At 71.1% G+C, this 56,271-nt stretch carries 53 protein-coding genes (2 of these 53 running past the window's edge); 32 read left to right on the forward strand and 21 right to left on the reverse strand.

The window, feature by feature from the left end; all coding sequences use genetic code 11:
- On the forward strand, positions 1-991 hold the 3' portion of the coding sequence (locus ABXJ52_RS20365; RefSeq protein ID WP_367044035.1) for a hypothetical protein. It extends 8 nt beyond the left edge of the window; only the last 991 of its 999 coding nucleotides appear in the window; its start codon lies off the left edge, out of view; the stop codon is at positions 989-991.
- Positions 992-1,076: 85 nt separating this feature from the next.
- On the opposite strand, the gene ABXJ52_RS20370 is transcribed toward ABXJ52_RS20365, so the two are convergent.
- Positions 1,077-2,420: a PH domain-containing protein gene (locus ABXJ52_RS20370; protein ID WP_367044036.1), complete on the reverse strand. Its 1,344-nt coding sequence runs from the start codon at positions 2,418-2,420 to the stop codon at positions 1,077-1,079.
- Complete coding sequence (locus ABXJ52_RS20375) at positions 2,417-2,935, reverse strand: PH domain-containing protein (RefSeq protein ID WP_367044037.1); 519 nt, start codon at positions 2,933-2,935, stop codon at positions 2,417-2,419. The genes ABXJ52_RS20370 and ABXJ52_RS20375 overlap by 4 nt, the downstream gene beginning before the upstream one ends.
- A 63-nt stretch (positions 2,936-2,998) precedes the next feature.
- On the opposite strand from ABXJ52_RS20375, the gene ABXJ52_RS20380 reads away from it, so the two are divergent.
- A complete protein-coding gene (locus ABXJ52_RS20380) occupies positions 2,999-4,150 on the forward strand; it encodes an NADH-quinone oxidoreductase subunit D (RefSeq protein ID WP_367044038.1) in 1,152 nt (383 codons plus the stop codon).
- Between the two features lie 27 nt (positions 4,151-4,177).
- Here the strand turns inward: ABXJ52_RS20380 and ABXJ52_RS20385 are convergent, their stop codons facing one another.
- Positions 4,178-5,125: an SAM-dependent methyltransferase gene (locus ABXJ52_RS20385; protein ID WP_367049144.1), complete on the reverse strand. Its 948-nt coding sequence runs from the start codon at positions 5,123-5,125 to the stop codon at positions 4,178-4,180.
- A gap of 162 nt (positions 5,126-5,287) precedes the next feature.
- Between ABXJ52_RS20385 and ABXJ52_RS20390 the strand changes: the two genes are divergently transcribed.
- Both ABXJ52_RS20390 and ABXJ52_RS20395 read left to right on the forward strand, forming a co-directional pair.
- Positions 5,288-6,487 carry a sensor histidine kinase gene (locus ABXJ52_RS20390; protein WP_367044039.1) on the forward strand — a complete coding sequence of 400 codons (1,200 nt, stop codon included), beginning with the start codon at positions 5,288-5,290 and terminating at the stop codon, positions 6,485-6,487.
- 29 nt (positions 6,488-6,516) lie between these two features.
- A complete protein-coding gene (locus tag ABXJ52_RS20395) occupies positions 6,517-7,191 on the forward strand; it encodes a response regulator transcription factor (protein WP_367044040.1) in 675 nt (224 codons plus the stop codon).
- Positions 7,192-7,234: 43 nt separating this feature from the next.
- Here ABXJ52_RS20395 and ABXJ52_RS20400 read toward each other — a convergent pair whose 3' ends face one another.
- Positions 7,235-8,347 carry a DUF5937 family protein gene (locus ABXJ52_RS20400; RefSeq protein WP_367049145.1) on the reverse strand — a complete coding sequence of 371 codons (1,113 nt, stop codon included), beginning with the start codon at positions 8,345-8,347 and terminating at the stop codon, positions 7,235-7,237.
- A gap of 221 nt (positions 8,348-8,568) precedes the next feature.
- Here ABXJ52_RS20400 and ABXJ52_RS20405 point away from each other — a divergent pair, with 221 nt between their 5' ends.
- Positions 8,569-8,796: a hypothetical protein gene (locus ABXJ52_RS20405; protein ID WP_367044041.1), complete on the forward strand. Its 228-nt coding sequence runs from the start codon at positions 8,569-8,571 to the stop codon at positions 8,794-8,796.
- On the opposite strand, the gene ABXJ52_RS20410 is transcribed toward ABXJ52_RS20405, so the two are convergent.
- Positions 8,753-9,916, reverse strand: a complete 1,164-nt coding sequence (locus ABXJ52_RS20410; protein WP_367044042.1) for a beta-eliminating lyase-related protein — start codon at positions 9,914-9,916, stop codon at positions 8,753-8,755. The genes ABXJ52_RS20405 and ABXJ52_RS20410 overlap by 44 nt on opposite strands.
- 183 nt (positions 9,917-10,099) lie before the next feature.
- Between ABXJ52_RS20410 and ABXJ52_RS20415 the strand changes: the two genes are divergently transcribed.
- From ABXJ52_RS20415 to ABXJ52_RS20465, 11 genes are all read left to right on the forward strand, one after another.
- The gene (locus tag ABXJ52_RS20415) at positions 10,100-11,038 is read left to right on the forward strand and encodes a DUF2520 domain-containing protein (protein ID WP_367044043.1); all 939 of its coding nucleotides are present in this window, start codon (positions 10,100-10,102) and stop codon (positions 11,036-11,038) included.
- A complete protein-coding gene (panC, locus tag ABXJ52_RS20420) occupies positions 11,035-12,036 on the forward strand; it encodes a pantoate--beta-alanine ligase (protein WP_367044044.1) in 1,002 nt (333 codons plus the stop codon). The genes ABXJ52_RS20415 and panC overlap by 4 nt, the downstream gene beginning before the upstream one ends.
- A complete protein-coding gene (locus ABXJ52_RS20425; RefSeq protein WP_367044046.1) occupies positions 12,033-13,772 on the forward strand; it encodes an L-aspartate oxidase in 1,740 nt (579 codons plus the stop codon). The genes panC and ABXJ52_RS20425 overlap by 4 nt, the downstream gene beginning before the upstream one ends.
- Positions 13,773-13,774: 2 nt before the next feature.
- Entirely contained in the window at positions 13,775-14,758 is a 984-nt protein-coding gene (nadC, locus tag ABXJ52_RS20430) for a carboxylating nicotinate-nucleotide diphosphorylase (protein WP_367044047.1), read from the forward strand.
- Between the two features lie 7 nt (positions 14,759-14,765).
- The gene (locus ABXJ52_RS20435; RefSeq protein WP_367044048.1) at positions 14,766-15,572 is read left to right on the forward strand and encodes a type III pantothenate kinase; all 807 of its coding nucleotides are present in this window, start codon (positions 14,766-14,768) and stop codon (positions 15,570-15,572) included.
- A gap of 148 nt (positions 15,573-15,720) precedes the next feature.
- Entirely contained in the window at positions 15,721-16,101 is a 381-nt protein-coding gene (locus ABXJ52_RS20440) for a hypothetical protein (RefSeq protein WP_367044049.1), read from the forward strand.
- Positions 16,102-16,170: 69 nt separating this feature from the next.
- Positions 16,171-16,815 carry a hypothetical protein gene (locus tag ABXJ52_RS20445; RefSeq protein ID WP_367044050.1) on the forward strand — a complete coding sequence of 215 codons (645 nt, stop codon included), beginning with the start codon at positions 16,171-16,173 and terminating at the stop codon, positions 16,813-16,815.
- A gap of 14 nt (positions 16,816-16,829) precedes the next feature.
- Positions 16,830-17,000, forward strand: a complete 171-nt coding sequence (locus tag ABXJ52_RS20450) for a hypothetical protein (protein ID WP_367044051.1) — start codon at positions 16,830-16,832, stop codon at positions 16,998-17,000.
- A 177-nt stretch (positions 17,001-17,177) separates the two neighbouring features.
- Complete coding sequence (locus tag ABXJ52_RS20455; protein WP_367044052.1) at positions 17,178-17,624, forward strand: BlaI/MecI/CopY family transcriptional regulator; 447 nt, start codon at positions 17,178-17,180, stop codon at positions 17,622-17,624.
- Positions 17,625-17,633: 9 nt separating this feature from the next.
- A complete protein-coding gene (locus ABXJ52_RS20460; protein WP_367044053.1) occupies positions 17,634-18,167 on the forward strand; it encodes an amino-acid N-acetyltransferase in 534 nt (177 codons plus the stop codon).
- Positions 18,168-18,390: 223 nt separating this feature from the next.
- Positions 18,391-18,729, forward strand: a complete 339-nt coding sequence (locus tag ABXJ52_RS20465) for an Lsr2 family protein (RefSeq protein WP_367044054.1) — start codon at positions 18,391-18,393, stop codon at positions 18,727-18,729.
- On the opposite strand, the gene ABXJ52_RS20470 is transcribed toward ABXJ52_RS20465, so the two are convergent.
- The gene (locus ABXJ52_RS20470; protein WP_367044055.1) at positions 18,708-19,301 is read right to left on the reverse strand and encodes an SCO3374 family protein; all 594 of its coding nucleotides are present in this window, start codon (positions 19,299-19,301) and stop codon (positions 18,708-18,710) included. The two genes, ABXJ52_RS20465 and ABXJ52_RS20470, sit on opposite strands and share 22 nt — an antisense overlap.
- Positions 19,302-19,742: 441 nt before the next feature.
- Between ABXJ52_RS20470 and ABXJ52_RS20475 the strand changes: the two genes are divergently transcribed.
- Complete coding sequence (locus ABXJ52_RS20475; protein ID WP_367044056.1) at positions 19,743-22,271, forward strand: ATP-dependent Clp protease ATP-binding subunit; 2,529 nt, start codon at positions 19,743-19,745, stop codon at positions 22,269-22,271.
- A gap of 154 nt (positions 22,272-22,425) precedes the next feature.
- On the opposite strand, the gene ABXJ52_RS20480 is transcribed toward ABXJ52_RS20475, so the two are convergent.
- Together ABXJ52_RS20480 and ABXJ52_RS20485 are read right to left on the reverse strand one after the other, a co-directional pair.
- Positions 22,426-24,990 (reverse strand): NACHT domain-containing protein, encoded by a 2,565-nt coding sequence (locus tag ABXJ52_RS20480; protein ID WP_367044057.1) that lies wholly within the window; start codon positions 24,988-24,990, stop codon positions 22,426-22,428.
- Positions 24,991-25,130: 140 nt separating this feature from the next.
- Positions 25,131-25,565, reverse strand: a complete 435-nt coding sequence (locus tag ABXJ52_RS20485; protein WP_367044058.1) for a PPOX class F420-dependent oxidoreductase — start codon at positions 25,563-25,565, stop codon at positions 25,131-25,133.
- Positions 25,566-25,840: 275 nt separating this feature from the next.
- Here ABXJ52_RS20485 and ABXJ52_RS20490 point away from each other — a divergent pair, with 275 nt between their 5' ends.
- Positions 25,841-26,389 carry a DUF1062 domain-containing protein gene (locus tag ABXJ52_RS20490; protein WP_367044059.1) on the forward strand — a complete coding sequence of 183 codons (549 nt, stop codon included), beginning with the start codon at positions 25,841-25,843 and terminating at the stop codon, positions 26,387-26,389.
- A gap of 190 nt (positions 26,390-26,579) precedes the next feature.
- Positions 26,580-27,317 carry a DUF4232 domain-containing protein gene (locus tag ABXJ52_RS20495; RefSeq protein WP_367044060.1) on the forward strand — a complete coding sequence of 246 codons (738 nt, stop codon included), beginning with the start codon at positions 26,580-26,582 and terminating at the stop codon, positions 27,315-27,317.
- A gap of 23 nt (positions 27,318-27,340) precedes the next feature.
- Here ABXJ52_RS20495 and ABXJ52_RS20500 read toward each other — a convergent pair whose 3' ends face one another.
- Positions 27,341-28,411, reverse strand: coding sequence for a hypothetical protein (locus tag ABXJ52_RS20500; protein ID WP_367044062.1), 1,071 nt, complete (start codon positions 28,409-28,411; stop codon positions 27,341-27,343).
- Positions 28,372-29,556: an NACHT domain-containing protein gene (locus tag ABXJ52_RS20505; RefSeq protein WP_367044063.1), complete on the reverse strand. Its 1,185-nt coding sequence runs from the start codon at positions 29,554-29,556 to the stop codon at positions 28,372-28,374. The genes ABXJ52_RS20500 and ABXJ52_RS20505 overlap by 40 nt, the downstream gene beginning before the upstream one ends.
- A 489-nt stretch (positions 29,557-30,045) precedes the next feature.
- Between ABXJ52_RS20505 and ABXJ52_RS20510 the strand changes: the two genes are divergently transcribed.
- Entirely contained in the window at positions 30,046-30,738 is a 693-nt protein-coding gene (locus ABXJ52_RS20510; RefSeq protein WP_367044064.1) for a M23 family metallopeptidase, read from the forward strand.
- A gap of 11 nt (positions 30,739-30,749) precedes the next feature.
- On the opposite strand, the gene ABXJ52_RS20515 is transcribed toward ABXJ52_RS20510, so the two are convergent.
- A complete protein-coding gene (locus ABXJ52_RS20515) occupies positions 30,750-31,325 on the reverse strand; it encodes a helix-turn-helix domain-containing protein (protein ID WP_367044065.1) in 576 nt (191 codons plus the stop codon).
- A gap of 159 nt (positions 31,326-31,484) precedes the next feature.
- Between ABXJ52_RS20515 and ABXJ52_RS20520 the strand changes: the two genes are divergently transcribed.
- Positions 31,485-33,134, forward strand: coding sequence for an MDR family MFS transporter (locus tag ABXJ52_RS20520; RefSeq protein ID WP_367044066.1), 1,650 nt, complete (start codon positions 31,485-31,487; stop codon positions 33,132-33,134).
- A gap of 155 nt (positions 33,135-33,289) precedes the next feature.
- Here ABXJ52_RS20520 and cseC read toward each other — a convergent pair whose 3' ends face one another.
- The 5 genes from cseC to ABXJ52_RS20545 form a co-directional block, all read right to left on the reverse strand.
- Positions 33,290-34,648, reverse strand: a complete 1,359-nt coding sequence (cseC, locus tag ABXJ52_RS20525) for a two-component system sensor histidine kinase CseC (RefSeq protein ID WP_367044067.1) — start codon at positions 34,646-34,648, stop codon at positions 33,290-33,292.
- Positions 34,649-34,713: 65 nt separating this feature from the next.
- Positions 34,714-35,427 carry a two-component system response regulator CseB gene (gene cseB / locus ABXJ52_RS20530; protein ID WP_367044068.1) on the reverse strand — a complete coding sequence of 238 codons (714 nt, stop codon included), beginning with the start codon at positions 35,425-35,427 and terminating at the stop codon, positions 34,714-34,716.
- A gap of 9 nt (positions 35,428-35,436) precedes the next feature.
- Complete coding sequence (locus ABXJ52_RS20535) at positions 35,437-36,099, reverse strand: hypothetical protein (protein WP_367044069.1); 663 nt, start codon at positions 36,097-36,099, stop codon at positions 35,437-35,439.
- Positions 36,087-36,665, reverse strand: coding sequence for a SigE family RNA polymerase sigma factor (locus ABXJ52_RS20540; protein WP_367044070.1), 579 nt, complete (start codon positions 36,663-36,665; stop codon positions 36,087-36,089). Before ABXJ52_RS20540 ends, ABXJ52_RS20535 begins: the two co-directional genes overlap by 13 nt.
- A 235-nt stretch (positions 36,666-36,900) precedes the next feature.
- A complete protein-coding gene (locus ABXJ52_RS20545; RefSeq protein WP_367044071.1) occupies positions 36,901-37,824 on the reverse strand; it encodes an A/G-specific adenine glycosylase in 924 nt (307 codons plus the stop codon).
- Between the two features lie 275 nt (positions 37,825-38,099).
- Between ABXJ52_RS20545 and ABXJ52_RS20550 the strand changes: the two genes are divergently transcribed.
- Both ABXJ52_RS20550 and ABXJ52_RS20555 read left to right on the forward strand, forming a co-directional pair.
- Positions 38,100-39,713, forward strand: a complete 1,614-nt coding sequence (locus ABXJ52_RS20550) for a histidine kinase (protein ID WP_367044072.1) — start codon at positions 38,100-38,102, stop codon at positions 39,711-39,713.
- Positions 39,710-40,363 (forward strand): response regulator transcription factor, encoded by a 654-nt coding sequence (locus ABXJ52_RS20555; protein ID WP_367044073.1) that lies wholly within the window; start codon positions 39,710-39,712, stop codon positions 40,361-40,363. The genes ABXJ52_RS20550 and ABXJ52_RS20555 overlap by 4 nt, the downstream gene beginning before the upstream one ends.
- 3 nt (positions 40,364-40,366) lie before the next feature.
- Here the strand turns inward: ABXJ52_RS20555 and ABXJ52_RS20560 are convergent, their stop codons facing one another.
- The gene (locus tag ABXJ52_RS20560; protein ID WP_367044074.1) at positions 40,367-41,023 is read right to left on the reverse strand and encodes a phosphatase PAP2 family protein; all 657 of its coding nucleotides are present in this window, start codon (positions 41,021-41,023) and stop codon (positions 40,367-40,369) included.
- Positions 41,024-41,208: 185 nt separating this feature from the next.
- On the opposite strand from ABXJ52_RS20560, the gene ABXJ52_RS20565 reads away from it, so the two are divergent.
- On the forward strand, positions 41,209-42,027 hold the full coding sequence (locus tag ABXJ52_RS20565) for a hypothetical protein (RefSeq protein ID WP_367044075.1): 819 nt from the start codon (positions 41,209-41,211) through the stop codon (positions 42,025-42,027).
- A 57-nt stretch (positions 42,028-42,084) separates the two neighbouring features.
- Here ABXJ52_RS20565 and disA read toward each other — a convergent pair whose 3' ends face one another.
- The gene (gene disA / locus ABXJ52_RS20570) at positions 42,085-43,209 is read right to left on the reverse strand and encodes a DNA integrity scanning diadenylate cyclase DisA (RefSeq protein ID WP_249588570.1); all 1,125 of its coding nucleotides are present in this window, start codon (positions 43,207-43,209) and stop codon (positions 42,085-42,087) included.
- 80 nt (positions 43,210-43,289) lie between these two features.
- Complete coding sequence (radA, locus tag ABXJ52_RS20575; RefSeq protein ID WP_367044076.1) at positions 43,290-44,699, reverse strand: DNA repair protein RadA; 1,410 nt, start codon at positions 44,697-44,699, stop codon at positions 43,290-43,292.
- Positions 44,700-44,876: 177 nt separating this feature from the next.
- Between radA and ABXJ52_RS20580 the strand changes: the two genes are divergently transcribed.
- Positions 44,877-46,586, forward strand: coding sequence for a hypothetical protein (locus ABXJ52_RS20580; protein WP_367044077.1), 1,710 nt, complete (start codon positions 44,877-44,879; stop codon positions 46,584-46,586).
- Positions 46,587-46,666: 80 nt separating this feature from the next.
- Here ABXJ52_RS20580 and ABXJ52_RS20585 read toward each other — a convergent pair whose 3' ends face one another.
- A complete protein-coding gene (locus tag ABXJ52_RS20585; protein WP_367044078.1) occupies positions 46,667-47,500 on the reverse strand; it encodes a hypothetical protein in 834 nt (277 codons plus the stop codon).
- Positions 47,501-47,571: 71 nt separating this feature from the next.
- Here ABXJ52_RS20585 and ABXJ52_RS20590 point away from each other — a divergent pair, with 71 nt between their 5' ends.
- From ABXJ52_RS20590 to ABXJ52_RS20610, 5 genes are all read left to right on the forward strand, one after another.
- The gene (locus tag ABXJ52_RS20590) at positions 47,572-48,510 is read left to right on the forward strand and encodes a Ppx/GppA phosphatase family protein (protein ID WP_367044080.1); all 939 of its coding nucleotides are present in this window, start codon (positions 47,572-47,574) and stop codon (positions 48,508-48,510) included.
- A 97-nt stretch (positions 48,511-48,607) separates the two neighbouring features.
- A complete protein-coding gene (locus ABXJ52_RS20595) occupies positions 48,608-49,432 on the forward strand; it encodes a sugar phosphate isomerase/epimerase (protein WP_367044081.1) in 825 nt (274 codons plus the stop codon).
- Positions 49,429-50,061 (forward strand): TetR family transcriptional regulator, encoded by a 633-nt coding sequence (locus ABXJ52_RS20600; RefSeq protein WP_367044082.1) that lies wholly within the window; start codon positions 49,429-49,431, stop codon positions 50,059-50,061. The genes ABXJ52_RS20595 and ABXJ52_RS20600 overlap by 4 nt, the downstream gene beginning before the upstream one ends.
- A 138-nt stretch (positions 50,062-50,199) precedes the next feature.
- Positions 50,200-52,053, forward strand: coding sequence for a dihydroxy-acid dehydratase (gene ilvD / locus ABXJ52_RS20605; protein ID WP_367044083.1), 1,854 nt, complete (start codon positions 50,200-50,202; stop codon positions 52,051-52,053).
- Positions 52,054-52,362: 309 nt separating this feature from the next.
- Entirely contained in the window at positions 52,363-52,674 is a 312-nt protein-coding gene (locus ABXJ52_RS20610; protein WP_367044085.1) for an SH3 domain-containing protein, read from the forward strand.
- Positions 52,675-52,709: 35 nt separating this feature from the next.
- Here ABXJ52_RS20610 and ABXJ52_RS20615 read toward each other — a convergent pair whose 3' ends face one another.
- A complete protein-coding gene (locus ABXJ52_RS20615) occupies positions 52,710-54,914 on the reverse strand; it encodes a PQQ-binding-like beta-propeller repeat protein (protein WP_367044086.1) in 2,205 nt (734 codons plus the stop codon).
- A gap of 167 nt (positions 54,915-55,081) precedes the next feature.
- Between ABXJ52_RS20615 and ABXJ52_RS20620 the strand changes: the two genes are divergently transcribed.
- Together ABXJ52_RS20620 and ABXJ52_RS20625 are read left to right on the forward strand one after the other, a co-directional pair.
- Entirely contained in the window at positions 55,082-55,603 is a 522-nt protein-coding gene (locus tag ABXJ52_RS20620) for an EamA/RhaT family transporter (RefSeq protein WP_367044087.1), read from the forward strand.
- A gap of 206 nt (positions 55,604-55,809) precedes the next feature.
- Positions 55,810-56,271, forward strand: the 5' portion of a protein-coding gene (locus tag ABXJ52_RS20625) for an ABC transporter ATP-binding protein (RefSeq protein WP_367044089.1). 375 nt of this gene lie beyond the right edge of the window; only the first 462 of its 837 coding nucleotides appear in the window; it begins with the start codon at positions 55,810-55,812; its stop codon lies off the right edge, out of view.

A 56,271-nucleotide genomic window follows, 5' to 3' on the forward strand; every position in this document is an offset into this window, starting at 1 on the left:
TGGACGTCACCGCCATTCCCCACCCCTGCACAGGCTGCTGCCTCCCTCGACGGTCGCAGGTCTCTCCCTTGTCTGCGCCGGCGGCGCCTGGCTGTTCGCGGAACCCGTCGTGCTCCGCGGTCTGGCCGCGGCCGCGGCTGCCGCCGCCGTCGTGGGCTCGGTCGTCATGCGCCGCTGGGACCTGGCGGCCGGCCGACAGGTCGCCGAGCTGGGCCGCGGCCGCAAGAGCGACGAGTGGCGCTACGAGGAACGCATAGCCGAGTGCGAGTCCGACCTGGACGAGTCCCGGGAGATCCGGGGCCGTCTGGAGACGAAGCTGCGGTCCAAGCGGGCCGAGCTCGCCGCCCTGCGCAACGAACACGCGGCGCTCCTGCGGCGGTACGCGACGGCGGAGACCGAGCGGGCGAGCGCGCTCGAGGGCCGGCGGCTGCTCGCCATCGAGGCGTCGGCCCCGGCCCGCGCCCTGCCGCCCGCCCCCGTGCGCGAGCAGGCCCCGGCCCGTACGGAGGCGCCGGCTCCCGTCGTGCGTCCGGGGTCGATCGCGCCCCCGTCGCTGTACGACCGGGCGAACATGGCGCTCGACCGGCTGACTCCGAAGCCTTCCCCCGAGGACGGGGCTTCCCGGCAGCGCGCGGACGGAGACGAAGCGCGGGGGAAGTCCGGGGCGGCCGAGGGGTACGGCGGGCATGAGCGCGCGGTCGCCGTCGCGCCGCCCGCGCAGAGGCGACGCCAGGGCGCCCAGGGAGGCTTCGACTTCTTCGGCACGAAGAGCGAGGCGAGTGCCGGGGCGCTGGAGTCCGTACAGAACGTGGACCTCGCGGACGTGGTGGGCGAGGAGGCACTCGCCGTGCACAAGGCGGAGTCCGAGGCGGAGTTCAAGGCTCCCGCCGAGGGCGCGGACCGTGCCGTGGGTCAGGTCATCGACCTGACGGAGCATGACGAGACCGAGCAGATCGACGTGGCGGAGCTGCGGACGGCGCTGCGGGCGTAGGCGGGCCCCTGGGCCTTGTGCGCCGTCATCACCGGCTCCGCCGGGTTCGTCCTCGAACACCGCACGGGCTGGGTTCGCGACCCCGTCACGCCATCCACCGGTCGGGTCGCGCGGTCCTGCGCCCGGTACGTGAACGGTCGGCCTGCGACTGAAGCAGAGCAGCCGCCTCCCCGGCGGGACGCAAGCGAGCCGTCACCGTCTTGTTCGCCCCGGTGTCGACCTGGACGTCCGCCACCCCCTTGAAGCGCTCCCAGGGCCCCTGCGTGAGCCGCACGCTCTGCACCTTCGCGTGCGGGACCAGCGACAGGCGGCGGCGCAGCAGGCCGTGCCGCGCCGCGAACACCGTGTCCGTCACCGTCAGGCCGTACCCCTTCCACCACACCGGAAGGCACCACGCGGCCCGCGCGGGAGGGCGCACCAGTTCGGCCGCGGCCGGTACCCGCACACCCGGCAGGACCCGCGCGATCACGTCCTCCGCGACCTCCCGCGGCGCTACGGGGAGCAGGACGCCGTTCGACGAGCCCGCGACGTCCAGTTCCACCCGCACCCAGCCGCGCCGCCGCCACAGCCACGGCTCGACGACGCGCACGGTCTGCACCCGGCCAGGAGGCACCGTCTCGTGCGCCTTGTCGAGCAGCCCGTGGTCGATGCGCAGGCCGTCGGGGGACTCGCCCACCTTCCAGTCGTACTCCGCGATGAAGCGCCCCACGCTGCTGGCGAACGCGCCGCCCAGCATGGGCAGTCCGGTCGCGAGCACCGTCCACAGGTTGTGGGTGGCGAACCACAGGAAGGGCGGCACGATGAGCGTGGCGACGAGCATGCCCCACGTCGTGCCCGTCAGGAGCAGGGAGATCGCGAGCATGCGCGGCTGTACGTGCACCAGGTTGTTGACCGGCGCCTCACCGACCTCGCCGGCCGCCTCGGGGGCGAAACCGGCCGCACGCGCGAGGAGTTCGGCCCGCAGGACGGATGCCTCCTCCTGGCCCAGGTAGGCCAGTTCGTCCTTCTTCTCCGTCCCGACGACGTCCAGTTTGAGCTTGGCGACGCCCACGATGCGGGCCGCGAGCGGCTGCGTCACGTCCACCGCCTGGAGGCGGTCGAGCCGGATGTGGGCGGTGCGCCGGAAGATCAGTCCTGTGCGGATGCGCAGTTCGGTGTCGGTGACGGAGAAGTGCGTGAACCACCAGCTCATGAAGCCGTACAGGGCGCCGCCCACGAGGACGACGGCGATCCCGGCGAGCAGGTGGGTCACGGCCAGCTCGGAGAGTCGCCGCTGCGTGCCGTTCGGGTCGTGCACCGCGAAGCCCACGAGGACCGCGACCGGCGCCCAGGCCCGGCGCAGGGGCGTGACGGGGTGCAGACGCCGCTCTCGCGCGGTCTCGGTGCCGGGGGCGTGTTCTTCCCCCGCCACCTCCCGTACGCCGCTCACAGCCCCGCCGAGCGGGCCTCGCCCAGCTCGGTCAGCCGGTCGCGCAACCGCTCGGCCTCCTCGGGGATGAGGCCGGGAATTCGGGCGTCCGTGGCGGCCGCCGCCGTGTGCAGCTGCACGCTCGCCAGGCCGAAGTGCCGCTCCACGGGCCCCGATGTCACCTCGACCAGCTGCATCCGGCCGTACGGGACGACGGTTTCCTCGCGCCAGAGCACGCCCCGGCTGATCAGCAGGTCGTCCACCCGCTCCGCGTACCGCCAGGAGCGCCAGTTGCGCCCCAGCATCGGCCAGCCCCACGCCACGAAGGCCAGCGGGACGGCCGCGAAAGGGGACCACGCGGGCCCGGCGAAGAGCCACAGGAGCACGCCGACCGCCGCCGCGAGCGGCACGAGCCACACCACGAGCAGCAGCCGCCGCATCCGCAGCAGCCCCCGCGGCAGCCCGGTCCACACCGGCTCCGCGTCCGGTTCTCCTGGCTGCGCGGGCCGCGCCGGTCCCGCCGTCCCCGTTTCCATGCCTCAAGCGTACGTAGCCGATGTGACAGTCGCGTAGGAGCGCGCGTACGAGAGAATGCGCGCATGAGCCCCACGACGGAGACCACCCTCGGCATCGGCGGCGCCGCGGAGAGCACCGACATGGTGCTCAACATCGGCCCGCAGCACCCCTCCACGCACGGTGTGCTGCGGCTGCGCCTCGTCCTCGACGGCGAGCGGATCGAGCAGGCGGAGCCGGTGATCGGCTATATGCACCGCGGCGCGGAGAAGCTCTTCGAGGCGCGCGACTACCGGCAGATCGTGGTGCTCGCCAACCGGCACGACTGGCTGTCCGCGTTCTCGAACGAACTCGGGGTGGTCCTGGCCGTGGAGCGGATGCTCGGCATGGAGGTGCCCGAGCGCGCCGTCTGGATGCGCACGCTCCTCGCCGAGCTGAACCGCGTGCTCAACCACCTGATGTTCCTCGGCTCGTATCCGCTCGAACTGGGCGGAATCACCCCGGTGTTCCACGCTTTCCGGGAGCGCGAGGAGCTCCAGAACGTGATGGAGGAGATCTCCGGCGGCCGTATGCACTACATGTTCAACCGCGTGGGCGGCCTCAAGGAAGACCTCCCCGCGGGCTGGTCCACGCGCGCGCGTGCGGCCGTCGCCTCGGTCCGCTCCCGCATGGACGTGTACGACAAGCTGGTGCTCGGCAACGAGATCTTCCGGGGCCGTACGCGCGGCGTCGGCGTGCTGTCCCCTCAGGCGGTGCACGCCTACGGAGTGAGCGGCCCCATCGCCCGCGCCTCCGGAGTCGACTTCGACCTGCGCCGCGACGAGCCGTACCTCGCGTACGGCCAGCTGCAGGACACCCTGAAGGTCGTCACGCGTCAGGAGGGCGACTGCCTGGCCCGCTTCGAGTGCCTCCTGGAGCAGACCCACAACGCGCTCGACCTCGCCGACGCCTGCCTGGAGCGGCTCGCCGAGCTGCCGCAGGGGCCGGTCAACCAGCGCCTCCCGAAGGTGCTCAAGGCCCCCGAGGGCCACACGTACGCGTGGACCGAGAACCCCCTGGGCATCAACGGCTACTACCTGGTCTCCAAGGGCGAGAAGACCCCGTACCGCCTGAAGCTCCGCTCGGCGTCGTACAACAACATCCAGGCCCTCGCCGAACTGCTTCCGGGGCAGCTGGTCGCCGACATGGTGGCGATCCTGGGGTCGCTGTTCTTCGTGGTCGGCGACATCGACAAGTAGTCGGCGGCACCGACAGGCAGGGCCCGTTCAAGCCTCCAGCGGGTCCGCGATTCCCACCGGCTGGACCAGCCACCCGAAGTCGCCGAGCCCGCCGTCGGCAGTCAGTTCGGCCGCCTCTCCCGCGCGCGTGAGGGCGTGTACGTACGCCTTCGGATCGCTGGAGGCCAGGGAGAGCGGCGGGCGGCCACCGCTGACGCCCAGGGCGTGCAGGGCCGCGCGCTGGGTGAGCAGCCGGGCTCCGGGCAGCGCGCACGCGTCGAGTGCCACATGGGCCGTGATGTCGCACGTGCCGTCGGGCACCGGTGCTGTCTCGCGGCCCGCGCGGAAGCCGGCCAGCGTGCCGAAGGGCGGCCGTCCGGCGCGGTCGTGCGCGTAGTCCACCGCGACCGCGAGGCCGCGCGTGAGCGTCGCCGCGGCCCTCGCCCACGCCTCGTCCCTGGGGCGCCCGGTCTCCGCGCGCAGGCCGGGCTCCGGAGCCAGCGGCCACCAGCGCGCCAGCCAGGAGGCGTCGTCGCCCTCCACCGGGCCGCCGAGGGACTCGCCGCCGTCGTCGCCGACGAGCACATGCCGGGCCACGCCTTCGGAGTCCACCTCGACGACGTCCAGGGGGACGTTGTCGAGCCATTCGTTGGCGAAGAGCAGGCCGGTGACGCCGGTGGGCGGCAGGTCGCGCCACTCGATGCGCCGGTCGAGTCCCTCCGGGCGCCCGGCCCGCTCGACCGCGCAGGCACGCACGCGTGCCGCCACGTCGGCGGGCAGCGCGGTGAGGACGGCTGCGGTCAACTCGCCACGGCCCGCCCCAAGATCGACGAAGGCCAACTCGTCCGGGTGGTCGAGCGCCTCGTCCACGCGGCACAGCAGCCGGGCCACGGCGCCCGCGAAGAGCGGCGATGCGTGCACCGACGTCCGGAAGTGTCCCGCGGGTCCTTCGGGGCGCAGATAGAAGCCGTCAGGCCCGTAGAGAGCGGCCTCCATGGCCTCCCGCCAGCCACGCCGCGCGTCATTCCGCTCACCTGGGACCTCGTTCGTCACGCGAGAAGGCTAAGCGGGCCTCCACCTTGGGGAGTACACGCGAGCGATACGGATCGGACCTCCGGTTGACCCCGGAGGGCCGTCCCGCTGCCTACGCTGGGTTACGTGCAGCGCGTCTATGACTTCCTCCGCAGACACCCGACCGGGGTCGATGGCTTCTGGGCCCTCGTCCTGTTCGGGATCTCCGGCATCGGTCTCGTCTCCATGGCCGCGGCGGAAGGCCGGGAGCCCGTCTCGTCCGTCGTCGTCATCCTCGGCATGTCCGTCGTGGTGGCGCTGCGCCGCAAGTACGTCGAGAAGATGCTGGTCCTCGCCGCCGTGCTCGGCTTGGCCCAGCTGATCTTCGACATCCAGACGATGCCGGCCGACTTCGCGATGCTGGTGATCATCTACACGGCCTCGGCCGAGGGCACGAAGTGGGCCTCGCGGTTCGCCCTCATAGGCGGCCTGTGCGCGGCACCGCTGTCGTCGCTGCGCTGGCCGGAGGAGAGCATAGGAACCTTCAGCAGCATCCTCTTCACGGTCTTCCAGATGGTGCCCTTCGCCCTCGCCTGGGTGCTCGGCGACTCCATCCGCACCCGCCGCGCCTACTTCGCGCAGTTGGAGGAGCGCGCCGACCGCCTGGAGAAGGAGCGGGCCGCGCAGTCCAAGGTCGCGGTGGCGGCCGAGCGGGCCCGGATCGCGCGCGAGCTGCACGACGTCGTCGCGCACAACGTCTCGGTGATGGTCGTCCAGGCCGACGGCGCCGCGTACGTACTCGACGCGGCCCCCGAGCAGGCCAAGCAGGCCCTGGAGACCATCTCGAACACCGGGCGGCAGGCGCTCGCCGAGATGCGCAGGCTGCTCGGCGTGCTGCGCACCGGCGAACACCAGGAGAGCGGTGAGTACGTCCCGCAGCCCGACGTCGAGCAGCTCGACGAGCTCATCGAGCAGGTGCGCACGGCCGGCCTCCCGGTCGACTTCAAGGTCGAGGGGACCCCGCGTCCGCTGCCCAGCGGCGTCGAGCTCACGGCGTACCGCATCGTGCAGGAGGCGCTCACCAACACCCGCAAGCACGGCGGCGAGAACACCGGCGCGAGCGTGCGCCTCGTCTACTTCGACGACGGCCTGGGGCTGCTCGTCGAGGACGACGGCAAGGGCGCGCCCCACGAGCTGTACGAGGACGGCGGCGCCGACGGCAGCGGGCACGGTCTGATCGGCATGCGGGAGCGCGTCGGCATGGTCGGCGGCACGCTGGACGCGGGACCGCGGCCCGGCGGCGGCTTCCGCATCAGTGCGCTCCTGCCGCTCAAGCCCGCAAACTGACACCTGTCACCGAAACGAAAGGGCCTTTGATGTCGATCCGCGTCATGCTCGTCGACGACCAGGCGCTGCTGCGCACGGGGTTCCGGATGGTGCTCGCCGCACAGCCGGACATGGAGGTCGTCGCCGAGGCGGGCGACGGAGTCGAGGCCCTCCAGGCGCTGCGCACGACCGAGGTCGACGTCGTGCTCATGGACGTACGCATGCCGAAACTGGACGGCGTGGAGACGACCCGGCGCATCTGCCAGGACGAGAACCCTCCGAAGGTGCTGATCCTCACGACCTTCGACCTCGACGAGTACGCCTTCTCGGGGCTGAAGGCGGGCGCGTCCGGTTTCATGCTGAAGGACGTGCCTCCGGGCGAGCTGCTCGCCGCGATCCGCTCCGTGCACAGCGGTGACGCGGTGGTCGCGCCGTCCACGACGCGGCGCCTTCTCGACCGCTTCGCGCCGATGCTGCCGAACGCGGGCGGGCAGCCGCAGCACAAGGAGCTGGAGCGGCTCACCGACCGCGAGCGCGAGGTCATGATCCTGGTCGCCCAGGGACTTTCGAACGGGGAGATCGCGGCACGGCTCGTCCTCTCCGAGGCCACGGTCAAGACCCATGTGGGCCGCATCCTGACCAAGCTCGGCCTGCGGGACCGGGTGCAGGTCGTGGTCCTCGCGTACGAGACGGGCCTGGTGCGGGCGGGCGGCGGGGCGGCCTGACGCGGCTCTGCGCGGTTCTACGCGGCTCTACAGGGAGGGCGGGTCAGCGCAGGATGCCCTCCAGGAAGTCGCTGCCCAGGCGGGCCACCACGGTGACGTCCAGCTGGTGCAGCACATACCTTCCGCGCCGGGTCGTGGTGATCAGTCCCGCCTTCTTCAGGAGCGCGAGGTGCCGGGAGACCTCCGGTGACGTCAGTCCCGTCGCGTGGGCCAGCTCGCCGGTGCTGTAGGGCGCGCGGGCCAGGTTGCGGCACAGCCGCAGGCGCACGGGGTGCGCGAGGGCCGTGAGCCGCCGCTCCAGCGTCTCCACCGAGGTGGGCTCGGCCAGGTCCGGGGTGGACACGGGGTAGTGGATCACCGGGCGCCAGCCCGGGGCGTGCAGGACCATCAGGTGCGGCCACGCGAAGTGCGAGGGCACGAACGTGAGCCCCGCGCCCAGGGTGTGGTCCAGGGCCGTCGTGTCGCCCGGCACCAGCTTGTCCGCGGTGATGCGGCGGCCGTCGGCGTCCACCGAGAGGGCCGCCGACACCGAGGTCAGCACCTCGGCGAGGCCCTTGTGCCGCAGTATCTCCGTCTTGTGCCGCGCGTCGGCGGCCAGTTGGACCCGCACCCGCTGCCAGGTGTCGGCGAAGAACGCCTCGTCGCAGTCCTCCAGGAGGCGGCGCAGCCAGGCCCGGACGGTGTGCGGGTCGGACAGCAGGCGCTCGGCGAAGTCCAGCTGCCTCGTGCCGCGGGTAGCGGCCAGCTCCAGGGACCTGGCGCGCCGGACGGGGTCGCTGAGCGGCGATGGACCGCCCACGTTGTAGGTCGTGCCGCAGGTGAACTCCATGGCCGCCATGACGAAGCGGTCGTCGTCCAGGCGGTCGAGGAGGTCCAGCTCCTCGGTGAGAGTGGCGCCCGGTCTGCCGTCGCCGCCGACGAGCCCGGCGAACGGCATGAAGACGTCCGAGAACGTGTTCCGCCACAGGAAGTCGGCCTCGCACAGCCGGTCGGCGAGGTCCGGTTTGAGGCAGGCGCTGGTCGCCGTCGCCCAGCCGTGCAGCCCCGGGTGGTGGCCCGGTTCGGACAGCGCGTGCAGGGCAACGCCCAGCTCCGCGAGGGGCGATGGGTCGAAGAAGATGCGCTCCTGCGGCAGGCCCGCGATGTCGATGTGCACGCTCATGGACCCATCGTGCACCGTGCCACCGACAACCAGGCGGCCGATTGACGCCCGGCGTCAATCGACGCGACGGCGCCGTGACGGCGGGAGCAGTCTGTGGTGACAGGGCCGGACGACGACACCACCGGACCCGGTCTCCACCTCCTTGCGCCGACTCTGCTTCCCGTCGACCCAAGGGCGCCCGATAAGTAACAATTGTCCTGAGAGGCGAACCCGTCATGAGCATCACGCAGCAGTACCTGCTCGACAGCTACCGCGCCGCCCAGCACGACGAACGCACCCCGCCCGCCCCCGGCTGGCAGGACTGGCAGGTCGTCCGAGAGGTGCGGGACTACGGCCGCTTCCGCGCCGTCGTCGACGAACGCCCCGCCCACGGAAGGTTCCGCGCCGCCGTGGCCCGGCTCATCCGGGGATCCGGCGTACGAACTCCGCGACCGCATCATTGACGTCGTCGGACGTCCACTCCAGGCCCGCCTCGGTCACGGTGACCTCCGTGACCGAGAGGCCGGGCGGCCCGTCCGGGAACCAGCGCCCGAACAGCTGGGTTCTGGTCTCCTCGGCCTGCACCAGGGCCGCCTCGGTCAGCGCTTCGGCGTCGTACGGCAGCCAGACCTGGAACTGGTGGGTGTGCGGCCGCTCCGGGTGTACGCGTGACCAGGGCACACCGGCATCGCTGAAGCCTTCGCGCAGGGCGTCGGCGACCACGCGCGCGTGGGCGACGTAGTCCGGCAGCCGCGGGAGCGTGGTCTTCAGGCCGAGCAGAGCGGCTGCGGCGGCCGGGAACTGCTGGAAGACCTGGCCGCCGTAGCGGTGGCGCCAGCTCCGCGCCTCGTCCACGAGGGTGTGCGGGCCCGCGAGCGCCGCGCCGCTCAGGCCGTCGAGGGACTTGTAGAACGACACGTACACGGTGTCCGCGAGTCCGGCGATCTCCGCGAGGGAGCGGTCGAAGTGCGGTGTGCACTCCCACAGGCGCGCACCGTCGAAGTGCACGACCGCGTCACGGTCCCTGGCCGCCTCCACGACCTCTTCGAGCTCCTCCCAGGACGGCAGCACGAAACCGGCGTCCCGGAGCGGCAGTTCGAGCATCAGCGTCCCGAAGGGTTCCCCGAAGTCCCGCACCTCGTCGGCCGTGGGCAGCCGCGGCTCCCGCGTCGGATGTACGGTGCGCAGTCCGCTCACCGCGGTCAGCGCGCCCCCTTCGTGTACCTCGGGGTGGGCCTTCGGATGCAGGGCGACGGTCGCGTTGCCGGTGCGGCCCGCCCAGCAGCGCAGGGCGACCTGCTGGGCCATCGTTCCGGTCGGGAAGAAGGCCGCCGCTTCCTTGCCGAGCAGCCGCGCGACCTCGTCCTCCAGGCGGGCGACGAGCCCGTTGCCGTAGATGTCGGCGGGCTCGTCCGGGCCCACGACCTCCGAGGCCGCGTCCGCGAGTGCCGAGAGCCGTGCGGCGAGCGGGAGGTGCCCCGACCAGCGGTGCAGGATGCGGGTGGCGCCGAGTGCGGCCGCCCGGCGGCGGGCGGCGAACAGGTCCTGCTCGCTCACCTCGGTTTCTCCGTCGTGTGAAGTCATCCCAGAAGTCATTGCAGAACTCGACCCAGAAGTCATCCCCCGAGCATGGCCTGCCGTCGGCCGCCGGTCATACCAATACCCACAGCCTGTGGACAGCCGAGGACGCGGCGCGGACCAATCGCGTTAGCATGACGAGAAATCGTCCGGTACCCCGAGCGGACTGGAACGGGAAGGCGTCATCGCGTGAACGCACCTCATCAGCCAGACCCGCGGGACCGCCCCGCGAGGCTCACGGTGGGTGTCGTGGGAGCGGGCCGTGTCGGCCCCGCGCTCGCCGCGGCACTCCAGCTCGCCGGGCACCGCCCGGTCGCCGCGTCCGGGGTCTCCGACGCGTCCGTCCGGCGCGCGGCGGCCTTGCTGCCCGACGTCCCCCTCGTCCCCCCGGCCCAGGTCCTCGAGCGCTCCGACCTGGTCCTCCTGACCGTTCCGGACGACGCCCTGCCGGGCCTGGTCGAGGGCCTCGTCGAGACCGATGCGATCCGCCCCGGGCAGCTCCTGGTGCACACGTCCGGGCGGTACGGCACGAAGGTGCTCGAACCCGCCCTGCGTGCCGGAGCCCTGCCGCTGGCCCTGCACCCCGCGATGACGTTCACCGGGACCCCCGTCGACGTGCAGCGCCTCGCGGGTTGCTCCTTCGGCGTGACGGCTCCCGAGGAGCTGCGCCTCGCCGCCGAGGCCCTGGTCATCGAGATGGGCGGCGAGCCCGAGTGGATCGCCGAGGAGGCCAGGCCGCTGTACCACGCGGCACTCGCGCTCGGCGCGAACCACCTGGTCACGCTGGTCGCCGAGTCCATGGACCTGCTCCGGGACGCGGGCGTGACAGCCCCCGACCGGATGCTGGGCCCGCTGCTCGGCGCCGCCCTGGACAACGCCCTGCGCTCCGGCGACGCGGCCCTCACCGGCCCCGTCGCGCGCGGGGACGCGGGCACCGTCGCCGCGCACGTCGCCGAGCTGCGCAAGCACGCCCCGCAGACCGTCGCCGGCTATCTGGCCATGGCCCGCGCGACCGCCGACCGCGCGCTCGCCCACGGACTGCTCAAGCCCGAGCTCGCCGAGGACCTCCTGGGAGTCCTGGCCAACGGCGGGAGCGGGTCCGGCGACGCGGAGGGAGGAGCCCGATGACCCGTCTGGTGCACTCCGCCGAACCGCTGCGCACGCGCACGCGTGCCGGACGCCGGGTCGTCGTCATGACCATGGGCGCCCTGCACGAGGGCCACGCCACCCTCATCCGCACCGCACGCGACATGGCGGGCGCCGACGGCGAAGTCGTGGTCACGGTCTTCGTGAACCCCCTCCAGTTCGGCGCGGGCGAGGACCTCGACCGCTACCCGCGCACGCTGGACGCCGACGTCAAGATCGCCGAACAGGAAGGTGCGGACCTCGTGTTCGCCCCCTCCGTGGACGAGGTCTATCCAGGCGGCGAACCGCAGGTCCGGATCAGCGCGGGACCCATGGGCACCCTCCTCGAAGGTGCCACCCGCCCCGGCCACTTCGACGGCATGCTCACGGTCGTCGCCAAGCTCCTGCACCTCACCCGCCCCGACGTCGCGCTGTACGGCCAGAAGGACGCCCAGCAGCTCGCCCTCATCCGCCGCATGGTGCGGGACCTGAACTTCGGCGTCGACATAGTCGGCGTACCCACCGTGCGCGAGGAGGACGGCCTGGCCCTCTCCAGCCGCAACCGCTACCTCTCCGCGGCCGAGCGGCGCACCGCACTCGCGCTCTCCCAGGCCCTCTTCGCGGGCCGCGACCGGCACGCCGCGCAGGAGGCACTCCACGCGCGGGCGGCGCTCGCCCCCGTCACGCACGCGCGCGCCGACGCCCTGAACGCACTGGGGGAGTCCCGCGCCGCCGCCGACACCCACGCCCTCGCCCAGTCCGTCACGCCCGCCGTGCCCGGCGGCCCGGCGGCCGTCCGCGCCGCCGCCCGCCAGGTCCTCGACCAGGCGGCCCGCAGCAGGCCCCCGCTCGAACTCGACTACCTGGCGCTGGTCGACCCGGCCGACTTCACGGACGTACAGCCGGGCCACACCGGTGAGGCGATCCTCGCCGTCGCGGCCAAGGTCGGCGCGACCCGGCTGATCGACAACATCCCGCTCACGTTCGGAGCCACCCCATGAGTGCCACCGGAATACGGCTGCACGCCCCCGCGCCCGGCTGGTCCCTGGAAGCCGACATCGTCGTCGTCGGCTCCGGAGTGGCCGGACTGACCACGGCGCTGCGCTGCTCGGCCGCGGGCCTGAGGACCGTCGTGGTCACCAAGGCCCGCCTGGACGACGGCTCCACGCGCTGGGCCCAGGGCGGCATCGCCGCGGCGCTCGGCGATGGCGACACCCCCGAGCAGCATCTGGACGACACCCTCGTGGCGGGCGCGGGCCTGTGCGACGAGGAGGCCGTGCGCACCCTGGTCACCGAGGGCCCCGACGCCGTACGCCGCCTCATCGAGACCGGCGCCCACTTCGACACCGGCCCCGAGGGCGCCATCGAGCTGACCCGCGAGGGCGGCCACCACCGCCGCCGCATCGCGCACGCGGGCGGCGACGCGACCGGCCTGGAAATCTCCCGCGCCCTGGTCGAAGCGGTCCGCGCGCGGTCCATACCGACCGTGGAGAACGCCCTCGTACTGGACCTCCTCACGGATGCCGAAGGCCGCACCGCCGGTGTCTCCCTGCACGTCATGGGCGAGGGGCAGCACGACGGCGTGGGAGCGGTGCACGCCCCCGCGGTCGTCCTCGCCACCGGCGGCATGGGCCAGGTCTTCTCGGCGACCACGAACCCGTCCGTGTCGACGGGCGACGGCGTCGCGCTGGCCCTGCGCGCGGGCGCCGAGGTGAGCGACCTGGAGTTCGTGCAGTTCCACCCCACCGTGCTCTTCCTGGGCGCCGACGCGGAGGGCCAGCAGCCGCTGGTCTCCGAGGCGGTGCGCGGCGAGGGGGCCCACCTCGTGGACGCGCACGGCGTGCGTTTCATGGTCGGCCAGCACGAACTCGCGGAGCTCGCCCCCCGGGACATCGTCGCCAAGGGCATCACGCGGCGCATGCAGGAACAGGGCGCCGAGCACATGTACTTGGACGGCCGGCACTTCGGCGCCGACATGTGGGAGAACCGCTTCCCGACGATCCTCGCCGCCTGCCGCGCCCACGGCATCGACCCCGTGACCGAGCCCGTCCCCGTCGCCCCGGCCGCGCACTACGCCTCCGGCGGCGTCCGCACCGACGCGCACGGCCGCACCACGGTCCCCGGTCTGTACGCGTGCGGCGAGGTCGCCTGCACCGGAGTGCACGGAGCGAATCGCCTCGCCTCCAACTCCCTCCTGGAAGGCCTGGTCTACGCCGAGCGCATCGCCGCGGACATCGCGGCACAGCACGCGGAGAAGGCCCTCCCCGCCCTCTACGCCGCGGTGCCCGTCCCGGTGCCCGCACCCGCCCCGGTCGACCACTCCGACACCCCCGCGCACCCCCTGCTGCCCCCCGAGGCCCGCTTCGCCATCCAGCGCGTGATGACCGAAGGCGCCGGAGTGCTCAGGTCCGCCGACTCCCTCTCCGAGGCCGCGGCCAGGCTCGCCCGCATCCACGCCGAGGCCGCGGGCGCGCTCGCCGAGGACGGCAAGACCGCCGAGCCCGGCGTCGACACGTGGGAGACCACCAACCTCCTGTGCGTCGCCCGCGTTCTGGTGGCGGCGGCCCAGCGCCGCGAGGAGACCCGCGGCTGCCACTGGCGCGAGGACCGCCCCGACCGCGACGACGCGTCCTGGCGCCGCCACATCGTCGTACGCCTCAACGCGGACCGGACCCTGGCCGTGCAGACCACCGAGACCGCAGACTTCCCTCCGACGACCAGCCTTCAGGAGAAGTGACCGTGAGCACCCCCGACGACCTCCCTCTCGCCCCCACGGGCGGCGGCTGCGGCGACGCCTGCGGCTGCGGCACAGACGACGCGTACGACCCCCTGGAGTGCGGTCTCGACCCCGCTCTCGCGCAGCTCCTGACCGAGGCGGGGCTCGACCCCGTGCAGGTCGAGGACATCGCGCACATGGCGATCGAGGAGGACCTGGCGGGCGGCGTGGACGTCACCTCGGTCGCCACGATCCCCGAAGAGGCCGTCGCCACCGGCGACTTCACCGCGCGCGAGGCCGGCACCGTCGCGGGCCTGCGCATCGCCGAAGCCGTCATCTCCCTTGTCTGCACGGACACCTTCGAGGTCGAGCGGCACGTCGAGGACGGGGAACAGGTGGAGGCGGGCGCCAAGCTGCTCAGCGTCACCACCCGCACCCGCGACCTGCTCACCGCCGAGCGCAGCGCGCTGAACCTCCTGTGCCGCCTCTCCGGCGTGGCGACGGCCACGCGCGCGTGGGCCGACGCACTGGACGGCACCCAGGCCAAGGTCCGTGACACCCGCAAGACGACGGCCGGGCTCCGTGCCCTGGAGAAGTACGCGGTGCGCATGGGCGGCGGCGTGAACCACCGCATGTCGCTCTCCGACGCGGCCCTGGTGAAGGACAACCACGTGGTCGCCGCCGGAGGCGTCGAGCAGGCCTTCAAGGCCGTGCGCGAGGCCTTCCCGGACCTGGCGGTGGAGGTCGAGGTCGACACCCTCCACCAGCTGCGCGAGGTCGTGGACGCGGGCGCCGACCTGATCCTCCTGGACAACTTCACGCCGGGCGAGACGGAGGAGGCCGTGGCCATCGTCGACGGCCGCGCGATCCTGGAGTCCTCGGGCCGCCTCACCCTGGAGAACGCCCGTGCGTACGCGCGAACGGGCGTGGACTTCCTCGCCGTGGGCGCCCTCACCCACTCCTCGCCGATCCTGGACATCGGCCTCGACCTTCGCGCGGCGGAGTGACGACGACATGCTGCTGACCATCGACGTCGGAAACACCCACACCGTCCTCGGCCTCTTCGACGGCGAGGAGATCGTCGAGCACTGGCGCATCTCCACCGACGCCCGCCGCACCGCCGACGAACTCGCCGTGCTCCTCAACGGCTTGATGGGCATGCACCCGCTGCTCGGCGACGAACTGGGCGACGGCATCGACGGCATCGCCATCTGCTCGACGGTCCCCTCCGTCCTGCACGAACTGCGCGAAGTCACCAGGCGGTACTACGGAGACGTGCCCGCCGTCCTCGTGGAGCCCGGCATCAAGACCGGCGTCCCGATCCTCATGGACAACCCCAAGGAGGTCGGCGCCGACCGCATCATCAACGCGGTCGCGGCGGTGGAGCTCTACGGAGGCCCCGCCATCGTCGTCGACTTCGGTACGGCGACGACGTTCGACGCGGTCTCCGCGCGCGGGGAGTACACCGGAGGCGTCATCGCCCCCGGCATCGAGATCTCCGTCGAGGCGCTCGGCGTGCGGGGCGCGCAGCTCCGCAAGATCGAGCTGGCAAGGCCGCGCAGCGTCATCGGCAAGAACACCGTGGAGGCCATGCAGTCGGGCATCCTGTACGGCTTCGCGGGCCAAGTGGACGGCGTCGTGCAGCGCATGGCCCGCGAGCTGGCGGGCCAGGGCGGTGACCCCGACGACGTCACGGTCATCGCGACCGGCGGCCTCGCGCCCATGGTGCTCGGCGAGGCCACCGTCATCGACGAGCACGAGCCGTGGCTGACCCTCATCGGCCTGCGTCTCGTATACGAGCGGAACGTCTCCCGGAGCTGAGCGCCGAGCGCTCCGGCCGAGACCCGCGGCCGGAGCACCGGCTTGTTACCGGCGGCTCATCACCGGGGCTTGCGCACACAACCCTGCGCCCCATACAAGAGTCTGCGCAGGGACGGGACTTGAGAAGGTTCGAGCGAGCGTGGAGCAAATGGGGCGTAGGGGAAGACTGGTCGCGGCAGTGGCCGCCGGGGTGCTGGCCGGCCTCGCGGGACCTGCCGCGACGGCGAGTACGGCCGCCGGGCCCGGCGGCGGCCACGCCGTGCACGCGGTGAGCGTCCCGGCCGCGACGCCCGCTCCGTCCACCACCTCGAGCACGACGCCCACGACCCCCACGTCGTCCCCCACCGCGAGCACGACCCCCGCCTCCGGCACCTCACCGGGCGGGGAGGAGCGCGACCCCCGGCGCGAGCCGGACGGCACCATGGCGGACACCGGCGCGGGCGTGCTCCCCTGGATCGCCGCCGCCGCGGCAGGCGCCCTCGGAGTCGGCGCGGTCGTCTTCGCGATGATCCGCCGCCGCTCGGAGTGAGCGCGTAAAAAACCACGCCACACATGTGCGTTAAGCGGATTTTGTCCACTTTGCACTTATCGTCAGTCCATGCCCACGCCATACGGATCTCGCGGCGGCATGGCCTTCGGTGCGGAGGAACTGCGTGTGCTCCGCCGCGCTCTGGCCCTCGCCCTGCATCCCAGCCCCGTCTCCGACGCGGACGTCCAGGACTGCCTACGCCTCGCCGTCGCCGTCGACGACGCGGTGAACGAGGGCGCCAGGCTCCGCGCCTTCCTGCTGGCCGACCTCGCCCGCTACCGGGCGGCCCTGCCCGGCACCGCAACCGGCTACCTCGCGCTCCTGGAGGACGTCCTCGGCTCCGGCTACCAGCCGGGCGCCGACGATCTCGCCGCGCTGCGCGCCCTGCGCGGCAACCCGGTCGCCGCCGCTCTCCTCGCCCGCTGCCGGACCGTCGCCGAGCAGGCCGTACGCGCGCGCCTCTCGGGCCGGGCGACGCAGGCGACCGTCCCGGCGCCCCGCCCCCTCGTCCCCGCGTCGCGCACCCGCCTGCTCGCCCTCCCCGGCGGCCGGAGCGACGCGGACGACCAGGCCGCGCCCAAGCCCAAGACGCCGAAGTCCCCTCCGGTGAAGCCGGCCGCTCCGGAGCCGCCCCGCCCCGTGCCGACCCCGGCCGAGGTCTTCCCTCCCAAGCGCCGCCCGGCGGACCCGCCGCACCAGCGCGCCGCGGGCTAGCTACTCTGGGGGGCATGGAATACGTCTCCGCGCTCCTGCCCCCCGTAGTGATGGCCGTGTTCTTCGGCGGTCTCATCGTGACGATCGTGAAGACCCAGGGCGGTGCCAACAAGGCCAAGGAGGACGCGGCCGTCGACGCCGTGATCACCCGCGCCGAAGGCGCTCGGCAGACCCCCAAGGCCTGACCCCGAGGCCTGACCCTGAGGCCTGACCCCAAGACCTGCCCCCCCACCCAGGACGTCCGGGGGCCGACCGGCGTACGACTCGCTCACATTCCGAGTCGTACGCCCTTTTTGTTGGGGAAATGGCGCCTCCGCCACGTCCGTCACGCCATTAGTGACATCTCCCACTATTGTTCTGGTGTGCCTCGCCCCTTGGGAGAACTCGAAGACTCAGTCATGACACGGGTGTGGAAGTGGAACCGCCCCGTGACCGTTCGAGAAGTCCTGGAAGACCTTCAGCAGGAACGGTCCATCGCGTACACCACCGTCATGACCGTTTTGGACAATCTTCATCAGAAGGGCTGGGTGCGCCGCGAAGCGGAAGGGCGCGCCTATCGATATGAGGCGGTCTCCACTCGGGCCGCCTACGCCGCCGCACTGATGAACGAAGCATGGTCGCAGAGCGACAACCCGGCCGCGGCTCTCGTCGCGTTCTTCGGGATGATGTCCGCGGAACAGCGCGAAGCACTCAGTGACGCGATGCGGATCGTGGGCCCGGTCTCCCAAGCCCCCGGCACTGTCTCTGAAGCCTCCGCCACTCAAGTCCCGGAGAACCCCGGCGATGCGGAGCCCGAAGCAGAGCGATAGCGTCCGCTCATGCCAGCGGAACCCCCTGAACTCAGCGCTAAAGCAGTCTCCGTACGCCGGGCGCGCACAGCTGATGTGCCGGTCGTACGCAACCTCCTCGACTCCTACGCCCGCCAGGGGATCCTGCTCGACAAAGCGACGGTCGCCCTTTACGAGTCCATCCAGGAGTTCTGGGTCGCCGAACGCGACGACAACGCCGAGGTCGTCGGTTGCGGGGCCCTGCACGTGATGTGGGAAGACCTGGCGGAAGTCCGCACTCTCGCGGTGAACCCCGACGTCAAGGGCGGCGGAGTAGGTCATCAGGTGTTGGGCAAGTTGCTGCAGACCGCTCGCTGGCTCGGTGTCCGGCGGGTTTTCTGTCTCACCTTCGAAGTCGACTTCTTCGCGAAGCACGGCTTCGTGGAGATCGGTGAGACGCCTGTCGACGGAGATGTCTACAGCGAGCTGCTGCGTTCCAAAGACGAGGGTGTCGCGGAGTTCCTCGGCCTCGAACGAGTGAAACCGAACACCTTGGGCAACAGCCGGATGCTTCTGCATCTGTGATCGTCGCCGGTATTCCGGGCTGGCTGCTGCCCCGGTTCCCTATGTCCGAAACGCGCATGTTTCCTGGGCTCTCGGGGTGCCGAGTCTCTCCCGGGGGTTTGTGTTTTTCCAGCAAAAGCGGTTTGCTTTCCGACGTACTGCAGTACTGCATATAACAGGGGGCGCCGATTCCGCGGCTCATGCCGTGCGATCCGGCCCTAAGTTATCGATGAAAGGAAATCCGGTGGCACAGAAGGTTCAGGTCCTTCTTGTCGATGACCTCGACGGTGGCGAGGCAGACGAGACCGTGACGTTTGCGCTGGACGGCAAGTCGTACGAGATCGACCTCACCACGTCGAACGCGGACAAGCTCCGCGGTCTCCTTGAGCCGTACCTCAAGGGTGGTCGTCGTACCGGTGGCCGTGGTTCGGCCGGGCGCGCCAAAGCCCGCGCCTCCGCCACGAGCGGCGGTCAGGACACCGCGGCGATCCGCGCCTGGGCGAAGGACAACGGTTACGAGGTCAACGACCGCGGCCGCGTCCCCGCCTCCATTCGCGAGGCCTACGAGAAGGCCAACGGCTGACGACGGGTCCGTCGCAACCGGACCCGGTGGCACTGCGTGGCCGCCGTGTCCACAAGTCGTACGAGACCGGAGCCCACGGCGGGGTCGCTGTGGGGCACGGTGCCACCCCCCACGCACGACAGGGACGGCAGTGCCGGCAGCGTCGGCTCCACCTCGCACCCGGGCTCTGGGGGTCGCAGCCATACGGCGGCCCCCTGCGTGCCGGACCACCCCGGAGGCGTGGGCGCGTCGATCCGTCCGCCCGCACCGATGGCCGTGAGGTCCAGTGGGATGCCACCCCACTCCAGCCACTCCAGGAGCCCCGGCAGTTCGTCGGCGCTCCCCGCGGCCACGAAGAGCCGCATCGAGTCTCCCCGCAGTGCCACCGGAGCCTGCGGCCCGAGATGGCGCAGGGCGGCGAAACCGGCCTCGGCGGGCAGCTGCAGTACGTCGAAGCGGAGTCCCGTCAGGAGCCGCACCGGCAGGCCCGGACGGCGGTCTTCCGTCGCCCAGCCGAGTTCGTTCTCGTACCACTGCCGCATCGGGTCGCTCTGCTCGACCGGCTCACGGGGCTTGGGAACGGTGAAGGCCATACATGGAGCAACCGGCCGGACGGGTCTCGGGTTACGCAGAGTGGCGTTGTGATTGCGCTCGGTGTCCGGAAAAAGGGCGCAAGGGCGTGTTCGGCGGCGCAAGGGTGTTCGCCCGTAGCGGAGGGAACCGGCGCGCGCCGCATGGAGTGTCAGTCGATGCGGGTAAGACATCCCTAGTGGGGAGGGGCGACACACGCGTAAGGCCGTCTCACGTTCGCCATCGGCGTAGTGGTGGTGAGGGTAAGTGCTTGGCCTGCGGGAACATCGTCTCGCACCATCGGGTTGGAGCAGTTGTCGGCGTTCGGGGTCAGGAGGCACCTCTTGTTCTCGGCCGGGTGTCGGCAGTTGGAATGAGCGGTCCCCGCTTGCGGGACTAAGCTGCGGAAGGACAGGGAGGGGACAGCCCCCTTACTGCCTGACCGCTCTGAGGAGCGATTAACGATGTTCGAGAGGTTCACCGACCGCGCGCGGCGGGTTGTCGTCCTGGCTCAGGAAGAAGCCCGGATGCTCAACCACAACTACATCGGCACCGAGCACATCCTCCTGGGCTTGATCCACGAGGGCGAGGGTGTCGCCGCTAAGGCCCTGGAGAGCCTCGGGATTTCGCTCGAGGCGGTCCGCCAGCAGGTGGAGGAGATCATCGGTCAGGGCCAGCAGGCCCCGTCCGGGCACATCCCCTTCACCCCCCGTGCCAAGAAGGTCCTGGAGCTTTCGCTCCGCGAGGCCCTTCAGCTGGGCCACAACTACATCGGCACGGAGCACATCCTGCTCGGCCTGATCCGCGAGGGCGAGGGCGTCGCAGCCCAGGTCCTCGTGAAGCTGGGCGCCGATCTCAACCGGGTGCGGCAGCAGGTCATCCAGCTGCTCTCCGGATACCAGGGCAAGGAGACCGCCACCGCCGGCGGTCCTGCGGAGGGCACGCCTTCCACGTCCCTGGTGCTCGACCAGTTCGGCCGGAACCTCACCCAGGCCGCTCGTGAGTCCAAGCTCGACCCGGTCATCGGGCGCGAGAAGGAGATCGAGCGGGTCATGCAGGTGCTGTCCCGCCGTACGAAGAACAACCCCGTGCTCATCGGCGAGCCCGGCGTCGGCAAGACCGCCGTCGTCGAGGGCCTGGCGCAGGCCATCGTCAAGGGCGAGGTGCCCGAGACGCTGAAGGACAAGCACCTCTACACGCTTGACCTCGGTGCGCTGGTCGCCGGCTCCCGTTACCGCGGTGACTTCGAGGAGCGCCTGAAGAAGGTCCTCAAGGAGATCCGCACCCGCGGCGACATCATCCTGTTCATCGACGAGCTCCACACCCTGGTGGGTGCGGGCGCCGCCGAGGGCGCGATCGACGCCGCGAGCATCCTCAAGCCGATGCTGGCGCGAGGCGAGCTGCAGACCATCGGTGCCACGACGCTGGACGAGTACCGCAAGCACCTGGAGAAGGACGCGGCCCTCGAGCGCCGCTTCCAGCCCATCCAGGTCGCGGAGCCGTCCCTGCCGCACACCATCGAGATCCTCAAGGGTCTGCGCGACCGTTACGAGGCCCACCACAGGGTCTCCATCACGGACGAGGCGCTGGTCCAGGCCGCCACCCTGGCCGACCGGTACATCTCGGACCGCTTCCTGCCGGACAAGGCGATCGACCTCATCGACGAGGCCGGCTCGCGCATGCGCATCCGCCGGATGACCGCGCCGCCGGACCTCCGCGAGTTCGACGAGAAGATCGCGGGCGTGCGTCGCGACAAGGAGTCGGCCATCGACTCCCAGGACTTCGAGAAGGCGGCCTCTCTCCGCGACAAGGAGAAGCAGCTGCTCGCGGCGAAGGCCAAGCGCGAGAAGGAATGGAAGGCCGGCGACATGGATGTCGTCGCCGAGGTCGACGGCGAGCTCATCGCCGAGGTCCTGGCCACGGCCACCGGCATTCCGGTCTTCAAGCTGACCGAGGAGGAGTCCTCGCGTCTGCTGCGCATGGAGGACGAGCTCCACAAGCGGGTCATCGGCCAGAAGGACGCCATCAAGGCGCTTTCGCAGGCGATTCGTCGTACGCGAGCGGGTCTGAAGGACCCGAAGCGTCCCGGTGGCTCGTTCATCTTCGCCGGCCCGTCCGGTGTCGGTAAGACGGAGCTTTCCAAGACGCTCGCCGAATTCCTCTTCGGCGACGAGGACGCCCTGATCTCCCTCGACATGTCGGAGTTCAGCGAGAAGCACACGGTCTCGCGTCTCTTCGGTTCGCCGCCCGGATATGTCGGTTACGAAGAGGGCGGTCAGCTGACGGAGAAGGTGCGTCGCAAGCCGTTCTCGGTGGTTCTCTTCGACGAGGTCGAGAAGGCCCACCCGGATATCTTCAACTCGCTTCTCCAGATCCTGGAGGACGGTCGTCTGACTGACTCCCAGGGCCGGGTCGTGGACTTCAAGAACACGGTCATCATCATGACGACCAACCTCGGCACGCGTGACATCTCCAAGGGCTTCAACCTCGGATTCGCCGCGTCGGGTGACGTCAAGACGAACTACGAGCGCATGAAGACCAAGGTCAACGACGAGCTGAAGCAGCACTTCCGCCCGGAGTTCCTGAACCGTGTCGACGACACGGTGGTCTTCCACCAGCTCACCGAGGAAGACATCATCCAGATCGTCGACCTCATGATCGCCAAGGTGGACGAGCGTCTGAAGGACCGCGACATGGGCATCGAGCTCAGCGGTGACGCGAAGAAGCTCCTGGCCAAGAAGGGTTACGACCCGGTCATGGGCGCCCGGCCGCTGCGCCGGACGATCCAGCGCGAGGTCGAGGACATCCTGTCGGAGAAGATCCTCTTCGGCGAGCTCCGCCCGGGCCACATCGTGGTCGTCGGCACGGAGGGTGAGGGCGAGGAAGCCAAGTTCACCTTCCGCGGCGAGGAGAAGGCGGCGCTGCCGGATGTTCCGCCGATCGAGCAGGCCGCTGGCGGCGGCGCCGGGCCTAACCTGAGCAAGGAGGCCTAGCCCTCCGGGCTGCAGGCCGCCTTCAAGGTTCGCAGGGGCTGCCCTGGACCGTTTCTCACGGTCCGGGGCAGCCCTTTTGCTTTGGTCTTCGGCTGCGGGTGCTTCGTGGCTTGTCGCGCAGTTCCTCGCGCCCCTTACGGGGCGCCTCCTGCGACTATGACGTGATCGTGATTCCCTCTGGGACGTTTCGCATGCGGGGCAGGCGGGGGTTCACCCGGAGCACGCTCAGGTTCGGGAAGCGGGCGAGCCAGGAGACGTCCGTGTCGGCCAGCTCGGCGGTGATCCACAGGTGGGTGAGCTGGTCGTGCTCCAGGCCGTCCAGGAGCTCCTCGGTGCGGATGACGCCCACGACCTGGATCCACGGCCGTCCGCCGAGGTGTCGAAGCGCCGCGAGTTCGGCCGTGTCGGACACCGGGTAGTACAGGCCGACCGGGTCGAGGTGGGCGATGATCTCGCGCGCGTACCGCTCGGTGTCGAAGTGCCGCCACGGGCGGGCCAGTTCCATCCGGATGGCCAGCGCCGAGCGGTGGCGCAGGCGGGCGAGGTAGTCGATGGCGGCGTCGTCCTGGACGCGGGTGGCCGTGATCGCCAGGAGGAGCGCCTGCTGGTCGCTGGGCACCTGCTCGGGGTCCGGCAGCTGCTCGAGGACGATGGGGCCGACCCAGCCGAGGCTGCGGGCGGCCAGTTCCGTCGTGGGGCGCACGAGGTTCTTCGTACGGTCGTGGACGAGCTGCTGCACCTCGGGGTCGAGCTCGGTGACGTGTTCCAGGCAGGCCGCGGCCATCAGGCGCCGGTGGTTCACGTGCGGGCGGCGCAGGTTCGGGGCGGCTGCCAGGAGCCGTTCCAGGAAGTCGGCGCACTCCTCGGGGCGTGCGTGGGCGGCGGCCATCCGGATGACCTCCTCCCACTCGGCGCGGTGTGCGTGCTCGACCAGGGTGCGGAACTCGCCGCGGGCCACTATTTCCTTGGCGGCCAGATAGTCCTGGAAGGTGCGGTGGATGAAGTCCACCGAGAGGCCCGCCTGTTCGCGCAACAGGCCCGTGCGGTGCAGCAGATGACGGAAGATCTTCTCGCCGTCGCCCTCGGCGCGCGCGGAGGGGATGGCGGGCAGCGCGCCGTCCAGGATGGCGACCACGCGCTCGCGCGGCAGCTCCGATACGCCGTCGCCGACCATCGCGTGGGCCAGTTTGCGCAGGAGCAGCTCCCGGGGCCCTTGCTGGAGCCGTACGTCATCGGCGTACAGCACGTCGCGCTCGGGGTCGCGGCGCTGGAGGAGCATCTCCAGGGCGGCGTCGTACAGCTCCTTGCGGCCTTTGGGCAGGGAGCCGGAGCGGTCGCGGTTGAGGGCGCAGATCAGGCCGCACATCAGGGGGTTGGTGGCGAGCTGGCGCAGCTCGCGGTAGATGCGCACGGAGTGCAGGAGGCGCTGCTCGTACTCCCGCAGCTTGTCGCGCTCCGTCTGTTCCTTGCACTGGTCGTCGCTCAGCGCGGCCGCGTGCCAGTCGTGGATGAAGCGGGTGACCTGGTCGCGTGACATCGGCGCGAGGGAGAGCTCCTTGAAGCCCTCCTCGGCGAGGCGCTCCTGGGCGAGCCAGCCGTCCTCGACGGCGGATGGGCGGGACGTCACCAGGCAGCCGTTGCCGGAGAAGATACGAAGGAGGCGGCGCAGCTGGTTGCGCAGTTCGCCGCGGGTCGCCTCCGGGGCCTCGTCGATGCCGTCCACCAGGAGCATGGCCCGGCCCGCGAGGAGCGTGCGTACGACCCAGCCTTCGGGCGCCTGGTCGGCCAGCGGGTGGCGGATGGCGTGCAGGAAGTCGTCCGGGGCCGGGAAGCCCTCGCGGGCGAAGCGGCGTACGGGCAGGACGAAGGGGACGCGGGCGCCCTCGCGCGCCGCGGCCACGGCGAGCCACTGGACGAGGGTGGTCTTGCCCGAGCCCGCGACGCCGCGCAGCAGCACCCGCTCGTGGCCTTCGAGGGCCCGGTCGGCGAGCAGCACGGTGCGCGGCTCGCCCGGTACGCCGCTGCCGCTGCTCTCCTCGGCCTCGAGGCTGAGGTAGGTGTCCTCCAGGGGCCAGCGGTCCGGCGCGTTGGCCAGGTCCACGCCGACGATGGTGAGCCAGCCGTGCTGACGTACGACCTCCTCGGCGTACGCGGCCTCGAAGTCCCGGTCCTCCTGGGAGCGTTCGGGCTGGCGGGCCGCGGCCTCCGCGTCGTTCAGGTCGATGAGCTGGCGGATGCGGCTGGCACGCTCGGCCATGTGCCGCTGGATGTGCGGGGAGCGCCGGACGAAGTGGTAGAGGACGTGCAGACACACGGCGACGAGCAGCTCGTCGTGGAACCACGCGGCGGCGGGTGAGAGCGCCCGGTCCGCGCCCTGTACGGCCCCGCGCAGCCGCCGTGCGTAGTCCTGCGGACCCAGGCGTACGGCGTCCACGTCCGTGAGGTCCAGTTCACCGATGGCGAGCAGGGTGCGGGTCAACACCTCGACGACGGCGTTGAGTTCCGTGGCCGGGGCGGAGTGCGCCTCGGCGGCTAGGTGGACGAAGTCAGCGGCGGCGCGCTGCACGTCGTCCGGGGTCGAGGGGGCGTCCGCGCCGCGCCAGGTGGCGAGGGCCGCGATCAGGTCGGGCGCGGTGGGCGGCTGCGCGGGAGGCAGCCGGATGAGCCGTTGTACGAGGGGTGCGGCGAGCGTCGAGGGGATGCGGACAACGGGCTCCATGGACATAGAGGGTCCCTGCGGGTGGGATTTCGTGTGTCGTGAAGTGTCGGTCTGCCGGTCGTGCGTCGTAAAGGGTCAAGCGTAGGTCAACCCCGCCCTGAGGGTGGGGAGATGAGCCCTATCCAGGCAGCGAGGGCGCGTTACGAGAGCTTGGTGCCGTAGACGTTCTCGACCGTCATGGTGATCAGCACCCGGTGGTCGGCCACCATGACCTCGCGGTACTCGTCCCAGTTCGGGTGCTCGCCGGCCGCGGCGCGGTAGTAGTCCACCAGGGCCTGGACCTCGGGCCCTTGCGGGTCGTTCCCGGGCCCGACGAGGGTGGCCGTGCCCTCGGCGGTGGCCCAGGCGCGGCCGTCCGGGCTCGTCACCTCCAGCGTGGCGCGGGGGTCGCGCCGCAGGTTCGCGATCTTCGCCGTCCGCGCGGTCGTCGATACGCGGATGAGGCCCGCGGAGCGGTCGTACGAGGGCATGACGGGCGAGAGCTGGGGCCGCCCGTCGGCCTTGATCGTGGCCAGCACGCCGAGGTTGCTGATGGCGAGCAGGGCGTGGGGGTCGAAGTGCGCGTCAGTCGTCATGTGGGGGCCAACCAGGGTCCGGGGGCGGGGTATTCCGCGGTCGCGGTGCCGCGGTCGTGCTGCCGCGGTCGCGGTGCCGCAGCCGCTCGGAAAAGCGGTGGAGTGGCGATGCGGCGTGCCACTACCGTGCCTGCGGACCGAGTCGTAGAGGCAAAGGACGTGCCGTTGTACACCCTGTGAGTTCTCCCGAGCGCTGATTTCGTCGCGCGTCGCGCCTCGCCTGCGCGTCGTGCTGCTTCTTGCTGCGGACATCTCACTGGAACCGGTGTACCTCTGTGCTCAATCGATGGGTGGTCATGCCCACCTGCCTGCCTACTGTCCTCCGCCGTTGCCACGCCTGCGCGTCCGATCGCTTCCGGCCGGACGGCAAGTTCCGCGTCAACGCTCACCACAAGCTCCTCGACGCCTGGCTCCTCGTGCTCTGCACCGCTTGCGGGGAGACCGCGAAGCTCACGGTTCTGGAGCGGGCGAACGTGCGCTCCGTACGTGCTGAACTGCTCGACCGCATGCACGGCAACGACCCTGCTCTGGCGGGTGAGTTGCTCCAGGATCCGACCCTGCGGCGGCGCAATCGCGTCGCCCTCGACTGGGACGGTGCCTGGCGTCTCGACACCGGCGGATCGGACCACCTGGGCCGCGAGGTGATCGATGTGTCGGTTCGCTTCGCGGCGCGGATACCCGTCCGGCCCGTGCGACTGATCGCCGACGGCTGCGGGCTTTCGCGGGCCGAGGCCGAGAGGCTGATCGTGGAGGGGAAGCTCGTCTCCGCGGTCCGGCTGAGCGGCAAACTCTCCGGTGACTTCACCTTCACGCTCAAGCGCTGAGCCCCGATGTATCGGGGCAACATACCAGGTCAGAGGCCTGCCCGGCGTCGTGCCGGGCAGGCCTCCGAGGCTGCTTCCGCGCGCGTTAGGCGGATGTTAGTCGGATGGGAGCTCGGCATTAGTGGCCTCGATCAGAGTCGGTGTTGTTCCGAAGAGGGAACACCCACCCACTACTCACCGGGGGACCGCCATGCGCTCCAACACCAACACCACCGCCACTCGTCGCCGCAACCTGCGCTTCGCCGCCGCCGCCCTGACCGTCGCCGCGAGCCTCTCGCTCACGGCCTGCAACGGCGACGACGTGACCGGCCAGGGCGATCCGTCGGCCGCCTCCAGCGCTTCCTCGTCGGGCGGCGGCTCGGGCTCGGGCGGTGGCTCGGAGCAGAGTGGCGGCTCGGAGCAGGGTGGCGGCTCGGAGCAGGCCGGCGGGAAGGACTCGGCCGGGAAGAGCTCGAGCGGGCAGGGCGCCGCGGCCGGGAGCGGTGCGGGCAACGTCGAGCGGGCCGAGAAGTGCCGTACGGATGATCTCGACATCTCGGCGACGGACAGCACCATCGACGGTGACGACAAGGGCTCGGTCGCGGTGACGTTCAAGAACCCCGGCGACCGGGGCTGCCTGCTCTCCGGGTTCGCCGGCATCGACCTGAAGACCAACGCGGGGGACCTGTCCGCCACGCGCGAGGGGAAGCCCGCCGAGCAGATGGTGCTCACGGGCGGTGAGTCGGTGTCCTTCTACGTCAGCTACCCGATGAACGACACGGGCGGCTCCGGGGTCCGTATCACGGGCCTCGTGGTGACCCCTCCCGGTGAGACGAAGTCGCAGTCCCTTCAGTGGCCGGGCGCCGCCTCGCTGCCCGTGAGCGACGGCTCCGGCTCCTCGGTCAAGGTCGGCCCGATCGGCAGCGCGGGTCAGGGCGGCCCCCAGTAGGTCGGTGGCTTCAGTCGGCGCCTTCAATCGGTGACGTGGATGTACGTGTCCACCTCGATGTGGGCGGGCAGCTCGGCAGCCCCCCGTACCTGTTGCTCCGGTGCCCGCACGTAGGTCAAGGCGGGCAGCAGCGTCGGGAGGCAGGAGATGTCCACCGGGTCGTCGTCGGGCAGCAGAGGCAGCCGTAGATGCGTGAGGCGTGGCAGCAGCCTTCCTATGTGCGTCTTCGTTACATCCCAGTCGTCCGCCCGGTTCAGGAGCAGGTCCTTCACGCCGGGCAGGACAAGACCGGGGGGCGCGGAGGCGAGCGCCTCGGAGGGAAGAGTCAACTGGGTGAGGCGGGGCAGGCGGACCAAGGCCTGCCAGTGCTCGGCGGAGCTGGGACCCATGCCTCTGCCGAAGACCACCCACTGCAGTCCCGGCCATCTGTCGAGGTGGTGCAGATCCTCCGGACGGTCCGCGCCGAGGAACCCGATGCTGCGCAGGGCAGCCCCTGCCGGGATCGACGACAGACGGTGCGGCTCGCCGATCTCCCACAGACGCAGGTCCTCCAGGCCGAGCAGCGCGTCGTGCGCCTCGCCGGTGAGGCGGGCGGGGGAGATCCCCAGGGAGAGGTACGTGGGTGGGGCAGTGGCGAGCAGATGGGACGCGGCGGCCGGGGTGACGGTCTCGCGGATGTCCAGATGCCGTGGGCGAAGCCGCAGACGTTCGAGCTCGGCGGCCTGTTCGTCGCTGCGGAGGGTGAAGTGGACCTGCCCGTCGTCCAGATGGGCGATGACCTGCTCCGCGTAGGCACGGCAGTCGTAGCGGCCCCACGCCCACATGAGCTGGCTGCGGACGCCGAGACCGGAACGCCGGGCGAAGCGGGCCAGGAAGGGGATCGCGGCGTCCGACCGGACGTGCGTCGCGGCGGTCACCACGTGCTTGGCGTCCTTGTCGCTCAGGCCCTGCGGCCCGGGCAGCAGGTCGAGCACCATGGCTCCGACAGCGCCGAGCTCGCGGGCGTCCTGGCTGCTGTGGGGCGGGATCAGTGCCTTCATGCGCTGCCCGACCGCTACCCGCACCTCGGGCGCCAGTTCCGCCGCGTGCTCCAAGCATGCCGCCGCCCGTCCAGCAGGATCAGCGCACGGCCCGCGGTCAGTACCCGCGACTCCCAGCCCTTGGGCTGCGTCCCCGCCAGCGGGGAGCCGACCGCCGAGAGGAAGTCCGCCGGGGCCGGGAGACGCTCGCCGTGACGGGTGAGGCTGCGAAGGGGGAGTACATAGGGGATGCGGTCGTGGAGGTAGGTCATGCGGGCGTCGTGCACGGTGCGGCCCGCAGCACTCACCGCCAGCCACTGCACGAGGGTCGTCTTGCCCGAACCCGCTTCCCCTCGCAGGAGTACGCGGTCGTGGTCGGCCAGCGCCTGGTCGGCGGGGCAGGACGTCGGAGCCGACTCCTCGACCTGGCCCGCCCACCGCGCGTATGCCGGGTCCGTCTCTGCCAGGGCGCCGGCCACTTCCCGCGGCGAGAGCCGGAACCTCCCGGGCCGGTCTGTCGCCTCAAGCGACATGTACGCCGCATCCAAGGGCCACCGCGCCGGCGAGTTCGCCAGATCTATCCCGAAGATCGTCAGCTTCCCGTGCTTCTTCGCGACGTACGCGAGATACCGCTGCTCGAACGGCACGTCCTGCGCCCCGGGAAGGGGGTTGCGGGCGATCAACTCGTCGAGCCCGGCGATCAGCGCGGACTGCCGGCGGCTCTGCTCCACCAGGGTGCGGGCCACGAAGGCCGAGCGTTGCGTGAAGAAGTTCAGGATGTGCAGGCACGTCGTGTCGAGCAGGCGCTCGTAGAAGTACGACGCGTCCGCCGACAGGTCACGGTCCGGGTTCCCGCTCGCCCGGCGCAGCCGCAGCGCGAGGGCGTCGTGGCCGAGCTCGACCGCCTGGACGTCCGTGAGCGTGAGGTCACCCAGGGCGTGCAGGGTGCGCGTCAGGGCGTCGACCACGGCCTGCTCCTCGTCGGCGGGGACGGCCCGCTCGCCGGAGGCCCGTACCGCCTGGCGCACCAGCTCCCCGGCCAGCTTCGCCAGGTCCTTGTCGGTCAGCCTCCGCTTCTCACCCCGGAAGGAGACGAGCCCCGACAGCCGGACGGGGCGCTCCACCAGGCCCGCCCCGACCCCCTCCCGTACGAACAGTTTCTTGATCAGCGGGGCTATGACGCCGGAGGCGAGCCGGGCGCCCAGGGCCGTGGGATCCATGCGCCGCAGCGTAGCCCCGGTCACATTTCGGAGGTTGTGGATCTCGGGGGCCGGTGACATGACGCACAGGCGATTTGTCCGGTACTAGACGGAGTAGTGGTGGCGCCCGGTGGGGGTGTCGGGACCTTCGGCACGCAACCCCCGGGACCTTGGCCGCGTCGGGGGAGTCCACCCCCGGGACCCGTCGGCGCGGGCCCGAGATGCCCTGTCGAAGTGTGGTTAAACCTGTCTCGGGCCGTCGATTGCGGCAAGTGGTTGAAGGAGTAATTATCAGGATTTGTCGGTGTCAAGGGGGCGAAAGGTGGGCGGTTCGCTACGGCTTTAGGTAGTAGATGGGGTGTTTGAGCACCGGGCGGGGTGCGGGTTACCAAGGTGAGGCCCCGGCGGAACGCAGCGAAGCGTGTGGCCGGGTCCCTATGTGTCCCACGTGCCTCGCAGCGACATGCGGCGGTGTCACGTACACGCTCCCCATCCCGGAGGTAATCCGCCTTGTCGAAGCGCGCCACGTCCCACCAGTCCGGCCTGTCCCTGCTCCGTGCGCGGACGGCCGTCATCACCGTCGCGGGCCTCGGGCTCGGAGCGTCGGCCGTTCTCGGTTCCGGCGTCGCATCCGCCGCGGACACCAAGAACAGCGCCCTGCCCGGCGTCTCCGCCAACTCGGTATCGGCCCAGGCCGACGCGCAGGCCAAGGCCGCGGCCAAGGCCAAGCAGGCCGCCACCAAGAAGGCCGCGCAGGCCAAGCAGGCCGCAGCCAAGAAGGCCGCGTCCTGGCAGGACCCGGTCGACAAGTACACGCTCTCCGCGTCCTTCGGGACCGGCGGCAACATGTGGTCCAGCAAGCACTCCGGCCAGGACTTCGCCGTGGCGATCGGCACCTCCGTCGAGGCCGTGCACAACGGCACCGTCGTCAAGGCCGGCGGCAACGGCGCCGGTGACGGTCCCGCGTACGGCAACGCCATCGTGATCAAGCACGACAACGGCACGTTCTCGCAGTACGCGCACCTGTCGAAGATCGACGTCCGCGTCGGCCAGAGTGTCGGCACCGGCCAGCACATCGCCGCGTCCGGCAACACGGGTAACTCCAGCGGCCCGCACCTGCACTTCGAGGTCCGCACGACCCCGAACTACGGCTCGGCGGTCGACCCGGTCGCGTTCCTGCGCTCCAACGGCGTCACCGTCTGAGCAGCGCGTGACTAGGCGCCTTCGTGCGCCTGGGTCACCAGATCGATGGCGACCTCGAGGATGGCCTTGCGCTTCTCCTCGGGGTCGCCTTCGGCGTCCTTGAGCACGAACATCCCGCCGTGCATCGTGAACAGCGCGCTGAAGCAGCGCACCTGGGTCGTCATCGGCGTACCCGGATCCCTGAGGATGTCGAGCAGGCCGATCATGCGGTCCTTGAAGGTCTCGCCCGTCTTCAGGTCCCGCATCGTCGCCTGGTTCTCCTGCATGAAGCGGAAGAGCGGCGCCGCGTCCTTGAGGATCTCGCTGTAGCGGGTCAGGATCTCCCGCTTCGTCTCCAGCGTGCGCGGCTGCTCCTTGCCCCACTCCATCAGCTCGTCGATGGGCCGGGTCATGTCCTCGAAGATGCTGGTGAGGATGTCTTCCTTGGTCTTGAAGTGGTAGTACAGGGCCGCCTTCGTGACGTCCAGGCGCTCCGCGATCTCGCGCAGTGACGTCTTCTCGTAACCCTGCTCGGCGAAGAGTTCGAGGGCCACGTCCTGGATGCGCTGGCGGGTGTCCCCGCGGCGCTGCTGCTTACCCGTGACCATCTTCTTGCTCCTCGGCTCCCTCTCGGCTCGAATCCTTGGATCCGATTTTACTTACTTGACGCCCGGCTAGTTAGGGGTCTAGTTTCCCTCAGTGTAGTCAGCTTGCCGGTCGGCAAGTAAGCAGTGGTACGCAGTCGGGGAATCTGGGGAGTGGGGAACATGGCGAACACCAAGGACAGGCCGGGGGAGAAGGCGAAGGAAGCGCCACAGCCGCGCAGCGTGCGCGTCGTGATGATGGCGCTGATGGTCACCATCCTGCTCGCGATGCTGGACAACATGATCGTCAGCCCCGCGATGCCGACGATCGTCGGCGACCTCGGCGGCATGGAGCACCTGTCGTGGGTCGTCACGGCGTACATGCTCGCGACCGCGGCCTCGACCCCCATCTGGGGCAAGCTCGGCGACATGTACGGGCGCAAGGGCGTCTTCCTCACCTCCATAGTGATCTTCCTGCTCGGTTCCGTGCTCAGCGGAATGGCGCAGGACATGGGCCAGCTGATCGGCTTCCGTGCCGTGCAGGGGCTCGGCGCGGGCGGTCTGATGGTCGGCGTCATGGCGATCATCGGTGAGCTCGTTACGCCGCGGGAGCGCGGCAAGTACATGGGCATGATGACCGGCGTCATGGCCGTCGCCATGATCGGCGGACCGCTCGTCGGCGGCACCATCACCGACCACCTCGGCTGGCGCTGGGCCTTCTACATCAACCTCCCGCTCGGCGCGATCGCGCTCGCCATGGTCACCGCCGTGCTGCACCTGCCGAAGAAGAAGGCGAAGGGGCGCATCGACTACCTCGGTGCGGCGCTCCTGACCGTGGGCATCAGCGCGCTCGTGCTCGTCACCACATGGGGCGGCACGGAGTACGCCTGGACCTCCACCGTGATCATGGAGCTCATCGCGATCGGCGTGGTCGCGCTCATCAGCTTCGTCATCGTGCAGAAGAAGGCCGCCGAGCCGATCCTGCCGCTGCACATCTTCCGCAGCCTCAACTTCACGCTCATGTCGGTGATCGGCTTCATCACCGGCTTCGTGATGTTCGGCGCGATTCTGTTCCTGCCGCTGTACCAGCAGGCCGTGCAGGGGGCCTCGGCCACCAACTCCGGACTGCTGCTGCTTCCGATGCTGCTCTCGATGATGGTCGTCTCGTTCTTCTCGGGGCGGTTCACCACCTCCACCGGCAAGTACAAGATCTTCCCGATCGCCGGCACCATCCTGATGGTCCTCGGCCTCTTCCTGCTGGCGCAGATGGACACCGACACCACGCGGTTCACGTCGGGCCTCTACATGGCGGTGCTCGGCGCGGGCATGGGCTGCCTGATGCAGATCACCATGCTGGTCGCCCAGAACAGCGTCGAGATGAAGGACATGGGCGTCGCGTCGTCCTCGGCCACGCTCTTCCGTACGCTCGGCTCCTCGTTCGGCGTCGCGATCATGGGCGCGCTGTTCAACAGCCGGGTCGAGGACACGATGGCCTCGCGGGCCGGGGAGCTCGGCGGCAAGGTCACCGAGCAGTCGGCGCAGCTGGACGCGGACAGCCTGCGGCAGTTGGCGGCTCCGGTGCGGGACGCGTATCAGCACGCGGTGTCGGCCGGTACGCACTCGGCGTTCCTGCTGGGCGCGGTCATCGGCGTGGCCGCGCTCGTCGCTGCGGTGTTCGTGAAGGAGGTTCCCCTGCGGGGGGCCGGGCCGAAGGACGCCGGGCCCAAGGACTCCGGGGACTCCGGGAGCGCCGAAGCCAAGAAGCCGGCCGAGGACGCGGCTGGGGACGCCGCTGCGGCGGGACCGCGGGCGACGGTTGCAGAGGCCGTCTGACCTGCGGTTCGGCTCCCTCGGCTGAAACGGGCCCCGGCACCTTCTGGTGCCGGGGCCCGTTGCTGTGCGTGCTGCCCTGCTCTCTCGGTGCCCTGCGGCTTCGGCGTTGTGCCCACCCGTTCCGCCCTGCGGAACGCCTGCCCACAACGGGGCGGTTACTTGTACTTGTCCGGCAGCTGCAAGATCGGGAAGCTGCCCGTGTTCGTCGGGGCGTGTTCCGGGAGCCAGAGGACTGCCACCGCGCCCTCCGCCGGGTCCTCCGGGCCCGCCCCCGCGGGAGTCACGTTGCGGAAGGTGAGCCTCGCGCCGAGCACCCGCGCCTGCCCCGCGGCGATCGTCAGGCCCAGGCCGTGGCCGACGCCCGCGCGGTCCGTGCTGCCGGTGCGGAAGCGGCTCGGCCCCTCGTCAAGGAGCCCCGCGGGGAACCCGGGGCCGTGGTCGCGGACCCGCACCACGCGGCCCTCGACGCTGACCTCGACCGGCGGCTTCCCGTGCTTGGCCGCGTTGGCGAGGAGGTTGCCCAGGATGCGCTCGAGGCGGCGCGGATCGGTGGTCACCTCCGACTCGTGCACCACCGTCACGCGCACGTCCGAGTCGAGCACCGCGATCCGCCGCGTCACGAACTCGCCGAGCATCAGGTCCTGCAACTCGGCCCGCTCGGCCGCGCTGTCCAGACGGGCCACTTCCAGTACGTCCTCGACGAGCGTGCGCATCGCCTGCGCCCGGTCCCTGACCAGCTCGGTCGGCCGGCCGGGGGGAAGCAGTTCGGCGGCCGTGAGCAGGCCGGTCACCGGCGTACGCAGCTCGTGCGCGATGTCCGCCGTCACCCGCCGCTCGGCCTCGAGGCGCTGCTTGAGCGCGTCAGCCATCGCGTCCACCGACCGCGCGAGGTCATCGGTCTCATCGCGTACGACGCCGCCGATGGCATCCCGTACGCTCACGTCCGTCTGCCCCTGTGCCACCTCCTGCGCCGCCGTCGCCGCCTTGCGCAGGCGCCGCGAGAGCTGGCCGCCGATGAGTACGCCGAGCGCGCAGCCGCCGAAGACCACGGAGATGGAGCCGATGACCAGGGCCTGGTCGAGGTCCTTCATGACGGTGGCGCTGCGGTCGGTGAACCGGGTGTGCAGCGACAGGATGTGGCCGTCGCTCAGCGGGACCGCCGCCCAGATGTCCGGCACACCGCCCTCGTGGTCCTCCACGTAGGTCGCGCGGCGCCCGGTGAGCACCTTCGCCAGGAGGTCCTTGGGCATCTCCGGGTCGTCGATCTTCATGCCGAACTGGCCCGTGCGCCCGGACGTCTCGTAGATCCGCTGGGCGTACAGGATCCGCTCGTCCTGCACGTCGCGCGCGTTGTCGAGCATCGAGACGCGCGCCGCGTTGTGCACGACCAGACTCAGCGCCACCGCGACGAGCGCGCCGACCAGCGCGATCGCCGCGCTGATCTTCCAGCGCACGCCGGTGCGCAGGCCGGAGGCCAGCTTCGCGCGCAGCGAGGCCATGGTCCCCCTGCTCATATGTGTCCCCCGAGACGCGCCGGACCGTTCGTTGCTTCAGCCGGTGTTTCAGCCATGCCGTGGGCTCACGCCTTGAGCTTGTAGCCGAAGCCGCGGACCGTCTCGATCCGGTCCTGGCCGACCTTCGTGCGCAGCCGCTGCACGTGGACGTCGACGACGCGGGTGTCACCGCCCCAGCCGTAGTCCCACACGCGCTCCAGGAGCTTGTCGCGGGAGAGGACCGTGCCGGGCGCGGAGGAGAACTCGAGGAGCAGGCGCATCTCGGTCGGGGTCAGGGCCACCGGGGCGCCGTCCTTGCGGACCTCCATGCCCTCCGTGTCGATCTCCAGGTCGCCGAAGTGCAGCACACCGCCGTCCGGCGAACCGCCGTCGGCGGAGGCGGGCGCCCCCGACTCGGGGCCGCTCGCGTGCCCGAAGCGGCGAAGGACGGCGCGGATCCTGGCCACCAGGACGGCGCCGTCGAAGGGCTTGGTCACGTAGTCGTCGGCCCCGGCCTCCAGGCCGAGCACGACGTCGATGGAGTCGGCACGCGCCGAGAGCATGATCACCGGTACCGTCGACTCGTCGCGGATGCGGCGGCACAGCGAGACGCCGTCCAGGCCCGGCACCATCACGTCGAGCAGCGCGATGTCGGGGCGGTCGGCGCGGAAGGCCTCAAGGCCCTGCAGACCGTCGGGCATCGCGGTGACGACGAAGCCGTCCCGTTCGAGCGCGAGCTGTGTCGCCTCGCGGATGACGTCGTCGTCCTCGACGAACAGGACATGGGTGTGCTCTGCCATCGGGTGCTCTCAGTTCTCCGTCGGAGCGGGTGCGTCGCCGCCGGCCGCGCTGCTGTAGTGACTGCGGGTGCGGTCCGTCTCGGTGAAGTGGTTCGAGGACCAGCGGTACGTGATGACTTCCTCGCCGGACGGATACGACACCGGGTCACCCTTCTCGTACACCTGCTTGGTCACGACGAGATCGCCCCGGTCGATCTCCGCGTAGACGGGCGGCTCCTCGTCCTGGAAGACATTCTCGTACTTCTTGCCTTCGGCGCGATACACGTAACTGCTGGTGCCGACCGCATCGCTGCAGGTCATGATGTTCACCACGACATCGGAACCGGCTCCTCCGGTCAGGTTGCCGTAACTGACGTCCACGGGGTAGTCGTCGCCGACGCAGGGCTTCAGGTCGCGCTTGACCGTCCGGCTCACCTTCGGGTCGTCCTTGACGAGCTGCACGGCCTCACCGGTGGAGGGCGGCGGGGGCGCGGACGTCGTCGACGGCGTCGGGGACGGCGAGGGCGTCATCACCGTCTCGCCCCGGTTGCCGGGGCCCTCGTCCCGGGCGCCGGAACCGCCGGTCGAGCAGGCGGTGAGGAAAAGGCCGATGGCGGCGAGCGCGACCACCGCCGCGCTCCCCGCCCTGATCGCCTTGATCGTCCTGCCAGCCCGGGTGCTTAGGCCGCGCAACGCTCCCGCTCCTCACGTTCGAGCGCGCCGATGGCGGGCTCCTCGCGGTCCCGGCTCTCACGGCCCTGGCCCTCGCGGTCCCGGCTCTCCAGCTCCTGGCGGAGCCGCGCGAGCGCGCGGTGCAGGGTGCTCTTGACCGTTCCCGCGGACATGCCGAGTGCCGCGGCCGTCTCCTCTGTGGACATCTGCTCCCAGTGTCGCAGCACGACGACGCTGCGCTGCTTGGGGGCGAGCACCTTCATGATGTCCATCAGGAGGGCGCGGTCCGCGTGCTGTTCCGTGGAGTCCTCCACGCGGGCGTCGGGCATCTGCTCGGTGGGGACCTCTTCGAGCTTGCGGGCCCGCCACCACTCCGTACGCGTGTTGATCATGACGCGGCGCAGATAGGCGTCCGCGAGCCGCTTGTCGGCTATGCCGTCCCAGCGGCCGTACGTCCGCACGAGCGCGGTCTGCAGCAGGTCCTGGGCGTCGACGGGGTCGGGGACCAGGCGCCGGGCACTGCGCAGCAGGGCGTCCTGCCGAGTGCGGACGTACTCTTCGAACTCGAGCACCTCGCCGTGCGCCATACCCAACCGCCTCCGTTCACCGACCACCGCTGCTTGTGCGGTACGGCTATGAAGCTACGGAGGCGTTGTCACGAGGCTGTGCGGAGCAGCCGCCGGGGGGCGCACGGCCTTCCGTCGGTTGTGTAACAGATGTAGGCGAGGCGTAAAGCGGGGGCGTTTCGTGGTGATCTGTCGCCGTTCTCACGCGAGCTTCTCTGGGAGCTTCTCAGGTGAGCGCTTGTCACGTGAGCGCTTCTCAGGTGAGAGGCAGGCGGTAGAGCCCGTCGGGAAGCGGCTCGACGAGCCCGTCGGCGACGAGCCCGTCCAGCGCGCGGGCCCGCTGCACGGGTTCGTCCCACACGCGGTCGAGAGCGGACTGGGGCACGGGAGCGACGGCCTCGCGGAGCACCGCGAGCAGCTTGCCGCGGACCTGGCGGTCCGTTCCCGCGTAGGTCTGGCCCCGGCGGGCCGGACCTACGTGCGCGGGTTTGCCGGCCGTCTGCCACGCGCACTGCTGCGCGATGGGGCATCGCCCACAGTTCTCGTTCTTGGCGGTGCAGACGAGGGCGCCGAGCTCCATGGAGGCGGCGGCCCAGCGGGACGCCGTGCGCTCGTCCTCGGGGAGGAGGGCGCGGGCGAGCTTGCGCTCGGCGGCGGTGGTGGCGTTCGGGGGGTACTGGACGCCGGTCACGGCCCGCGCGAAAACCCGCCGGACGTTCGTGTCGAGCACGGCGTGCCGCTGCCCGTACGCGAACGACGCCACGGCCGCCGCGGTGTACTCACCGATGCCGGGCAGCGCGAGCAGCTGCGCGTGCTTGGTCGGTACGTCGCCACCGTGCCGTTCCGTTATGGCGACGGCCGCGCCGTGCAGCCGCAGGGCGCGGCGGGGGTAGCCGAGGCGTCCCCAGGCGCGGACGGCTTCACCCGGGGCTTCCTTGGCGAGGTCGGCGGGGCGGGGCCAGCGGGCGATCCACTGCTCGTACACGGGCAGGACGCGGCTGACCGGCGTCTGCTGCAGCATGAACTCACTGACCATCACGCCCCAGGGTCCGGCGTCGGGCCGCCGCCACGGCAGGTCGCGCGCGTTCGCGTCGAACCAGGCGATGACGGGGCTGTGCAGGGCCTCGCCGGCGGGCTCGGGGCTGTCTGACATTGGCATGGGCTTCGTGGGCGCAGTCATGGCAGGACGATCCTGCCACGGGCCCACCGACCGACGGGCCAGGCGGGGCCTTCTCAACTCCGTTTCCCTTCGGCGCCCACCCACCCGCGCACGGTCTGCGCTACCCCTTGACCCGGGGCAATCGGGCGGGTGGGTGGGAAAGGTTTGTTCGCGGAGGGGGAATGCGGGGTGATCGGGCGGGTGGGTGGGAGAGCTTTGCGGGGGCCGAAGTTGGGGGGCAAGGCATGACGATCGGCAGGGGTGCCTGCCGGGGGACGGGCAGTAGCGTCCAGGGGGTGGAGAGTGCACGGGGGCGGGACGCCCTCCTCTGGGGGGCCTTGGTCATACCCGCGGTGAGCGTGAGCGGCCTGGGGCTGGACGAGCCCCGGGCAGCGTGGCAGCAGGCCGCAGGGATCGCCGTCCTGGGGCTGGCCGCAGCCACCTGGCGCAGGCGGCCCCCGGCAGCCTTCGCAGCGGCCGCAGCCCTGGGTCTCACCGCGGCACCCTCCCTCTTCACCCTCTCGTACGGCCCCGCCCTGGCCGCATTCGCCCTGCTCATGGGGCGCAGAGCCCACCGCGTGAGGCCCGCCCTCCTCACCTTCGGCGCCACCGCCCTGATCGGCACCGCCAAGATCGCCGTACGCGACGTCGACCCCGTAGTGGAGTGGCTCGTCCTGACGGGCACCCTCCTCTTCGGCGCCGTCTTCCCCTGGCTCGCGGGCCGCTACCTCCGCCAGGGCCGCGAACTCGCCGCCGCGGGGTGGACCCGCGCCGCCCAACTGGAGCGCGAGCAGCGCATCGTCGCCGACCGGGCCCGGCTGCGCGAACGGGCCAGGATCGCCCAGGACATGCACGACTCCCTCGGCCACGAGCTGAGCCTCATCGCGGTGCGGGCCGGCGCCCTCCAAGTGGCCGCCGATCTGCCGGAACGGCACCGCGGCGCCGTGACCGACCTGCGCGTCGCCGCGTCGGACGCCACGGACCGGCTGCACGAGATCATCGGACTGCTCAGGGAGGAGGGGGACGAGGCCGCACCCCTCGCCCCGGCGGGCGAAAGCGTGCGCGCCCTCGTGGAGCGGGCCGCCGACTCGGGGCTGCCGGTCCGGTACATCGCGGGGGGTGAGGGCCCGCGTACGAAATTGACCGGGCCCGAAGCGGAACCCGAAGCGGAACCCGAAGCAGAACCCGAAGCGGAACCCGAAGCAGAACCCGAAGCGGAAGGGGAGAACGGCCGCACCGCCTACCGCATCGTCCAGGAAGCCCTGACCAACGCCGCCAGACACGCCCCCGGCGCACCCATCACCGTGGAGGTGAGGGAAGCGGCAGTCGTCGTGACCAACGGGCCCGCCCAGCAGCCGGGTTCGGGGCCCGGCGCAGGCTCCGGCCTCGTAGGCCTGCGGACCAGGGTCGAAGACCTCGGCGGCACCCTCGAAGCGGAGCCGCACGGCGACGGCTTCCGGGTCCTCGCACGGCTTCCCGCGGACGGCGCCACCCCGGACCCGCCCCCGCGGCACCCCGCACCCGGCCCCGCGTACGCGCGCCGGCGGACCCTGCTGGCCTTCGGCGCCGCTCTGGCCACCGGGGCCCTGCTCGTCGGCGGCGCCTTCGCCTGGTACGCGTACTCACGGTCGAACGCGGTCCTCGAACCGGCCGACTTCGCCCGCCTGAAGGAAGGCCAGGCGCAGGCCGACGCCGAACGGCTGCTGCCCGGCAGAGTCGCGTCCGACCCGCCCGCGGAGCGCGCACCGACCCCGCCACCCCCGGGCGCCGACTGCCGCTACTACCGCGCCAGCGGTGAACTCTTCGTCACCGTCCGCCACTTCAGGGTCTGCTTCAGGGACGGGGCCCTCGTGGAGAAGAGTGTCATCCCCACACCAGGGGCCCAGCGCGAGAAGGAGAGGGTGCGGTGATCCGCGTACTGCTGGCCGACGACGAGGCCATGATCCGCGCGGGCGTCCGCGCGATCCTCGGCGTGGGCGAGGACATCGAGGTCGTCGCCGAGGCGGGTGACGGGAGGCAAGCCGTGTCGCTCGCCCAGGCCCACCGGCCGGACGTCGCTCTGCTCGACATCCGCATGCCGGGCCTCGACGGCCTGGCGGCGGGCGAGGAGATCGTACGGACGCTGCCGGGCACCGCCGTCGCGATGCTGACGACGTTCTCCGAGGACGCGTACGTCGCGCGAGCGCTGAGCGGCGGAGCCACCGGCTTCCTCCTGAAGTCCGGTGATCCCCACGAACTCATCGCGGGCGTACGCGCGGTGGCGAGCGGCGCCGCCTTCCTCTCGCCCAAGGTGGCCCGTCACGTCATCGACGGCTACGGCGCGCAGCGAACGGTCCGCGGCGCCGACGCCCGCGCGAGGACCGCGGCCCTCACCCCGCGCGAGCGCGAGGTGCTCGGGCTCGTCGGGGAGGGCCTCTCCAACCCGGAGATCGCAGCCCGGCTCCACCTGGTCGAAGGCACGGTCAAGGCGTACGTCAGCGCGGTTCTCGACCGGCTCGGGGTCAAGAACCGCGTCCAGGCGGCGATCGTCGCCTACGAGGCGGGACTTGTGCGGCTCTGAGACTCAGCGGCGATGTGCCGCGGGCCGCCGGTGCGATGTCGAGTGCTCCGGCGTCGGGCTTCCCGGCCCCGCGAACCACCTGACGACGCCCGTCGATGACCCGCGCATCGCCTCGACCACCCGCCCGACGGGGCGCGTCGCCCCACGTACGAGGAGGAAGGCGAGCGCGGCGCCGAGGAGCAGGCCCACCGCCACGTCATGCGGGTAGTGCACGCCCACGAACACCCGTGAGAACGCCATGAGTACGGCCATCGGCAGCGTCAGGGCCGCGATCCGCGGCCAGGCGAGCGCGAGGCCGACGGCGGCGGCGCCCGCGATCGTCGAGTGGTTGCTGGGGAAGGACCAGTCGCCGTACGCCGGGCACTCCACGATGGAGGTGACCGCGCCGGCGACGGCTCGGCAGGGGCGCTCCTCGTCGACCGCGGACTTGAGCGTCTCGCTGCAGACGTAGGCAACCGCCGTGACCAGGGGCGCGAGAACAGCTATCGCGAGGGCGCGCGGGTCGCCGCGCCGTGCCCGCCACCAGGCGACGATGAAGAGCACGCCGAAGAGCAGCAGTCCGAGTTCCGTCCACACCTCGGCGAGATGCTGGAACCAGGTAGGGGTGTCGTGGGCGAAGTCGGTGACATCGCGATAGAGATCGTCGTCCATGGTGTCCATGATTACGGACGGTACGGAGTGGGTCCGAATCGTCACATCCGGCGATCGTCCCGTCACACCCCCTGACGAAAGACAGGGGTGCGGAAAGCGGAACCAATCGTTCCGTGATGATGATCGGCAAACTTTGTGACTCTGGGCGGCGGGTGGGGCAGGACAAGGCGCGGATGTCTCGTAAGGTTTGGGCCGTGGGATCTCTGCGCAATCCTGTCGGGCCGCTTCCCTCCACCATCTACTGGCGTCGGAGGGCCGTTCTGCTGTCCTTGATCGGGCTGATGGCGCTCCTGGTGGTGTGGGTGCTCACCATGGGCGGTGGGGGCAAGAACGACGGTGCCGACGGCCCTTCGGGCTCCGGCCCCGCCACGTCGATCACTCCCGGGCCTTCCAGTTCCGGGCCCGCCATCAGTGAAAACCCGGGCGGGCGCGACGAGTCGGGCGACGGTGACGACGGCGACTCCGGTTCCGGAGGCTCCGGCGGCGGCTCCGGTGATTCCGAGGGGTCCGACGGCTCGGGCGACTCCGGTGGCGGTGACGGCAGCGGCTCGGACGACGGCGCCAAGGGCGGCGGCGGGTCGGGCGGACAGCTGCCCGCCGGGTCGAGCCTGCCCAACTGCGTGAGCGGAGACGTGAAGTTGAAGCTGCGCAGCGTCCACAACCGGTACGAGATCGGCGAGAAGCCGAAGTTCGAACTCGTCGCCCAGAACAGTGCGGGCAAGGCCTGCAAGGTCGATCTCGGCGGCAAGAAGACGGTGCTGACGATCACTCAGGCCGACGGCGACAAGGAGATCTGGTCCTCCGCGGACTGCCCCGCCGGTGGCGGGAGCCTGTTGCTGCGGGTGCCGGGCGACGGGCGCGTCACGCACACCGTGGAGTGGGACCGCCGGGGGAGCGAGCCGAACTGCGCGACGCCTTCGGCGGGAAGCGCGTCCCCCGGTACGTATCTCGTCGAGGCCAAGTCACCCGGCCTCGGTTCGGTGAAGACGTCGTTCGTGCTTGAGGACAGCTGACCGCTGAGTGCCGGTGGGTGGGCGGGCAAGAAAACCCCACCCACTCAGCAGCACCCGCTAGACGTACCGCTCCAGAATCGAGGACTCGGCAAGCCGCGAGAGCCCCTCGCGCACACTCCGGGCCCGCGCTTCCCCGACCCCGTCGACCGTCTGCAAGTCATCGACGCTCGCAGCGAGAAGCTTCTGCAGCCCCCCGAAGTGCTCCACGAGCCGGTCGATGATCGCGCCGGGAAGACGCGGCACCTTGGCGAGCAGTCGGAAGCCCCGCGGCGAGACGGCGGAGTCCAGCGCTTCCGGGGAGCCGGTGTAACCCAACGCCCGTGCCACGGTGGGCAGTTCGAGCAGCTCCGCATGGCTCAGCGCGTCCAGCTCGAAGAGCGCCTCCTCGACCGTGCGGGAGCGCTTGGCCGTCGGCTCCGGGACGTAGTCCCTGACGACCAGTTCACGCTCGGGCTCGACGCCCGCGATCAACTCGTCCAGCTGGAGGGCGAGAAGCCGGCCGTCCGTGCCCAGCTCCACCACGTACTCGGCGATTTCCGTGGCGATGCGGCGCACCATCTCCAGGCGCTGGGCGACCGCCGTGACATCGCGGACCGTCACCAAGTCCTCGATCTCCAGGGCGGAGAGCGTGCCCGCCACCTCGTCGAGGCGCAGTTTGTACCGCTCCAGGGTCGCGAGGGCCTGGTTCGCGCGGGACAGGATCGCCGCCGAGTCCTCGAGGACCTTGCGCTGTCCGTCCACGTAGAGCGCGATGAGGCGCATCGACTGGGAGACGGAGACGATGGGGAAGCCCACCTGCTTGGACACGCGGTCCGCGGTGCGGTGCCGGGTGCCCGTCTCCTCCGTGGGGATCGTCGGGTCGGGGACGAGCTGCACGCCCGCGCGCAGAATCTTGGTGATGTCCTTGTCGACGACGATGCCGCCGTCGAGCTTGCACAGCTCGCGCAACCGCGTCGCCGTGAACTCGACATCCAGGATGAATCCGCCCGTACACATCGATTCGACGGTCTTGTCCCAGCCGAGGACGATGAGCCCTCCGGTGTTGCCGCGGAGGATGCGCTCCAGTCCGTCGCGCAGGCCGGTGCCGGGCGCGACCGCGCTCAGAGAGGCGCGCATCAGCCCTTCGGCACCGGAGCTTCCGCCGGGCTTGCCGGGAGCTGACGCCCGGTCGTTGGCTGCCACTGCACTCCTCGGGTCGCGGGTTTGTCCAAGCCCCGGTCCGTACGACTGCTTCGTACGGATGGGCGAGACCAGGGCAAAGTCTACCGGCGCTCTTCGTCCTCCCGTGGGGCCTCTCTGCGACGCGATCTCGGAAGGACACGCAGCGCGTCCCCCATGTCGGCGACTTCGGTGACCTTCATACCGGGCGGGACCTTGCCGGGGTCGGCCGGGACGAGGGCGTGCGTGAAGCCGAGACGGTGTGCTTCGGCCAGCCTGCGCTGGACTCCCGTGACCCGTCTGACCTCGCCCGCGAGGCCCACTTCGCCGATCGCGACGAGATTTTTCGGCAGCGGGGTGTCGCTCGCCGCGCTGGCCAGGGCGAGGGCGATCGCCAGGTCCGCGGCCGGCTCGGAGAGCTTCACGCCGCCGACCGTCGCGCTGTAGATGTCGCGCTTGCCGAGCGCGGTGATGCGGCCCCGCTGCTCGAGGACCGCCAGCATCATCGAGACGCGGGAGGTTTCGAGCCCGGACGTCGTACGCCGCGGGGAGGGGATCTGGGAGTCGACGGTGAGCGCCTGGACCTCGGCCACCAGGGGGCGGCGGCCTTCGAGCGTGACCGTCAGACAGGTGCCGGGGACGGGCTCCGTGCGGCGGGTGAGGAAGAGACCGCTGGGGTCGGTGAGGCCGGTGATGCCCTCGTCGTGCAGTTCGAAGCAGCCGACCTCGTCCGTCGTCCCGTACCGGTTCTTGACGCCGCGGACGAGGCGCAGGCGCGCGTGCCGGTCGCCCTCGAAGGACAGGACGACGTCCACGAGGTGCTCAAGGAGGCGGGGGCCCGCGATGGCGCCGTCCTTGGTGACATGGCCGACCAGGAGCGTGGCCATGCCGCGCTCCTTGGAGGCGCGGATCAGCGCGCCCGCCACCTCACGGACCTGCGCCACGCCGCCCGGCGCCCCGTCGATCTCCGGGGAGGCGATCGTCTGGACCGAGTCGAGGATCAGGAGGGACGGCTTCACCGCGTCCAAGTGGCCCAGAACGGCGGCGAGATCGGTCTCCGCCGCCAGATAGAGGTGGTCGTGGATCGCCTTGATGCGGTCGGCGCGCAGCCGGACCTGGCTCGCGGACTCCTCGCCGGTGACATAGAGCGTGCGGTGTTCCTCGCTCGCCGACTTCGCGGCGACGTCCAGGAGCAGCGTCGACTTGCCGACGCCCGGCTCGCCCGCGAGCAGCGCCACGGCGCCGGGGACGAGGCCGCCGCCGAGGACGCGGTCGAACTCGGCGACTCCGGTGGTGCGAGCGGTGGCCTGGCGGCCGTCGACCTCGCCGATGGGCAGGGCGGAGGAGGTGACGCGGCCAGGGGCGGTGGTGCGGACGGCGGGCGCGCCGTACTCCTCGACCGTCCCCCAGGCCTGGCACTCGGGGCAGCGGCCGAGCCACTTGGCCGTCTGCCAGCCGCACTCGGTGCAGCGATAGGACGGCCGGTCTTTGCCGGACTTCGTACGGGTGGCCATGAACCGAACCGTAGCGGGCGGCACTGACAGCGGCGCACGCGATCCGGATCGCTCCGGGCGTGCGTCACGTAATCATGGGTTCCTGTCCCCTTTTGAGGGATCTGTTCACCCGTAAGGATTAAATGTGCTCAAGGGGGAAGAGGGACCCGGCATCATCCGCCTAACTTCGCACGGGTGATGAGCAGCAGCCCGGAAACCCCCACCCAAGCAACCGGCGCACACCGGGCGCATCGTGACGCGCGCCAGCGCGTGGTGCCCCGCTCGGTGCCGCAGGCGCCCCCCGCACGCTATGAGCCCTGCCTGGACGGCCTGTTCACGTACTGCCTGTCCGTGCTCTGCGATCACGAAGCCGCGACCGCCGCCCTGGGCGACGTCCTCGCCATCGCCGAGCGCCGCGGCTCCCGCGGCCCCGAGACCGAGGCCGAACTGAAGTCCTGGCTCTACGCACTCGCCCGCTGGGTCTGCCTGCGCGCCCTCGCCGACGCCAAGCGCACACGGCAGGGCGGCGGCGCACACGCCTCCGGAGCGGCTCCCCGCGCCCCGAAGGCGGACGATTCGGACACGCTGCCGGACGAGGCGGAGCGGCGGCGGCGCCGCGAACTCGCCCAGCTGGCCTGGCCGGAGGCCGCGGGCACGACGCCCGAACAGCGCGAGGCCCTGGAGCTCGCCGTACGCCACCAGCTCACCCCCAAGGAAGTCGCCGCGGTCATCGGCATGGACCTCGTGAAGACCCGCGACCTCCTCGCCTCCGCCGCCTGCGAGGTGGAGCGCACCCGGGCCGCGCTCGCCGTCGTGGAGACCGGCACCTGCCCGATCGTCGCCCGCCTCACCGGCGACAACCAGCTCCTCCTCGGCACGGCCCTGCGCCGCGAACTCGTCCGGCACGTCGACGACTGCCCGCGCTGCCGCCGCACCGCCGAGCGCGCGGGGTCGGGTGCCTGGCCCGGCACGGCGGCATCCCCGGCCGCGCTCCCCGTCATCGAGGCCCCGCGGGCCGCCGTGCACGTGGCGATGGCGCACGTCCCGCGCGCGCGGGCCGGCGGCCCCCGCTTCGACCGGCACGGATTCCCGATGGACCCCAAGGACCACGCGGCCCGCCGCGACCGCATGCGCGCGCGTGCCGTCACGACGACGGTCGTCGCCACCGTGGTGGCCGCGCCCGTGCTCGCGCTCTGGGCCGCGTATCGAGGGGCGCCGCTCACCGGCGAGGGCCAGGACGGCCGCTCGGTCAGCGCGAGCGAGGCAGAGGCCGACGGGCTGAACGGCGACCGCAGGCGCGAGGACTACGAGAACGCGGGCAACGCCCACACGCCGCCCGACCCCCGCTTCACCGCGGGCAGCCGCTCACCGGACGTCTCCGTGGAGGTCATCAGCGCCGGATCGTCCCCCGCACGCTCGGGAACCGGCGCCGGCCGCCTCACCGTCGCGGCGCAGCCGAGCGGTGGCACGACGCTGATCACGCTCTCCGCGTCAGGGGGCGAGCCGGTCCACTGGTCGGCGAGCACCGGGGCCTCCTGGCTCTACCTGAGCCAGTCGTCCGGGACGCTCGCGCCGGGGGAGACGTTCACGATCCGGGTGTACGTCGACCACGAGCGGGAGCCGGCGGGCCACTGGAGCGCCCGGGTCTCCGTCGCGCCCGCGGGGGCGATCATCTCGATCGGCGGTTACGGCAACGGTTCGGGCCGCCCGACGCATCCGGGCCCCCGCCCTACCCCGATCCCCCCCAAGCCGAAACCGACCCCGACGACCCCGGACCCGACGACACCCACGCCGTCCGACCCGGACCCCACGCCGAGTACCCCGGACCCGACACCGACCCCGTCCGACCCTGGCAACTCGACACCGCCGCCGAGCGACAGCGGCGACCCGAGCCCGAGCGAGAGCTGAAGATTCAGCCCGTCCGGCGTTTGAGGACGAACTCGGCGAAGCCGGTGATGGCGGCACGCCAGGCCTCGGGCCGGCAGATGTCAGCGAGAGGGATCCGCCGGATGCGGCGCGAGCAACGGCAGCTGCGAAGCAAGTCGCTCCTCGCACAGCTCCGCGAGCCGGTCGTAGCCCTCCTTGCCCATGAGCTCCGTCAGCTCGGGGCGGTAGGAGACGTACACCGGGTCACCGGCGCCGTGCGCCGACGTCGCCGACGTGCACCACCAGTGCAGGTCGTGGCCGCCGGGGCCCCAGCCCCGCCGGTCGTACTCCCCGATGGACACCTGGAGGATGCGGGTGTCATCGGGCCGGTCGATCCACTCGTACGTCCGGCGGACCGGCAACTGCCAGCAGACGTCCGGCTTCGTCTCAAGGGGTTCACGCCCCTCCTTCAGCGCCAGGATGTGCAGCGAGCACCCCATGCCCCCGGCGAAACCGGGGCGGTTCTGGAAGATGCACGAGCCGTTGTACGGCCGGGTCTGGCGCTCGCCGTCGTCGTCCGTCGACACCCAGCCGCTCTCCGTGCCGATGTCGTGGTGCTGCCAGATGTCCGGTGTGAGCCGCGCCACGGACTCGGCGACCCGCTTCTCGTCGTCCTCGTCCGAGAAGTGCGCGCCCAGCGTGCAGCAGCCGTCGTCCGCCCGGCCCGCCTGGATGCCCTGGCAGCCACTGCCGAAGATGCAGCTCCACCGAGAGGTCAGCCATGTCAGATCGCAGCGGAAGACCTGCTCGTCGTCCGCGGGATCGGGGAACTCCACCCAGGCGCGGGCGAAGTCGAGCCCCTTCTCGTCCGGCGGCGACGTCAGCACCTTCTCCGGCTTCCCCGACTTCTTCTTCGAATTCGTTTTGTCGGTCTTCGCCTTTTTCGTCTTTGGCACATCTCCAGGGTATGCGCGCTGTACCCGGTCCGAGGACCAGCGGGCGCCGGACGCGCAGTAGCGTTCCGTATATGAGACTCGGTGTCCTCGACGTTGGTTCGAACACGGTGCACCTGCTGGTGGTGGACGCCCACCCCGGCGCGCGCCCGCTGCCCGCGTACTCGCACAAGGCGGACCTGCGCCTGGCCCAACTCCTCGACGAGGCCGGGGCGATCGGCCCCGAAGGCGTCGACCGCCTCGTCGGCACCGTCCGCGACGCGATGGAGGCCGCGGAGGACAAGGGCGTGGAGGATCTGCTGCCGTTCGCGACCTCCGCCGTACGCGAGGCGAGCAACGCCGATCAGGTCCTCGCCCGCGTCCGGGAGGAGACCGGCGTCGACCTCCAGGTCCTCACCGGCGCCGAGGAAGCCCGCCTCACCTTCCTCGCTGCCCGCCGCTGGTTCGGCTGGTCGGCGGGAAAGCTCCTGGTCATCGACATCGGCGGGGGCTCGCTCGAAATCGCGTACGGAATCGACGAGGAACCGGACGCGGCCGTCAGCCTGCCGCTCGGCGCGGGCCGTCTGACCTCCGCCTGGTTCCGCCACGACCCGCCGGACCCCGCCGACGTGAAGGCGCTGCGGCGGCACGCGCGCGCCCAGATCGCGCGCACGGTCGGGGAGTTCACCCGCTTCGGCGCCCCGGACCACGTCGTGGCGACGTCGAAGACGTTCAAGCAGCTGGCCAGGCTCGCGGGCGCCGCACGCTCCGCCGACGGCCTCTACGTCCAGCGCGAGCTGAAGCGCAAGTCCCTGGAGGACTGGGTCCCGCAGCTGGCCGCGATGACGACGGCCGAGCGCTCCGAGCTGCCCGGAGTCTCCGAGGGACGGGCCGGACAGCTGCTCGCCGGGGCGCTCGTCGCCGAGGGCGCGATGGACCTCTTCGGGGTCGAGACGCTGGAGATCTGCCCGTGGGCGCTGCGCGAGGGCGTGATCCTGCGCAGGCTCGACCACCTGCCGTCGACCGGGGCGTAGACGTACGTCACACACGGCCCGGGTGCGCGGGAGAGTGTGCGGGAGACCACCCGGACCACCTCCCCCGCGTGCGGGCGAGGCCCGTACGCTGTCCCTCGTGGCAGAACCAGTGGTGCGCATCCCGGATGCGAAGGTCGCCCTGTCGACGGCCTCGGTCTATCCGGAGTCGACGGCGACGGCCTTCGAGATCGCCGCGCGCCTCGGCTACGACGGTGTCGAGGTCATGGTCTGGACGGATCCCGTCAGTCAGGACATCGAAGCCCTGCGCAGACTCAGCGACTACCACCGGATCCCGATCCTCGCCGTGCACGCGCCATGTCTCCTGATCACACAGCGCGTGTGGTCCACGGACCCCTGGGTCAAGCTCCAGCGCGCGCAGTCGGCGGCCGAGAAGCTGGGCGCGTCGACCGTCGTCGTGCACCCGCCCTTCCGCTGGCAGCGTGGGTACGCGAACGCCTTCGTCGACGGAATCTGGCGGATGGCGGACGAGACGGACGTCCGATTCGCCGTCGAGAACATGTACCCCTGGCGCTACCGCGACCGCGAAATGCTCGCCTACGCCCCCGACTGGGACGTCACCAAGGACGACTACCGCCACTTCACGGTCGACCTCAGCCACACCGCGACCGCCCGCACGGACGCGATGCAGATGATCGACCGCATGGGCGACCGCCTCGGACACGTCCACCTCGCCGACGGCAAGGGCTCCGCCAAGGACGAGCACCTGGTGCCGGGCCGCGGCACGCAGCCGTGCGCCGAACTCCTGGAGCGCCTCGCGACGAGCGGGTACGACGGGCACGTCGTCATCGAGGTCAACACCCGCCGCGCGATGTCCAGCGCCGAGCGGGAGGCCGACCTCGCCGAGGCCCTCGCCTTCACGCGGCTGCATCTGGCGTCCGCGGTGCAGGTGCCCCGCTCGTGACGGCTCCCGCAGCGGACGGCGGCGCGGCCCCGCGCCGCAGGGGGCGTCCCTCCCGTACGCAGTCGGCGAAGGGCCCCGCGACGCGGGACCGCATCCTGGAGGCCGCCCGCACCGAGTTCTCCGCACGGGGGTACGAGAAGACGTCCGTGCGGGGGATCGCCAAGGCCGCCGGGGTGGACCCGGCGCTCGTGCACCACTACTTCGGTACGAAGGAGCAGGTCTTCGCCTCGGCGATCGAGGAGGCCTTCGCGCCCGCGCTCGAAGCGCCCGCCGCGATCGAGGAGGGCCCGCTCGACGGCGTCGGAGAGCGCCTGACCCGGTTCATCTTCGGCGTCTGGGAGAACCCCGCGACCCGCGTACCGCTCCTCGCGATCGTGCGCTCGGCCGTGAACAACGACACGGCGGCGGCCGTCTTCCGCCGCCTCATCGCGACGCAGCTGCTGGGCAGGATGGCGACCCGCATCGGCGGACCGGACGCGGAGCTGCGGGCGGAACTGGCGGCCGCGCAGCTGGTGGGCACGGCGATGCTGCGGTACGTGATCCAGGTCGAGCCGCTCGCGTCGGCGGACCCGGAGGCGATCATCGCGCGGATCGCGCCGGTGGTGCAGGGGCACCTGACGGGCCCCTGAGCACGCTTCCGCACGGGCCCGCTCACCGAGACAACCGTCCCGCTATTCGGACAGCCTGTCCAGATCGTGGAGTGGCGGCGTAGGCTCGAGAACAGTCGATTCTTATGTCTCTCCAGATCTCTGAAGGAGCGAGCGACGATGCCCGAGCTCAGGTCCCGCACAGTCACCCACGGCCGCAACATGGCGGGCGCACGCGCCCTTATGCGTGCCTCCGGTGTACCCGGCGCGGACATCGGGCGTAAGCCGATCATCGCCGTCGCCAACTCCTTCACCGAGTTCGTGCCGGGCCACACCCACCTGCAGCCGGTCGGCCGGATCGTCTCCGAGGCGATCGTCGCCGCGGGCGCCATCCCCCGCGAGTTCAACACCATCGCGGTCGACGACGGCATCGCGATGGGCCACGGCGGCATGCTGTACTCCCTGCCCTCCCGCGACCTGATCGCGGACTCGGTGGAGTACATGGTGGAGGCGCACTGCGCGGACGCGCTGATCTGCATCTCCAACTGCGACAAGATCACCCCCGGCATGCTGAACGCGGCCCTGCGCCTCAACATCCCGACGGTCTTCGTCTCCGGCGGCCCGATGGAGGCCGGCAAGGCCACCCTGGTCGACGGCACGGTCCGAAAACTCGACCTGGTCAACGCGATCAGCGACGCGGTCGACGAGAGCGTCTCGGACGAGGACATCCTCCGTATCGAGGAGAACGCCTGCCCGACCTGCGGCAGCTGTTCCGGCATGTTCACCGCCAACTCCATGAACTGCCTGACCGAGGCCATCGGCCTCTCTCTGCCGGGCAACGGCTCGATGCTCGCCACGCACACCGGCCGCAAGGCGCTGTACGAGCGCGCGGGCGCGACGGTCGTCGAGATCGCCAAGCGGTACTACGACGAGGACGACGAGTCGGTCCTGCCGCGCAACATCGCCACGCGCGCGGCCTTCGACAACGCCATGGCCCTGGACATCTCCATGGGCGGCTCCACGAACACGATCCTGCACCTGCTGGCCGCCGCGCAGGAGGCCGAGCTCGACTACGGCCTCGCCGACATGGACGAGGTCTCGCGCCGCGTGCCCTGTCTGGCCAAGGTCGCCCCGAACGTGGCGCCCGGCGGCACGTACTACATGGAGGACGTGCACCGCGCCGGCGGCATCCCCGCGCTCCTCGGCGAGCTGTACCGCGCGGGCCTCCTGAACGAGGACGTGCACACGGTCCACTCCAAGTCCATCAAGGAGTGGCTGGGCACCTGGGACGTCCGTGGCGGTTCGCCGTCGGACGAGGCGGTCGACCTCTGGTACGCGGCTCCGGGCTGCGAGCGCTCGGCCACGGCCTTCTCCCAGTCGAAGCGCTGGGACACCCTGGACACGGACGCCGCGGGCGGCTGCATCAGGGACGCGGCCCACGCGTACTCGAAGGACGGCGGCCTCGCGGTCCTCAAGGGCAACCTCGCCGTGGACGGCTGCGTCGTGAAGACGGCGGGCGTCGACGAGTCGATCTGGACGTTCGAGGGCCCGGCCGTGGTCTGCGAGTCGCAGGAAGAAGCGGTCGACAAGATCCTCAAGAAGCAGGTGAAGCCGGGCGACGTGGTGGTCATCCGCTACGAGGGCCCCAAGGGCGGCCCCGGCATGCAGGAGATGCTCTACCCCACCTCGTTCCTGAAGGGCCGAGGCCTCGGCAAGGCGTGCGCCCTGGTCACGGACGGCCGCTTCTCCGGCGGCACATCGGGCCTTTCGATCGGCCACGCGTCGCCCGAGGCGGCGTCCGGCGGCACGATCGCCCTGGTCGAGGACGGCGACCGCATCCGCATCGACATCCCGAACCGCGGCATCGAACTCCTGGTGGACGAGGCCGAGCTGACCCGCCGCCGGGAGGCCCTCGGCGGCATCTACGCCCCCAAGTCCCGGGAACGCAAGGTCTCGGCAGCGCTGCGGGCCTACGCGGCCATGGCCACGAGCGCGGACCGAGGCGCGGTCCGGGACGTGTCGAAGCTGGGCTAGCCCAATCTTTTGCCACCGGCCCGGGGCGGGAGCTTTCCGCCCCGGGCCGAGGCGTTGCATCTCAGCCCGTCGTGGGGGTCCCCCCTGCTCCTTAAGAGCTTGGGGGAGTTTGAGGACGAACTCGGCGGAGCCGGTGATGACGGCAACCAAGGCCCCCGCGCCGAGCGGGTTTTCGGGAAGGGGCGGGGCTGGGGAAGGAAAAGGTCACCAACCCCCACACCCCGCAACCGCCCCGCCACCCCCACGCGTCCACCCCTGTAAGCAAACGCGGCAGGCGGCCCAGCCCGCCGCTCCACGGGGGAGAGAAGCATGAGCGAGAACGTCATCGCACCGGAATCCGCAGAGGCGATCGAATCCGCAGAGGCAATCGAAGCCGCCGCGGCAACGACGTACCCGATCGTCGCGGACGTCAACGTCCGCTCGGGCCCAGGCACTTCGTACGGCAAGATAGGCCGCCTCTCGGCAGGAACCCGAGTGACGATCCACTGCCAGAAGCCGGGCGAGATGGTCACCGGCCCGACCGGCACATCGAAGCTCTGGGACCGCATCGGCAGCGGCCGCTACGTCTCCGACACGTACGTCCGCACAGGCAGCGACGGCTACGTGGCTCCTCGCTGCTGATCCACCCCCGTACGGGGTTCAGGAGCCGCCGAAGTTCACCCGGACTCCGGCGGCTTCGTCGCGTCGAACGAGAACACCGTGTTCTTCGCCGCCGCCACGAAAACCACCCGCCCCGAAACCGCGACCCGCGGACTCGCGTTCACCTCACCGCCGAGCCCCTCGGCCCGAGGATCCGTGCTCCACAGGACCTTGCCCCGCGGCGAGAGGGCGACCACGCGCCCGCTGGGCGAGCTGAAGTAGAGGACGCCGCCGCTCGCCGTCGGCCCCGAGGCCCCTTCGACGCCCGTCTGCCGGGACCACTTCTGTTTCCCGGTCACGGGATCCACCGCGCTGATCCGCCCGGTCGGCTCCGCGAAGTAGACCGTGCCGTCGGCGGTGCCGGACGTCGCGTTGTACGTCGTCCTCAGCGGCCGGGTCGAGACGCGACCGCTGCCCGGATCGACCCGCAGCACCTTGTCGTACCCGAGGAACTCGGGCCCCTTCAACCGCTGGTGAAGGAGGACGAGCCCGCCCCCGGCGCCACCCACCGGATGCACGGGCCCCTCGACGGGGATGCCCTTGCCGAACGTCCCCGACTCGAGATCGAGGGTGTGGAGCACCGGATTGCGCACCTCGATGTTCGCGACCTGGGCGGCCGGCGCGCACATCGCGTACATCCGCTGCCCCGCCGGGACCGGCGTGCACTCCGAGCCCGCGGGCACCGGCGTCGACCAGAGCATGCGCCCGCTGTGCGCGTCCCTGGCCTCGACCCGCTTACGGCCCGGCTCGACCGACAGGACCGTGGAGCCGGAGACGACCGCGTCCTGCGACCGCCCGGTGTAGATCTGGGACTGCCCGCTGATCGGGCGGGACCACAGTTCCTTGCTGGTCCGTGCGTCAAGGGCCACCAGCTGGACCGGCTTCCCGGATGACGCCACGTCGTCCGGGATGCGGTAGCCGAGAACGGTGTCGTGCGTGACCCCCGCGATGTGCATGCCCTGCATGGGCACACCGGGGCTCTTCACCTTCCAGATCTCCTTGCCGTCGGAGATCCGCAGCCGGGTCGCGACGACCCCGCCGCCCCCGCAGAACAACGCGTCCCCGCGCGGCACGCACCGCACCTCGTCCGGGATGCCCTTGTCGTTGGGCACGGTCGTGCGCCACGGCCGGTAGCCGTCGGGCAGGGGCGCCTCGGCGGCGGCGACCGTGCGGTCCTCGCCGTCCTCGCCGCTCTCCCCGGCGGACGAGTCGGAGGAGCCGAGCTGGAGGGCCGCGATCCCACCGCCGAGGGCGGCCACGGCGACGGCGGCGGCCAGCGCGGAACGCCAACGGCGGCGCGGTCGCGGGCTGTTGGAGGGTCCGCCCACGGTCCCGCCCCCCAGCGAGGACCCCTGATGGTGCTGCGTATCGACGTCCCGAGTGCGACTGCCCCGCACTCCCGCCGCGTCCCCCATCTCGGTCGGCAGGTCCCGCAGCCGCTCAAGAAGCTGGTCGGCCGAGGGGCGCGCGTCGGGGTCCTTGTCGAGGCACGGTTCGACCACCGCCCGCAGGACGGTGGGCACGGCGTCCAACTCCGGCGCTTCATGGACCACTTGATAGGCCGTCATATAGGGGCTGTCCGCGTCGAACGGCCCCTGCCCCGTCGCCGCGTACACCAGCAACGTGCCCAGCGAGAAGACGTCGGACCGCGGCCCGACACCGCGCGGCGCCTGCAACTGCTCCGGCGACATGAACGGCGGCGTACCGATGACCCGCCCCGTCATCGTCAGCGTCTGCTGGTCCGCGGCGCGCGAGATGCCGAAGTCGATGACGCGTGGCCCCTCGGGCGAGAGCACCACGTTCGAGGGCTTCAGGTCACGGTGCACGACTCCCACGCGGTGGATGTCACGCAGCGCCTCCGTCAGACCGATGGCCAGCGTGCGCAGTTCCGCGCCGGCCAACGGGCCCTTCTTGGCGATCTGCTGGGCGAGCGTGTGCCCCTCTATATAGGCCGTCGCCATCCACGGGTGCTCGGCCTCCGGATCGGCGTCGACCACGGCCGCGGTGAACGCGCCGCTCACCCGCCGCGCCGCCGCCACCTCCTGCCGGAAGCGGATGCGGAACTCCTCGTCCCCCGCGAACTGCTGGTGGATCAGCTTGATCGCCACGGGCCGACCCGACGCCGTACGCGCCAGATAGACCGTGCCCATGCCGCCCGAGCCGAGGCGTGCCTCTAGCGGGTAGCCGCCGATCTCGGCTGGATCACCTCCGCGGAGCGACACTCTCCCCGACCTCCCGTCCCGCGTGCACCGGTTCTCGCATGGGCCCGTTCACTAGTCCTGCCCCACAAACTAGCCGCCGAGTGGTACGGCAGGGCAAGGCGGGGGACGAATAGGGCGCGCCTGCCCTGCGCCGCCGCGCCGCGGCCGTCCCGGGCGATACTCGAGGGGTGAGCGCAGATTCCAGCACCCCCGCGACCCCCGCGACCTCCCCGTCCGCCGCGACGGCCCCCGGCCCGCAGCCCGAGCCCCTCCGCTTCTTCGGCACGACCTGGGTCGCCCACGACAACGGCTACGGCGCGCGCCGCGCGGGTGTCGCGGTGGGATCACTTGTCGCCGCGGCGGCCGGCTGCTTCGTACTGCGTTTCGCGTACGAGGGGATGGCGATCGCGGACGTGGGCTCGTTCGTGAACTTCCTCGTCCTCATCATGTTCTCGATCTGCAGCGCGATCGCCTTCCGCCGCACATGGGAGGGCTTCACCCGCCGCCACGACCCGGCATCCCAGTCGTCGATGCGCGGCCTCATGACGATCGGCTTCGTGGGCGTCTTCCTGGCGTACTTCTTCCGCAGCCTCACCGAGGCCCCCGGCGAACAACTCCACCGCGAGGAATGCGAAACGGCCCGCGAACAGTACAAAAACCGCACATCCCGCCGCACGGGCAACCCTTCCCGCAAGAAGGAGACCCGCTGACCCCGGCCAGCCCGACGCGCTCCCGGCCCAGACGCAACCAAGCCCCACCCGACCCGCCCGCTCACCTCGCCAGCCGTTACTCCTTCGCGGTGCTCGGCCGGTCGTACGCAACCTCCGCCCCTCTCAGTAGCAGCGGCCCCGGCCGGGGAAGCGCGGTCGCCCCTCGACCTTGACGCCCCGGGCTTCCGAGGCGCAATAATCATCACATGGTGAATATCGAGGAGACGCCCGCCATCGAAGCGAGGGATCTGACCGTCGTCCGAGGCCCCCGCACAGTCCTCCGCGGCCTGGACTTCACCGTCCCGAAAGGGCAGATCACCGGCCTCCTGGGCCCCTCGGGCTGCGGCAAATCCACCCTCATGCGCGCGACAGTCGGCACCCAGGCCAAGGTCACCGGCACCTTGAAGGTCCTCGACCAGCCGGCCGGCGCCCCCGCCCTCCGCTCCCGCATCGGCTACGTCACCCAGAACCCTGCCGTCTACGACGACCTCACCGTCCGCCAGAACCTGGACTACTTCGCCGCCGTCCTCGACCCCGGCCGAGGCCCCGCCGCCCACCGCCGGCACGAGCACGTCACCCGGGCCATCGAAGACGTCGACCTGACCACCCACGCCGACGCCCTCGCGGGCAACCTCTCCGGCGGCCAGCGCAGCCGCGTCTCCCTGGCG

The sequence above is a fragment of the Streptomyces sp. Je 1-332 genome (genome assembly GCF_040730185.1).
Taxonomy (GTDB): Bacteria; Actinomycetota; Actinomycetes; order Streptomycetales; family Streptomycetaceae; genus Streptomyces.

Coding starts and splice junctions, on each gene's coding strand:
- ABXJ52_RS20385 (WP_367049144.1), bottom strand. CDS start 5,125: ATGGAGGCCGCTCTCTACGGGCCTGACGGCTTCTATCTGCGCCCCGAA.
- ABXJ52_RS20410 (WP_367044042.1), bottom strand. CDS start 9,916: ATGACTTCACACGACGGAGAAACCGAGGTGAGCGAGCAGGACCTGTTC.
- ABXJ52_RS20475 (WP_367044056.1), top strand. CDS start 19,743: ATGTTCGAGAGGTTCACCGACCGCGCGCGGCGGGTTGTCGTCCTGGCT.
- ABXJ52_RS20560 (WP_367044074.1), bottom strand. CDS start 41,023: ATGGACACCATGGACGACGATCTCTATCGCGATGTCACCGACTTCGCC.
- ABXJ52_RS20505 (WP_367044063.1), bottom strand. CDS start 29,556: ATGGATCCCACGGCCCTGGGCGCCCGGCTCGCCTCCGGCGTCATAGCC.
- ABXJ52_RS20495 (WP_367044060.1), top strand. CDS start 26,580: ATGCGCTCCAACACCAACACCACCGCCACTCGTCGCCGCAACCTGCGC.
- panC (WP_367044044.1), top strand. CDS start 11,035: ATGACCCGTCTGGTGCACTCCGCCGAACCGCTGCGCACGCGCACGCGT.
- ABXJ52_RS20610 (WP_367044085.1), top strand. CDS start 52,363: ATGAGCGAGAACGTCATCGCACCGGAATCCGCAGAGGCGATCGAATCC.
- ABXJ52_RS20460 (WP_367044053.1), top strand. CDS start 17,634: ATGCCAGCGGAACCCCCTGAACTCAGCGCTAAAGCAGTCTCCGTACGC.
- ABXJ52_RS20590 (WP_367044080.1), top strand. CDS start 47,572: ATGAGACTCGGTGTCCTCGACGTTGGTTCGAACACGGTGCACCTGCTG.
- radA (WP_367044076.1), bottom strand. CDS start 44,699: ATGGCCACCCGTACGAAGTCCGGCAAAGACCGGCCGTCCTATCGCTGC.
- ABXJ52_RS20580 (WP_367044077.1), top strand. CDS start 44,877: ATGAGCAGCAGCCCGGAAACCCCCACCCAAGCAACCGGCGCACACCGG.
- cseC (WP_367044067.1), bottom strand. CDS start 34,648: ATGAGCAGGGGGACCATGGCCTCGCTGCGCGCGAAGCTGGCCTCCGGC.
- ABXJ52_RS20540 (WP_367044070.1), bottom strand. CDS start 36,665: ATGGCGCACGGCGAGGTGCTCGAGTTCGAAGAGTACGTCCGCACTCGG.
- ABXJ52_RS20395 (WP_367044040.1), top strand. CDS start 6,517: ATGTCGATCCGCGTCATGCTCGTCGACGACCAGGCGCTGCTGCGCACG.
- ABXJ52_RS20520 (WP_367044066.1), top strand. CDS start 31,485: ATGGCGAACACCAAGGACAGGCCGGGGGAGAAGGCGAAGGAAGCGCCA.
- ABXJ52_RS20545 (WP_367044071.1), bottom strand. CDS start 37,824: ATGACTGCGCCCACGAAGCCCATGCCAATGTCAGACAGCCCCGAGCCC.
- ABXJ52_RS20440 (WP_367044049.1), top strand. CDS start 15,721: ATGGGGCGTAGGGGAAGACTGGTCGCGGCAGTGGCCGCCGGGGTGCTG.
- ABXJ52_RS20515 (WP_367044065.1), bottom strand. CDS start 31,325: ATGGTCACGGGTAAGCAGCAGCGCCGCGGGGACACCCGCCAGCGCATC.
- ABXJ52_RS20470 (WP_367044055.1), bottom strand. CDS start 19,301: ATGGCCTTCACCGTTCCCAAGCCCCGTGAGCCGGTCGAGCAGAGCGAC.
- ABXJ52_RS20445 (WP_367044050.1), top strand. CDS start 16,171: ATGCCCACGCCATACGGATCTCGCGGCGGCATGGCCTTCGGTGCGGAG.
- ABXJ52_RS20435 (WP_367044048.1), top strand. CDS start 14,766: ATGCTGCTGACCATCGACGTCGGAAACACCCACACCGTCCTCGGCCTC.
- ABXJ52_RS20425 (WP_367044046.1), top strand. CDS start 12,033: ATGAGTGCCACCGGAATACGGCTGCACGCCCCCGCGCCCGGCTGGTCC.
- ABXJ52_RS20375 (WP_367044037.1), bottom strand. CDS start 2,935: ATGGAAACGGGGACGGCGGGACCGGCGCGGCCCGCGCAGCCAGGAGAA.
- ABXJ52_RS20480 (WP_367044057.1), bottom strand. CDS start 24,990: ATGGAGCCCGTTGTCCGCATCCCCTCGACGCTCGCCGCACCCCTCGTA.
- ABXJ52_RS20485 (WP_367044058.1), bottom strand. CDS start 25,565: ATGACGACTGACGCGCACTTCGACCCCCACGCCCTGCTCGCCATCAGC.
- cseB (WP_367044068.1), bottom strand. CDS start 35,427: ATGGCAGAGCACACCCATGTCCTGTTCGTCGAGGACGACGACGTCATC.
- ABXJ52_RS20380 (WP_367044038.1), top strand. CDS start 2,999: ATGAGCCCCACGACGGAGACCACCCTCGGCATCGGCGGCGCCGCGGAG.
- ilvD (WP_367044083.1), top strand. CDS start 50,200: ATGCCCGAGCTCAGGTCCCGCACAGTCACCCACGGCCGCAACATGGCG.
- ABXJ52_RS20405 (WP_367044041.1), top strand. CDS start 8,569: ATGAGCATCACGCAGCAGTACCTGCTCGACAGCTACCGCGCCGCCCAG.
- ABXJ52_RS20450 (WP_367044051.1), top strand. CDS start 16,830: ATGGAATACGTCTCCGCGCTCCTGCCCCCCGTAGTGATGGCCGTGTTC.